Origin of the sequence: Ralstonia sp. A12 (assembly GCF_000801955.1) — a bacterium.
GTDB lineage: Bacteria > Pseudomonadota > Gammaproteobacteria > Burkholderiales > Burkholderiaceae > Ralstonia.
This window is the reverse complement of sequence record NZ_JSZO01000001.1, coordinates 396,516-453,613: the sequence shown is the minus strand read 5'-3', so window position 1 is coordinate 453,613 and position 57,098 is coordinate 396,516. Positions and strand designations below refer to the sequence as shown.

The following is a 57,098-nucleotide window of genomic DNA, read 5'->3' as shown; positions in this document are numbered from 1 at the left end:
GGCGGCTCGGGGCTGGACCTGCTGCAGGCCATCAAGGCCAAGCATCCGGGGTTGCCGGTCATCATCATGACCGCGTATTCCGACCTGGACAGCGCCGTGGCGGCGTTCCAGGGCGGTGCCTTTGAATACCTCGCCAAGCCGTTCGACGTGGATCGCGCGGTCGAGCTGATCCGCCGCGCGCTGGAAGAAAGCCTGCGCGAGGAAGAGATCGACGATCGCCTGGGCGATGCACCCGAGATTCTCGGCCAGGCGCCGGCCATGCAGGACGTGTTCCGCGCCATCGGCCGCCTGTCGCAGTCGAACGTGACGGTGCTGATCACCGGGGAGTCTGGTACGGGTAAGGAGTTGGTGGCGCGCGCGTTGCACAAGCACAGCCCACGCGCGAGCGGCCCGTTCATCGCCCTGAATACGGCGGCCATCCCGAAAGACTTGCTGGAATCCGAGCTGTTTGGTCATGAGCGTGGTGCCTTTACCGGAGCGCAGACCATGCGCCGCGGCCGCTTTGAGCAGGCCGAGGGCGGCACGCTGTTCCTCGATGAAATCGGCGACATGCCGTTCGACCTGCAGACGCGCTTGTTGCGTGTGCTGTCGGATGGGCACTTCTACCGCGTGGGCGGACATAACCCGCTCAAGGCCAACGTGCGCGTGATTGCCGCCACGCACCAGAATCTCGAAACGCGCGTCAAGGACGGCCTGTTCCGCGAGGACTTGTTCCACCGTCTGAACGTCATCCGCCTGCGTTTGCCGGCGCTGCGTGAGCGCCCGGAAGACATCACGCTGCTGGCGCGCCATTTCCTGCAAAAGAGTGCCAAGGAACTGGGTGTCGAGCCCAAGCGCATGTCGGACGAGGCGCTCGCACACGTCGCTACGCTGCCGTTCCCGGGCAACGTGCGTCAGCTTGAGAACCTGTGCAACTGGCTGACCGTGATGGCGCCGGCGCAGACCATCGAAATCAAGGATTTGCCGTACGACCTCGTGCGCGGCAGCGCGCAGGCGTTGCCGGCGGCGGGCGATGCGGGGGGCGTGCGGCCGGTGTTTGTCGGCGAGCCTTCGTATGGTGGCGAGCCGTATGGCGCGGGGCTGTCTAGCGATACGTTGGCAGCGACCACCGCTGCAGGCGCTTCGGTTTCGGCGGGTTGGGAGCGCGCGCTCGCGGGCGAGGCCAAAGCCATGCTGGAAGCCGGCCAGCCCGAGGTCATGGATGCCCTCACGCGCCGGTTCGAAAAGGCCATCCTCGAAGCTGCGCTTGGGGTCACGCGCGGGCGCCGTGTGGAAGCGGCAACGCGCCTGGGCATCGGTCGGAACACGATCACACGCAAATTGCAGGAGCTCGGCTTCGACTGACGCGCTGTCAGCAAAGCCGGCCCCACCGAATATCGTCGAGCTTGGCGATTGGGATTGGGCGGATTTCCGAAAGGGAGTCCGCCCTCTTTTTTTGGGGGGGCGCTTAGTGCAGATGGTGCTTCAGGCGCGAGAGCTCGTCGTGCGTGCGCATGACGGCGGCGTGCACGCTGTGGTCAATCTTGCCGGCGCTTCGGCATGCCATCTTGGCGCGGTCGGAGGCGGCCTCCAACTGATCAACGGCCTGTACGAGTGCCTGCGTGTCCTGGGTGTTTTCGAGCCGGGCGTGGCATTCGCGAGCTTGTTCATCCAACTGCTCGACTGAATGCTTGAGCGCGTCGGGCACGCCGTGCTGTGACATGCACAACTGAGAGAGTTCGGCGATGGTGTGCTCGGCGTGCTCGAGTCGCTGTCGTATTTTCTGGGTTTGCATGAGAGGCTCCTATCGGATGGAGATCGGATGGGAAGGGCGCGCCGCATGCTACGGATACGCCTCGCGCACCACGATGAGGCGTGTGCGTGACACAAATCGGTGCGGCGCACTAACGTGGCGCAAACAGCGTGCCGCGTGCGCGCACCGATACGTGAGAGGAGTTGGGGGAAACTGAGAAACGGCTGACGGCCGCCCGCCGCTGCTCGGGCCGGCGGCCGTGTCGTCAGCCGCGCGGGGCGGGAAGCGCGGGCGCGCGTGCCCCAAGAATGCGCTCGGCCACTTCTGCAAAACCGCCGCCGCCTTCGGCCACAGTCAGGTAGGCCGGCGGCATGGGCAGCGTGTCGATCACCTCCACCACATTGGCCACACCGACCGAGAGTGGGAAGAACTCGAACATCGCTGCATCGTTGGCGGAGTCGCCCACGAACACCCAGCGCTCGCGTTCGTCATGCAGGTCGGTGCCGAAGGCGCGGCGGGCGAGTGCCACGCTGGCGCTCAACTTGTCATGCCTGCCAAACCAGCCGTTGACGTGGATCGAGCTGACGGTCGCATGCATGCCGTGCGTGCGCATGATGTCGACGATGTGCTGCACCGCGTTCTGCGGCAGCGGCGGGACTTGTTCGGCATGATCGACGGCCAGGTCGGCCGCGTGCCAGGCCTGGTCGGTCGCCAACGCTGAGCCTGGCACCGCACGCATGACTTCCGCACCGATTTCGCGGATGCGTTCGAGGTTGCGCGCGCGCGTTTGCGCGTCGTCGACGAAATCGGTGGTCAGGTGCCCGCGTGAATCGATGCGCATGGCAAACGCGCCGTTCTCACCAATCACGGCATCGACCGGCCACAACCGCGTAATGACTTCGCACCAGGCAATCGAGCGGCCGGTGACCGGTACGACCTTGATGCCCGCGCGGTGCAGCCGCTCCAGCGCCGAGTACGCCTGGGCCGGCAGCTTGCCGCGCGTCGTGAGCGTGCCGTCCACGTCGGTAAACACGCCGGTGATATTGCGCAGCGCATCATCCGAGAGTTGGTGCAAGGCCAACGGAATGCGCCGGGCTGCAATCACCGGGGTGGATTCAGGTGCGGAATCGGGCGAACCGGCAGAGGCGGACGGGGTGGAGGAGGTCGGCGGAGCGAGCATGCTGCGTGTGCAAAAAAGGGATGGCTTCAATCCATTCTAACGGCCGTTGCAAGTCAAACCTTGGAGGGAACTCCCAATTTCTTTATGACAGAAAGACACGTAACATCCCGCTGTCACAAAAATGACCGACCGTGCCTATACAGTCGGCGCGCCGTGGGCGGAGCGAGGGAGCCCGCCGGGTCGAAACCAGGAGAAATAATGTCGATCAAGAAGATTGCGGGGGCGGCGGCAGTGCTGGCCGCGTGTACGTTTGCGCAAGGCGCGTACGCAGTGACGGAAATCCAGTGGTGGCATTCGATGGAAGGCGCCTTGAACGACAAGGTGAACGAGATCGCCACCAAGTTCAACGCCAGTCAGTCTGACTACAAGATCGTGCCGGTCTACAAGGGCCAGTACGACGAATCGCTGGCGGCGGGCATTGCGGCCTTCCGTGCCGGCAATGCGCCGGCCATCCTGCAGGTGTTCGAAGTGGGTACTGCCACGATGATGAACGCCAAGGGCGCCATCGTGCCAGTGGCCAAGATCATGAAGGACGCCGGTGAGAAGTTCGACCCGAAGGCCTACGTGCCGGCGGTGGCGGGCTACTACACGTCAAATAAGGGCGAGATGCTGTCGTTCCCGTTCAACAGCTCGACGACGATCATGTATTACAACAAGGACGCCTTCAAGAAGGCCGGCCTTGATCCGAACAAGCCGCCCGCAACGTGGCAGGAAGTCGCCATCGATGCGGCCAAGCTGAAGGCTGCCGGCGTGCCGTGCGGCTACACGACCGACTGGCAGTCGTGGGTGCATCTGGAGAGCTTCTCGGCCTGGCACAACGTGTCGTTCGCGACCGAGAACAACGGCTTCGGTGGCCCGAAGGCGCGCCTGAATTTCAATGGCCCGGTGCAGATCAAGCACATCGAGAACCTGCTCGACATGCAGAAGAAGGGCTACTTCACCTACGCCGGCCGCAAGGACGAGCCAAAGGCGAAGTTCATCGCCGGTGAGTGCGCCATGCACACGGGTTCGTCGGCGGCGCTGGCGAACATCCGCAAGAGCGTGGGCACCAAGTTCGCCTTCAGCCCGGCACCGCTGCCGTACGAGGCCGGTGTGCCCGGCGCACCGCAGAACACCATCATCGGCGGCGCGTCGCTGTGGGTGATGGGCGGTCATAAGGCCGAGGAGTACAAGGGCGTTGCCAAGTTCTTCACGTTCCTGTCGCGCCCGGATATCCAGTCGGACTGGCACCAGGCAACCGGCTATCTGCCTGTGACGATGGAAGCGTATGAGCTGACGAAGAAGTCGGGCTTCTATGACAAGAACCCGGGCGCCGACGTGGCCGTCAAGCAGATGATCGTCAAGACGACCGACAAGTCGCGTGGCATCCGTCTGGGCAACTTCCCGCAGATTCGTCAGGTGATCGACGAAGAGCTGGAGTCCGTCTGGGCCGGCAAGAAGCAGCCGAAGGAAGCGCTGGATTCGGCCGTGGCTCGCGGCAATGAGCTGCTCGTCCGCTTCGAGAAGACCGTCAAGGAATAAGCGCGACACTGCGCTCGTCGTCAACCGCCGGCCTTGTGCACTTGCACCGGCCGGCGGTGCGTTTTTGGAATGTCGCATGGAAAAACGCGTTGTTTTCCGATCGCGCTGGCTGCCCTATGTGCTGGTGGCCCCGCAGATCATCATCACTCTGGTGTTCTTCTTCTGGCCGGCAGGGCAGGCGCTGTATCAATCGCTGCTGCGTCAGGACGCCTTTGGCATCAACCTCGAATTCGTGGGGCTGGAGAACTTTCGTGATCTCTTTGCCGATCCAACCTATCTCGGATCGTTCAAGACCACGGCGGTATTCGCCATCGGCGTAGCGCTTGTCGGTCTGGGCACCTCGTTGGCGCTGGCGTACTTTGCCGATCGCGCATTGCGTGGCGCCACGTTCTACAAGACCTTCCTGATCTGGCCGTACGCGATTGCGCCGGCCGTGGCAGGCGTGCTGTGGAGCTTCCTGTTCAACCCGACACTGGGCATCGTGTCCTTCGTCATCCACAAGATGGGTGTGGAGTGGAACTACGTGCTCAATGGCGAGCAGGCGCTGTTCCTGGTCGTCATCATCGCGGCGTGGAAGCAGATCAGCTACAACTTCCTGTTCTTCCTGGCGGGGCTGCAGAGCATTCCCAAATCGCTGATCGAAGCGGCCGCCATTGACGGTGCCGGGCCGTGGAAGCGCTTCTGGTCGATCGTCTTCCCGCTGCTGTCGCCCACCACGTTCTTCCTGATGGTGGTGAACGTGGTGTACGCGTTCTTCGATACCTTCGCCATCATCGATTCGGTCACGCAGGGCGGGCCGTTCAAAGCCACTGAGACGCTGGTCTTCAAGGTGTATCAGGACGGCGTGCGTGGGCTCGACATCGGTGGTTCAGCGGCGCAGTCGGTGATCCTGATGGGTCTGGTGATCGTACTGACGATCGTCCAGTTCCGCTATGTTGAACGCAAAGTCCAATACTAAAAGGAGGGCATGGAACCATGATTGAACGCCGTCCATTCCTGGACTTCCTCACCCACGTCGTGCTGATTCTCGGTGTGATCGTCGTGGCGTTTCCGGTGTATGTGGTTTTCGTCGCGTCGTCGCTGACGACCGAGCAGGTGCTGCAGGCGCCGATGACACTGATTCCCGGTCCGCACCTGATCGAGAACTACCGCACGGTGCTCACGCAGGGCATGGGCAACTCGGCCACACCGGTCGGCACCATGCTGATGAACAGCCTGATCATGGCGCTGGGCATCTCGCTCGGGAAGATCGCAATCTCCATCATCTCGGCCTTCGCGATCGTCTATTTCAAGTTCCCGCTGCGCAAGACGTTCTTCTGGCTGATCTTCGTCACGCTGATGCTGCCGGTGGAGGTGCGGATTCTGCCCACGTACAAGGTAGTGTCGGATCTTGGCATGCTGAACAGCTACGCTGGCATGACGATCCCGATCATCGCGTCGGCCACGGCCACGTTCCTGTTCCGGCAGTTCTTCCTGACCATTCCGGATGAGCTGGCAGAAGCCGCGCGCATTGATGGCGCCGGGCCGCTCAAGTTCTTCTGGGACGTGGTGCTGCCGCTTTCGCGTACCAGCATCGCGGCGCTGTTCGTGATTCAGTTCATCTACGGCTGGAACCAGTATCTCTGGCCGCTGCTGATCACGACCGAGAAGAACATGACCCCCATCGTGCTGGGCGTGACCCAGATGATCTCCCGCTCCGGCGATTCCGCCACCGACTGGAACCTGCTGATGGCCACTGTGATGCTGGCCATGCTGCCGCCCGCAGCAATCGTGATTGGCATGCAGCGGTGGTTCGTGAAGGGCCTGGTGGAAACTGAAAAGTAAGCGAAAAGCAAAAGACACATCGCAATGGCAAAACTGTCTCTACGCAACGTCCAAAAGCACTACGCCAACCTCCAGGTCGTGCACGGCATCGACATGGAAATCGGCGATGGGGAATTCATCGTCATCGTCGGCCCGTCGGGCTGCGGCAAATCCACGCTGCTGCGCATGGTGGCGGGCCTGGAGCCCATCACCGGCGGCGAGGTGTGGATTGGTGAGCGCGTCGTCAACGAACTGGAACCCGCCGAGCGCGATATCGCGATGGTGTTCCAGAACTACGCGCTGTATCCGCACATGAGCGTGTTCGACAACATGGCCTACGGCCTGAAGATTCGCGGCCTGCCCAAGAGCGACATTCAGGCACGCGTGGAACAGGCTGCGGGCATTCTCGAACTCGGCAAGCTGCTCGATCGCAAACCGCGTCAGCTCTCGGGTGGTCAGCGTCAGCGTGTGGCCATGGGCCGCGCGATCGTGCGTGAGCCTGCTGTATTCCTGTTTGACGAGCCGCTCTCTAACCTGGATGCCAAGCTGCGCGTGCAGATGCGCCTGGAGCTGAAGGATCTGCATCGCCGCCTGCGTACCACCAGCCTGTATGTGACGCACGATCAGGTCGAAGCCATGACGTTGGCCGATCGCATGATGGTGCTCAACGGCGGCCGGGTTGAGCAGATCGGCACCCCGCTTGAGGTGTACTCGCGCCCCGCGAGCACGTTTGTGGCCAGCTTCATCGGCTCGCCGCCGATGAACCTCGTGCCAGTGTCGCGTCATGCGGGTGAGGGCGCGCAGATCCGAGTGGATGGCGCGAAGGAAGGCGATGCTGCGGCCACACTCGGCCACCTACCGATGAGCCTGCACTTGCCGGAGCGCGCTCTGATGGGTTTGCGCCCCGAGCACATCGAGCCGTGTTCGGCCGATCAAGCCATCGCCTTTGTCGACGTGCGCGTGGTCGAAGCCCTTGGCGCTGATGCGTTTGCGTACGGCGCGCTGGCCGGTCATCCGGTCGTCGTTCGCCTGGAGCCGCACGCCGGCGTGAAGGCTGGCGATAAGTTGCCTATCACCACCTCCGCCGAGCACCTGCACTGGTTCGATCCGCAGACCACACGCCGCATCGAGGCGCTGGCATGAGCGACGCACGCACCTTGCCGGCTTGGCCGTATCCGCGTGCCATTGCACACCGGGGCGCGGGCAAGTTGGCGCCGGAGAACACGCTGGCCGCTTTCCGCCACGGCGCCTCGTTCGGCTATCGCATGTTCGAGTTCGACGTGAAGCTCTCGGGCGACGGCGTGTCCGTGCTGCTGCACGACGCCACGCTCGATCGCACCACGAACGGCCACGGCCGCCTCGACGCGCTCACGCTGGGCCAGATCGCGCAACTGGATGCCGGTAGCTGGCACAGCCCCGCCTACGCCGGTGAGCCCGTGCCCACGTTGGCGGCCATCGCCCGCTACCTGCGTGCCAACAACTTCCTCGCCAACATCGAGATCAAGCCCGTGCCCGGCGCGGAATGGCGCACGGGCGCAGCGGTGGCGCTGGATGCCCGCACGCTGTGGGATGGCGCCGATGTGCCGCCGCTGCTGTCGTCGTTCTCGGAAGAGGCGCTGGCCGCCGCGCGGGAAGCCGTACCGGAATTGCCGCGCGCGCTGCTGCTCGACAAGCTGCCGGCCGACTGGCTTGATCGCCTGCGTGCTCTCGACTGTGTTGCGCTCGACGCCAACCATCGTGAACTCACGCCCGAAATCATTGCCGAGGCACACGCCGCCGGCTTCCGCGTTTGCTGCTATACCGTCAACGATATCGATCGCGCGCATCTGCTGTGGGGCGCCGGCCTGGACGGCTTGATCACCGATTGGGTCGATCGAATTTCACCCGCCGGAATGTGATGAAAACGGTTCTTTGACGTAGCAAAACAACGCGCCGTTGTCACGTCAAAGAATCTGAATATTGCTTATAAACGTGCTATGCTTCCCGCCCGTGAAGACTTAGGTCCTTCCCGCACAACTTGTCTGTAAAAGCTGTCTCGGTACCTCCTTTCTGCCATGCGCGATCCGGTCCGATCAGGTGATTTCAGGCGATTTAGTTTGCGATCCGCTAACCGGTCAAGCCGTGTCGCGGAAGGTTGATGAACCCGCTGAACTCCGGCAGACCCGGAGAAAAGTGAGCGCCCCATGACTGAGCTGTATAAGCAGTACCTGGACACTTCGTACCTGTCCGGCGGCAACGCCGCCTACGTTGAAGATCAGTACGAAGCGTACCTTCAAGATCCCACGTCCGTTAGCGAGGCCCTGCGCGCGTACTTCGATGCGCTGCAGAACGTCCCCGCCGTCGACGGTTCCAACGCCCGGGATATCGCCCACGCCCCCATCGTTACCTCGTTCGCTGAGCGCGCCAAAGCTGGCCCGATCAAGACGATCGTCGCGTCTGCCGATTCCGATATGGGTCGCAAGCGCGTGGCGGCGACGCAACTGGTCGCGGCATACCGCAACGTGGGCCTGCGTTGGGCCGATCTTGATCCGCTCAAGCGTCAGGAGCGCCCGCCGGTTCCGGATCTGGACCCGGCTTTCTACGGTTTCACCGAAGCCGACCAGGACATCGTTTTCAACGCCAGCAACACGTATTTCGGCAAAGAATCGATGAGCCTGCGCGAGCTGGTCAACAACCTGCGCGAAACGTACTGCGGCTCGATCGGTGCCGAGTTCATGTACATCAGCGACCAGGCGCAGAAGCGCTGGTGGCAAGAGCGTCTGGAAACCATCCGCTCCAAGCCGACGTTCTCGGCTGAAAAGAAAAAGCACATCCTGGAACGCCTGACGGCCGCTGAAGGCCTCGAGCGCTTCCTTCATACCAAGTACGTCGGTCAGAAGCGCTTCTCGCTGGAAGGCGGTGAGAGCTTCATCGCGGCAATGGACGAGCTGATCCAGCATTCCGGCGCCAAGGGCGTGCAGGAAATCGTGATCGGCATGGCCCACCGCGGCCGTCTGAACGTGCTGGTCAACACGCTGGGCAAGATGCCCGCCGACCTGTTTGCCGAATTCGAAGGCAAGCACGTGGACGACCTGCCGGCCGGCGACGTGAAGTACCACAAGGGCTTCTCGAGCGACGTGACCACCCCGGGCGGCCCGGTTCACCTGTCGCTGGCGTTCAACCCGTCGCACCTGGAAATCGTCAACCCGGTTGTGGAAGGCTCGGTCAAGGCGCGCCAAGAGCGTCGCGACGACAAGCACGGCGCGCAAGTGCTGGCTGTGCAAGTGCACGGTGATGCGGCCTTCGCCGGCCAGGGCGTTGTGATGGAAACGCTGAACCTCGCGCAAACGCGTGGTTACGGCACGGGCGGTACGATCCACATCGTCATCAACAACCAGATCGGCTTCACGACGTCGGACCCGCGCGACTCGCGCTCGACGCTGTACTGTACCGACGTCGTCAAGATGATCGAAGCGCCGGTGCTGCACGTGAACGGCGACGATCCGGAAGCCGTTGTCCTGGCCATGCAACTGGCCGTGGACTTCCGCACGGAGTTCCAGAAGGACATCGCCGTCGACATCATCTGCTTCCGCAAGCTCGGCCACAACGAGCAGGACACGCCGGCGATGACGCAGCCGCTGATGTACAAGAAGATCGGTACGCACCCCGGCACGCGCAAGCTGTACGCAGACCGTCTCGTCACGCAAAACACGCTGAAGACCGAAGAGCCGGACGGCCTGGTGCAGGAATTCCGCGCCGCCATGGACGCCGGCAAGCACACGGTTGACCCGGTGCTGTCGAACTTCAAGAACAAGTTCGCGGTGGATTGGCTGCCGTTCCTGAACCGCAAGTGGACGGACTCGGCGGATACCGCTGTGCCGATGGCCGAGCTCAAGCGTCTGGCTGAGCGCATCACCGCCATCCCCGAGCACTTCAAGCTGCACCCGCTGGTTGAAAACGTCGTCAACAACCGCGCCAAGATGGGCAAGGGCGATGTGTCGCTGGACTGGGGTATGGGCGAGCACCTCGCCTTCGCCTCGCTGGTCGCTTCGGGCTACCCGGTGCGCATCACCGGTCAGGATGCTGGCCGCGGTACGTTCACGCACCGCCACGCCGTGCTGCACGACCAGAACCGTGAGCGCTGGGACGCCGGCAGCTACATCCCGCTGCAGAACGTGTCGGAGAGCCAGGCACCGTTCACCGTGATCGACTCGGTGCTGTCCGAAGAAGCCGTGATGGGCTTCGAGTACGGCTACTCGTCGGCCGAGCCGAACACGCTGGTGATCTGGGAAGCCCAGTTCGGTGACTTCGCCAACGGCGCACAGGTTGTGATCGACCAGTTCATCTCGTCGGGTGAAGTGAAGTGGGGCCGCGCCTCGGGCCTGACGCTGATGCTGCCGCACGGCTACGAAGGCCAAGGTCCGGAGCACAGCTCGGCGCGTCTGGAACGCTACCTGCAGCTCTGCGCAGACCACAACATGCAAGTGGTGCAGCCGACCACGCCGGCACAGATCTTCCACCTGCTGCGCCGCCAAATGATCCGGATGTTCCGCAAGCCGCTGATCATCCTGACGCCGAAGTCGCTGCTGCGTAGCAAGGACGCAGTGTCGCCGCTGACCGATCTGGCAAAGGGCCATTTCGAGACGGTGATCGCCGATACGGCAGAAGATCTGAACGCCGCCAAGGTCAAGCGCGTCGTGGCGTGCTCGGGCAAGGTCTACTACGACCTGGTCAACGCTCGCAAGGAACGCGGCCAGACCGACACCGCCATCATCCGTGTGGAACAGCTCTATCCGTTCCCGCACAAGGCGTTTGCGGCCGAGCTGAAGAAGTACCCGAACCTCGCCGAAGTGGTGTGGTGCCAGGACGAACCGCAGAACCAGGGCGCCTGGTTCTTCGTGCAGCACTACATCATGGAGAACATGGCTGAAGGCCAGAAGCTGGGCTATGCAGGCCGTCCGGCTTCGGCATCGCCGGCCGTGGGCTACTACGCCAAGCACAACGAGCAGCAGAAGGCGCTGATCGATGCGTCGTTCTCCAAGCTCAAGGGCTTCGTGCTGACCAAGTAAGCGAGATCAGCTCCAGGGCGGTGGCAATGGCTACCGCCTTGGCGCATCTTCACTCCCGAATAACGCAAACGAATTGAAGCGCTGGCCTGCCTCGCCAAACAGGTTGCAAGGGCAGCGCACACAGAATCCAAGGAACCATCGAAATGGCTATTGTTGATGTCAAGGTCCCGCAGTTTTCCGAGTCCGTCGAAGAGGGCACGCTGATCTCCTGGAAGAAGAAGCCGGGCGAAGCCGTGGCCGTGGACGAAGTCCTGGTCGAAATCGAGACCGACAAGGTTGTGCTGGAAGTGCCGGCTCCGTCGGCTGGCGTGCTGGCTGACGTGCTGGTGGCTGACGGCGCGACCGTCACGTCGGAGCAACTGCTGGCGAAGATCGACACTGAAGGCAAGGCAGGCGCTGCTGCTCCGGCCGCCGCTGCACCGGCAGCTGCAGCTGCTGCCCCCGCACCGGCTGCTGCCGCTCCGGCCGCCGCTGCTGCCACCGGTGGCGTGGCCATGCCGTCGGCTGCCAAGCTGATGGCTGAGAACAACCTGTCGGCTGGCCAAGTGGCCGGCACGGGCCGCGATGGCCGCATCACTAAGGGCGACGTGCTGGGTGCCGTGGCTGGTGGCGCCAAGCCGGCTGCCGCTGCTGCTCCGCAAGCTGCGCGTCCGGCGCTGCAGCAAGTGGCTGCTCCGGTGGACTTCGCTGCCCTGGGCGACCGTCCGGAAGAGCGCGTGCCGATGAGCCGCCTGCGCGCCCGTATCGCCGAGCGTCTGGTGCAGTCGCAATCGACCAACGCCATCCTCACCACCTTCAACGAAGTCAACATGAAGCCGGTGATGGACTTGCGCGCCAAGTTCAAGGACCAGTTCGAGAAGACCCACGGCGTGAAGCTGGGCTTTATGTCGTTCTTCGTGAAGGCGGCTGTCCACGCACTGAAGAAGTACCCGGTCATCAACGCGTCGGTGGACGGCAACGACATCGTCTACCACGGCTACTTCGACATCGGTATCGCTGTCGGCTCGCCGCGTGGCCTGGTGGTGCCCATCCTGCGCAACGCAGATCAGATGAGCCTGGCCGACATCGAGAAGAAGATTGCCGAGTTCGGCCAGAAGGCCAAGGACGGCAAGCTGACGCTGGATGACCTGACCGGCGGTACGTTCTCGATCTCGAACGGCGGTACGTTCGGCTCGATGCTGTCGACCCCGATCATCAACCCGCCGCAATCGGCCATTCTGGGCGTGCACGCCACGAAGGACCGCGCTGTGGTGGAAAACGGCGAGATCGTCATCCGCCCGATGAACTACCTGGCCATGTCCTACGACCACCGCATCATCGACGGCCGCGAAGCCGTGCTGGGCCTGGTGGCGATGAAGGAAGCGCTGGAAGACCCGGCCCGCCTGCTGCTGGACCTGTAAGCCTGCCCACGGTCCTACTGCGCGACCCGATCTTGGCCCTGCGATGCTCGCCGTACCCGTGTACGGCTGCCGATTTTGGCAAATTCGTCGGACTAACCTCGGGCCGCTCGCTACGGACCGTGAGCAGGTTTAAACCGCTAGGAATGACGGACTAAAGGATTTCTCCATGAGCAAAGAATTTGACGTGCTGGTGATCGGCGCCGGCCCTGGCGGCTACATCGCCGCCATCCGCGCTGGCCAACTGGGCCTGAACGTGGCCTGCTGCGAAGGCAACGCCTACGACGATCCGAAGAGCGAGCCGCGTCTGGGCGGCACGTGCCTGAACGTGGGCTGCATTCCGTCGAAGGCGCTGTTGGCTTCGTCGGAAGAGTTCGAGAACGTGAACCACCACCTGGCCGACCACGGCATCACGGTGGATGGCGCCCGCGTCGATGTGGCCAAGATGCTCAAGCGCAAGGACGACATCGTCGGCAAGATGACCAAGGGCATCGAGTTCCTGTTCCGCAAGAACAAGGTGACGCTGCTCAAGGGCTACGGCAAGTTCGTCGGCAAGACTGACGCTGGCTACCAAGTGGAAGTTGCGGGCAAGGCTGGTACGGAAGTCGTGACCGCCAAGCACGTGATCATCGCCACGGGCTCGAAGGCTCGCCATCTGCCGAACGTGCCGGTCGACAACGTGATTGTTGCCGACAACGAAGGCGCACTGAAGTTTGGCGAAGTGCCGAAGAAGCTGGGTGTGATCGGCGCTGGCGTGATCGGTCTGGAGCTGGGCTCGGTGTGGCGCCGTCTGGGTTCGGAAGTGACGATTCTCGAAGCGCTGCCGAGCTTCCTCGGTGCGGCTGACGAATCGGTTGCCAAGGAAGCCAACAAGCTGCTGACCAAGCAAGGCCTGAAGATCAACGTCGGCGTGAAGGTTGGCGAGATCGAGTCGTCGGCCAAGGGTGTGAAGGTCAACTACACCGACGCTGCCGGCGCTGCCCAAGTGCTGGAGTGCGACAAGCTGATCGTGTCGATCGGTCGCGTGCCGAACACCGACAACCTGGGTCTGGAAGCGATTGGCCTGGCAGCGGATCAGCGTGGCTTTATCGAGGTGGACGACCACTGCGCAACCAAGCTGCCGAACCTGTGGGCGATCGGTGACGTGGTGCGTGGCCCGATGCTGGCGCACAAGGCCGAAGACGAAGGCGTGGCCGTGGCCGAGCGCATCGTCGGCCAGAAGCCGCACATCGACTACAACTGCATTCCGTGGGTGATCTACACCTTCCCGGAAATCGCTTGGGTCGGCAAGACGGAACAGCAGCTCAAGGCTGAAGGCCGCGAAACCAAGGCTGGCCAGTTCCCGTTCATGGCCAACGGCCGAGCACTGGGCATGGGCGCGTCCGACGGCTTCGTCAAGATCATCGCCGATGCGAAGACCGACGAGATCCTGGGCGTGCACATCGTGGCGGCCAACGCGTCGGATCTGGTTGCCGAAGCCGTGGTGGCGATGGAGTTCAAGGCTGCGGCTGAAGACATCGGCCGTATCTGCCACCCGCACCCGTCGATGTCGGAAGTGATGCGCGAAGCTGCGCTGGCTGTCGACAAGCGTCAGCTCAATATGTAATCGCGAGCCGCAAGGCAAGCACGATGCCCGGCTATCCACAAGATGCCGGGCATCAGTCCATTTGGGCCCGCAAACGGCGGCCCGCATGCAGAAGAACGTGCAGATGAACGTCCAGGAAACCTACCTACAGGAACTGAAGGCGCGCGGCTATCAGCCCGACGAAGCGCAACAACGCGCCGTCGATCGCCTGCAGCAGTGCTACGACGAATGGGTGGCTTACAAGGCCCGCCGCTCGAGCGCGCTGCGCAAGATGCTCGTGCACCCTGACTTGCCTCGCGGCGTTTACATGTGGGGCGGGGTGGGGCGCGGCAAGTCGTTCCTGATGGATGCGTTCTATAGCTGCGTGCCGCTGGTACGCAAGACGCGTCTGCACTTTCACGAGTTCATGCGTGAGGTGCATCGCCAGTTGGAAGAGCTGCGCGGCCGTGCTGACCCGCTTGATGAACTGGCGCGCCGCATTGCCAAGCGTTACCGCCTGATCTGCTTTGATGAATTCCACGTCAGCGATGTTGCCGACGCGATGATCCTGCACCGCTTGCTCGATCAGCTCTTCGCCAACGGCGTGCAGTTCGTGATGACGTCTAACTATCGGCCGGACCTGCTGTACCCGGACGGCCTGCACCGTGACCGCGTGCTGCCCGCCATTGCACTGTTGCAGGAGAAGCTCGACATCCTCAACGTGGATGCCGGGGTCGACTATCGCAAGCGCGCGATGGAGCAGGTGCAGGCGTACTACACGCCGCTGGGCGCCAAGGCGAACTCTGCGTTGCGCGATGCATTTGCGGCGGTGGCGGAAGTGCCGGACGAATCGCCGATGCTGCGAATCGAGCACCGTGAAATTCGCGCGGCGCGCAAGGCCGGTGGCGTGGTGTGGTTCGATTTCGCCACGCTGTGCGGCGGCCCGCGCTCGCAGAACGACTATCTGGAAATCGCCTCGCGCTTCCACACCGTCATCCTGGCCGATGTGCCGAAGATGACGCCGCGCATGGCGTCCGAAGCGCGTCGCTTCACGTGGCTGATCGACGTGTTCTACGACCACAAGGTCAAGCTGCTGATGTCGGCCGAAGTGTCGGCAGACGAGCTTTACACCGAAGGCCAGATGGCCGGCGAATTCCAGCGCACGGTGTCGCGCATCGTCGAGATGCAGTCGCGCGAATACCTCGAGGCGCCTCGCCGCGAGGTGGATACGTCGTTGACCTGATCGCCGCCCGCCGCGCTGACGCGCTCAATGCGAAGGCGGCGGATTGCGATGCGAGGATGGCGCGTGCGATGGGCGCAGGCTCGTCGCCCCCAGGAAGTCCTGCGGTAGGCTTTCGTTCTTGCGATTGACGTTGCGGAACGCACCTTCCACCAGCATCGGGGCGATGTTGCTCACGTCCGTTTGCGAGGCGATGGCCACGTCCTCGGCAAAACCGCGTTCGCACAGTTCGCGGCCCGACACCGAATCCAGCAGCCACGCTTTCATCATTCCGGTCTGTGATGCTTCCCGATAGATCGCCCGTGCGGCGAGTGCTTCGGGCGACAGCGCCTGCGGCAAGAAGCCCGCAACCGTCTCCGACAGGTGATGCACGATGGCACCGGCTGCCAGCCAGTCTTCCAGGGCTGGGCGCAGGCTGCCGTCCGCCCAGCGCTCGCCGGATGCCACCACGGCCACGCGGCGGCCCAGTCGCGATGCCGCTTCCGCCACAGCACGCGCGTTGCGCAGGCAGCCGGCAAACGTCGGTGTAGACCCGGTCGCCAGGGCCAGCGTTGCGCCGTTGGGCGAGGGCAGGACCAGATTGCTGCCTACCGGCAACTCCTTCAACGAGGCAGGCGAGAGCGAATAGCCAGGCTGGCTGCGATTGGTGCAGGCCAGCATGGCGCCGGCCCGGCGGGCGAAGACCTCGGCACTGCTGTCGCGCCACGGATACGGGTAGATGCGCGCGCCGCGCCCCACCGCAATGTCCACGCAGGTGCAGAACGACAGCACGTCGACCACGATGACCACGTCGCAATGCGGTGCCAGCGCGGATGCACCGTGCTCGCCCCACTCGCAGTGGATGTTGTACAGGCCGAATTCGGTTGCCATAGGACGCCCTCCTAGTTGCCTGGTCCAGCTAACACTATAGGACGCGGAATCTTTTGCGACAGGGGCGAGGTCGTCCGCGAGTGGCTTGTGCAGCGCTTGGCGTCTTGTTTATTCGCGGTGACGGCTCTTGATGCACATCAAGGGGCATAAGGCAGCGTGTGGCTAGCATTGGCCACATAATGACGACGACCTACGCCCCCACGCTTTCCGCCGCAGACTGCGGCGCGGCCCCGCCACATCTGGCGAGCGAGGCGGAGTCGTCACAAGCGACGTGCTACCACTGCGGCTCCACGCTCGACGCGGCGTCGGTGTTGCGCGGCAACATCGCCGACCAATCCCACACATTTTGCTGTGCCGGTTGCCTGGCGATCGCGCAGACGCTGCATGCCTCCGGCATGGGCCATGTCTATGACGGCCCGATCGCCTTTGCCCGCCCCCTGGACGGCGACAAGCGCGCCGAAGCCGAAGCCGTGTGGGCGACGTACGACCTTCCCGTCATGCGCGAGCGCTTTGTGCGCGCCCGCGCGGATGGCGCAGAGGAGGTTTCGCTCGCGATCACCGGCATGCGCTGTGCCGCATGCGTCTGGCTGATCGAGCGTGCGCTCTCGCGCGTTGCCGGCATCCGCGAAGCCACCGTCAATTACGCTACCGAGCGCGCTCGTCTCGTCTGCGAGCCAGGCGTTGTGCGCCTGTCCGCCGTATTTGCCGCCATTGCGGATGTGGGCTACGAGGCCTGGCTCGACCAACCCTCGGCCCGCCGCACGGCGGAGGCGCGCGAACGCCGCAGCCTGCTGATCCGGCTCGGCATCGCCATGCTCGGGATGATGCAGGTGATGATGTACGCGTGGCCGGTGTATCTGCACGGCAGCGACATCCCCGTCGATCAGACCCGCCTGATGCAGTGGGCAAGCATGGTGCTGACTGTGCCTGTGGTGCTGATTTCCGCTGCGCCCATCTTCCGCAGCGCGTGGCGCCAGGTGCGGCATGCCCACGTCGGCATGGATGTGCCGGTGGCGCTGGGCATTGGCGCGGCGTTCGTTGCCAGCGTGTTCGCCACCGTGCGCGGCCATGGCGAGACGTACTTCGATTCCGTGACGATGTTCGTCGCCTTCCTGCTGGCAGCGCGGTATCTGGAACTGCGCGCGCGGCAGAGTGCCGCATCCGGCGCAGAAGCCCTGGTGCGCCAGTTGCCGGCCACCTGCCGCCGTATCGATGAGGCTTCCGGCGCGGTGGAAACCATCCCCGTTGCGACGCTGTGTGCGGGCGATTGCGTGGAGGTGCGCGCGGGCGAAGTGCTCCCCGCAGACGGCACCATCGAGCGTGGTACCACCGAGATCGACGAATCGCTGCTCTCCGGTGAGAGCGTGCCGCGCCAACGCGACGTAGGTGCCGCCGTGCTTGCCGGCAGCTACAACGTGGCCAGTGCCATCCGCGTGCGCGTGGGCCGCGTCGGCACGCAGACGCGTCTGGCCGCCATCGTTGAATTGTTGGATCGCGCGCTGACCGACAAGCCTCGCATGGCGGAACTCGCCGATCACGTTGCCGGCCGTTTTGTGGCGGTACTGCTCGGCTGGGCCGTGCTGACAGCAATTGCGTGGTGGTGGATCGATCCGAGCCGCATGTTTGCCGTGACGGTGGCCGTGCTGGTGGTGAGCTGCCCGTGTGCGTTGTCCCTCGCCACGCCGTCTGCGTTGGCGGCGGCCAGCGGTGCATTGGCAAGGCGCGGCGTGCTGGTCACGCGCGGTCATGCCGTCGAAAGTCTGGCCGCGGTGACAGACGTGCTGCTCGACAAGACCGGCACGCTCACCGAAGGGCGCCTGCGCCTGTTGAGCATCGAAACATTTGCGGATGCGGACGCCGAAACCTGCTTGGCGATGGCATGCGCGATGGAGCAATCGGAAAACCATCCGATCGCGCAGTCGTTGCGCGCTGCCACGCGCGATGCATTGCAGTTGCCTGCCGTGGAGCGCGCCACCAACGTGCCGGGGCAGGGTGTGCACGCGGCAATCGACGGGCAGTTGCTGCGCCTGGGTACGCAGTTGTTTGCCGCCACGCAGTACGCAGATCAGCCGATCCAGACCACCCGTTACGGCTATGAAGCGCCGATGGAAGAAGTGCCGCCCGCCGCGGCATGTACCGTGGTCTGGCTTGGCCGTGACGGACATCCACTCGCGCGCTTCACCCTGGCCGATACGCCGCGCGCCGATGCACCTGCCTGCCTAGATGCATTGCGTGCGCAGGGTTTGTGTTTGCATCTGGTGTCGGGTGACGCGCCGGAGACCGTGCGCTGGTGGGCCAACCGGTTGGGCATCGACCACGCGGTCGGCGGCGCCAGCCCGGAAGACAAGCGCGCCTACGTGCAGAAGCTGCAGGCTCGCGGGGCCCGTGTGCTGGCCGTTGGCGACGGCATCAACGATGCGCCTTTGCTTGCGCAGGCACAGGTCTCCATCGCCATCGGAACCGGCGCACCGCTTGCGCAGGCAGGTGCCGACGCGATTCTCACCGAGCCGCGCCTGTCCGCTATCAGCGAGGCGGTGGCAATCGGTCGCCGCGCGTTGCGTGTGGTGCGCCAGAACCTCGGCTGGGCCTTTGCCTACAACGCGATCAGCATCCCGCTCGCCACGCTGGGGTGGCTGTCGCCATTGGCCGCGGGCATTGGCATGTCGGTGTCGTCGTTACTGGTGGCGCTCAATGCGTGGCGGCTATCGCATGCCCCACGGCACGTGGTCTAGGAGGCTGCATGGAAACGCTGTTCCTGCTGATTCCGCTGTCGCTGATGCTGGTGATGGCGATCGTCGGTGTGCTGTGGTGGGCCGTCGGCTCGGGCCAGTACGACGATCTGAAGACGCCCGCTGAGTCGATTCTGCTGGACCCGGATACGCCTGTGCGCAACACAAGGCCGCGGGACTGAGCCGCTTAACCCTATTGACCGGGGTGCCTTGATGCACATCAAGACCCCAAGGCCGCCCGATTCTTAACATGACCGCATCAAACCAACACACTCGGGGAGCAAGCATGGAATCGTCCAGCGCGTTGCAGCACACCCAGACCTTCAACTACCGCGTTGTACGCCAGTTCTCGATCATGACGATCGTCTGGGGCATCGTCGGTATGGCGGTCGGTGCGCTGATCGCGGCCCAGTTGATCTGGCCGCAACTGAATTTTGGGGTGCCCTGGCTGACGTATGGCCGGCTGCGTCCGCTGCATACCAACGCAGTCATCTTTGCGTTTGGCGGTAGCGCGCTGTTTGCCACGTCGTACTACATCGTGCAGCGCACCTGCCAGGTGCGTCTGTTCTCCGACGCGCTGGCCGCGTTCACGTTCTGGGGCTGGCAGGCGGTGATCCTGGCCGCCGTCATCACGCTGCCGCTGGGCTACACCAGCTCGAAGGAATACGCTGAACTGGAATGGCCCATCGACATCCTCATCACGCTGGTGTGGGTGGTCTACGCGGTCGTGTTCTTCGGCACCATCATCAAGCGCAAGACCAAGCACATCTACGTGGCCAACTGGTTCTTCGGCGCGTACATCATCACGATTGCGCTGCTGCACATCGTCAACAACGCCGAGCTGCCGGTGACGATGTGGAAGTCGTACTCGGCCTACGCCGGCGTGCAGGATGCGATGGTGCAGTGGTGGTATGGCCATAACGCGGTGGGCTTCTTCCTGACCACCAGCTTCCTGGGGATGATGTACTACTTCGTGCCCAAGCAAGCCGAGCGTCCGATCTATTCGTACCGCCTGTCGATCGTCCACTTCTGGGCGCTGAACTTCACCTACATGTGGGCGGGCCCGCACCACCTGCAATACACCGCGCTGCCCGACTGGGCGCAGTCGCTGGGCATGGTGTTCTCGCTGATTCTGCTGGCGCCATCGTGGGGCGGCATGATCAACGGGATCATGACCCTGTCGGGCGCCTGGCACAAACTGCGTACCGATCCGATCCTGAAGTTCCTGGTGGTGGCGCTGTCGTTCTACGGCATGGCGACGTTCGAGGGTTCGATGATGTCCATCAAGACCGTCAACGCGCTGTCGCACTACACCGACTGGACCATCGGCCACGTGCACTCCGGCGCGCTGGGCTGGGTGGCCATGATCACCATCGGCTCGATGTACTACATGATCCCGCGCCTCTTCGGGCAGCAGAAGATGTACAGCACGCGCTTGATTGAGGTGCACTTCTGGATCGCCACCATCGGCGTGGTGCTCTATATCGCTGCCATGTGGGTCGCCGGCGTGATGCAAGGCCTGATGTGGCGTGCCACCGAGGCTGACGGCACGCTTACCTACAGCTTTGTCGAGGCAGTGAAGGCGACGTACCCGTTCTACATCATCCGTCTGCTGGGTGGCCTGTGCTTCCTGAGCGGGATGCTGCTGATGGCATTCAACGTGATCAAGACCATTCAGGGCAGCAAGGCGGTGGACGCGCCGATTCCTCAACCAGCCCAGGCCCCATTGGTCGCGGCACAGTGAGGAGACGAACATGAGCAACCAATCCAACAAGTTCTTCTCGCACGAAACGCTGGAAAAGAACATCGGCCTGCTGATCGTGATGACGCTGGTCGTCGTCAGCATCGCCGGGCTGGTGCAGATCTTGCCGCTGTTCTTCCAGCACTCGACCACCGAGCCGGTCAAGGGCATCGCGCCGTATTCGCCGCTGCGGCTGGCCGGGCGCGACATCTACATCCGCGAAGGCTGTGTCGGCTGCCACTCGCAGCAGGTGCGCACGCTGCGTGCCGAGACCGAGCGCTACGGCCACTACTCGCTGGCCGGTGAATCGGTGTTCGATCACCCGTTCCTGTGGGGCTCCAAGCGTACGGGTCCGGATCTGGCGCGCGTGGGTCAACGCTATTCGGACGACTGGCATCGCATCCACCTGCGTGATCCGCGCGAGGTGGTGCCGGAATCGAACATGCCGGCCTACGCATGGCTTGCCAAGACGCCGCTCGACAACAGCGACATCGAAAAGAAGATGCACGTGCTGCGCCAACTAGGCGTGCCATACACGGACGCGCAGATTGCCGGTGCACGTGAACAGCTTGCCGGCAAGACCGAAGAAGACGCTGTGGTGGCCTTTCTGCAAGGCCTGGGCGTGGAGCTGCGCAACGTGCGTGAAATGGCTGGCACGCCTGCCGACGAGTCGGCGGCCAGTGTTGCTGCGAAGGAGTAAGCCATGGCCATGCTGAGTGCAATTGCTACAGCGGTTTTCCTGGTGCTGTTCGTGGGGATCAGCTGGTGGGCGTTCTCGGCGCATCGCCGTGAGGCCAATGCGGAATCGGCCATGCTGCCGTTCCTGCTGCCCGATGAAGCCGAGGTCGCCGGCGCACGCGCTAACGCGTCGCGCCCGCATCAATAAGGACACAAGATCATGAGCGACTTCATTTCCGAGTTCTGGGGGTATTACATCTCGGCGATTGCCCTGGTGGGCATCGTCTGGTGCGTGTGGCTGCTGTTCTCGCAGCGGCGCATCACGATTGCGCCGGGGCAGAACGCCGGTGACGACACCGGCCACGTGTGGGACGGCGACCTGCGCGAGTTGAACAATCCGCTGCCGCGCTGGTGGATGTGGATGTTCCTGCTGTCGTGCATCTTTGCGCTGGCGTACCTGATCCTGTATCCGGGGCTGGGTGCGTATGGCGGCGTGCTGGGCTTTTCCACGCGCGGCGAGCTGGCCTCGCAGCGTGCCGCAGCCGAAGCGAAGGTGCGCCCGCTCTATGCGCGCTACGCCAGCATGGACATCAAGCAGATCGCCGCTGACCCGCAGGCACACGAGATCGGCCAGCGCCTGTTCCTGAACAACTGCGCGCAATGCCACGGCTCGGACGCGGGCGGCTCCAAGGGCTTCCCGAACCTGACCGACAACGACTGGCTGTATGGCGGTGACCCGGAAACGATCCTCACCACCATTACCAAGGGCCGCCATGGCGTCATGCCGTCGCTGGCAGCGGTGGTGGATGCCAACCAGGCCGCCAACGTTGCCAACTACGTGCGTTCGCTGTCGGGCCTGGCCTATGACCCGATCAAGGCTGCACGTGGTGAGCCGACCTTCAAGTCGGTCTGCGCGGCCTGCCACATGGCCACCGGCAAGGGCAATCAAGCGCTTGGTGCGCCCAATCTGACCGACCGCGTCTGGCTGTACGGCAGCTCCGAGGCGACCATCGTCGAGACCATCCTCAAGGGCCGCGACAACACCATGCCGGCGCACGAGAACCTCCTGTCGCCGGAGAAGATCCGCATGCTGGCGGCCTATGTGTGGGGGCTGTCGAACAACAACACGAGCGCCCAGCAATGAGCGAACACGAACCCGCCTGGCGCCCCATGACGTCCGCCGCAGCAACGGCGGGCGCAGACGACGCGCCCACCGAACAGGCACTCTACGAAGTCCGGCGCAAGATTTATCCGCGCTCCGTTACGGGGGCGTTTGCGCGCTGGCGCGTGTGGATGGTGCTGGCCACGCAGGCCATCTTCTATGGCTTGCCTTGGTTTGAATGGAATGGGCGTCAAGCGGTGCTGTTCGACCTGGGGGCACGCAAGTTCTATCTGTTCGGGCTGGTGCTGTGGCCGCAGGACGTGATCTATCTGACGTTGCTGCTGGTGCTGTCTGCACTGGGGCTGTTTTTGTTCACGGCAGTGGCGGGGCGGCTCTTTTGCGGCTATGCGTGTCCGCAGACGGTCTACACCGAAATCTTCATGTGGATCGAGCGGCATATCGAAGGTGACCGTTTCGCGCGTATCCGCCTTGATGGCGAACGTTGGAGCCTGCGCAAGCTGCGCCTGAAGGCCGCCAAGCACTCAGCCTGGGTGGTGATCGCGTTGTGGACGGGCTTTACGTTCGTCGGGTTCTTCACACCGATCCGCGACCTCGGCATGGAGACGTGGACGCTGTCGCTCGGGCCGTGGCAAACCTTCTGGATGCTGTTCTACGCGTTCGCCACCTGGGGCAATGCCGGCTTCCTGCGCGAGCAGGTGTGCCTCTACATGTGCCCGTACGCCCGCTTTCAGAGCGTGATGGTTGACCCCGACACCTACGTCGTCACCTATGACACGCAACGCGGTGAGCCGCGCGGCAGCCGCTCGCGCAGCGCAGACTTCGCAGCGCAGGGGCTCGGTTCCTGTGTGGACTGCAGCATCTGCGTGCAGGTGTGCCCGACCGGCATCGACATCCGCCAGGGCCTGCAGTACGAGTGCATCGGTTGCGGCGCCTGTATTGATGCGTGCGACCAGGTGATGGACAAGATGCGCTACCCGCGCGGCCTGATCCGTTACACGTCCGAGCGTGCGATGCACGACCGGCTCAGCTCGAAGGAAGCGCGTCGGCATCTGCTGCGTCCGCGCGTGCTGATCTATACCGGGATCATGCTGGTGCTTATCACTGGCTTCATCGTTGCGCTGACGATGCGCCAGCCGCTCAAGGTGGATGTGATTCGGGATCGCGGCGCACTGGCGCGCGAAGTCGACGGCGGCAAGATCGAGAACGTCTATCGACTGCAACTGATGAACGCGTCCGAGCAACCCCTGCGCGTGACCATCACCGCCGAAGGGCTGCCGCAACTGGACGTGCAGGGCGGTCGTGGTGAATCGACCACGCTCGAGCTCGCGCCGGCGGCCAACCGCCTGGTGCCGATCCGCGTGCGCCGTCCGGCAGATGATGTGGCAGCCGGCTCGCACAAAATCCAGTTTGTGATCCAGGCAGACAGCGGCAGCGACAGCCTCGTGCTGCGCGAGCCATCGAGTTTCATCGTGCCGCGCTGATGCGGCCTCTAAAACAGGAGACACAGATGCAGACAATGCGATCCTCCGCTCCGGCCCGGCCTTGGTGGCGCGAGCCTTGGCCGTGGCTGCTGATGGCCGGCCCCTTTGTCGCCATGATTGGGTGTGGTGTCACCATCTGGTTGGCCGTGTCGCATCCGGATCCCGCCATCCATGACAACGTCGTGCGGCGCGGCCTGGTCGTCGAGAAGACCGTCTCCGTGCCGGCCCACGCCGCTCACGGGGAGGTCCGATGAAGCGCCGCCTGCTGATGTGGATTCTCTGGCCCGCGTTTTTGTGCGCGGCGCTGGCCGAGTTGGTCGTGTTTGCGGTGGTGGATCCGGCGGACCTGCGCTTCTTCGGCGAGCAGATTGCCGTGTCGGCCGAGGCGGTCTACACGGTGTCGTTCTTTGTGTTCTGGCTGCTGTGCGGATTGTCGAGCGCACTCACGCTGTATGTGTCGCCGGGCATCGGCAAGCTGGAGGCGCATGAGCATCCGCTCGTATGAGCGGATGTCTTGGACGTGATGGAGAAGGGGGGCGGCTTAGTTGGCTTGGCCGCTCATCACCTGACGCAGGCCTGCCATGTCGATGAGCTTGACGTGGCGCTGGCGGATCTGGATGAGGCCGGCCTCAGCAAAGCGCGAGAACAGGCGGCTCACGGTTTCGAGCTTCAGGCCCAGGTAGCTGCCGAGTTCTTCGCGGCTCATGCGCAACACAAACTCGGTCGACGAGTACCCGCGCTGGGCTGAGCGCTTGGACAGGCTGAGCAGGAAGGCGGCAAGGCGTTCTTCGGCGCGCATCGAGCCGAGCGTCAGCAGCATCTGGTGATCCTGCGAGATCTCCTTGCTCATGATGCGCAGGAACTGATGTTGCAAAGATGGCAGCCGGCGCGAAAGCTGTTGCAGTTCGTCGTAACGCACCACGCAGACTTCGGTGTCTTCGAGCGCGGTGGCATCCGATACGTGGCACATGTCGCCAATGCCGTCGAGCCCGACGATCTCGCCGGGCAGGTGGAAACCGGTGATCTGGTGGCGGCCATCTTCCAGTGTCAGGTGCGTTTTGAGCGTGCCGAAGCGGATGCCGTACACGGCTTCAAGCGGCTCGCCGAGAGCGTAGAGCGTTTGACCTTTCTTGATGCGGATGCGCTCGGCAACCAACTCATCCATCTTGCGCACGTCTTCCGAATTCATGCCCACCGGCAGACAGATCTGGCCGAGTACGCAGGTGGAACAACGGGAAGCTTGGTCGGTGAGTGCGATTCGTGTGAGCACAGGGGGCGAGTGAATTTCGAGTAAGTGAAATGAGAAATTCTTGTGATGCAACCGCGGCCTATTATAACGGCGACCATGCTGATATCGGATTGTTCCGATAGTGTGAATCGCGTGAAATGCACGGAATTCCCGTCAGCAGACCAATAATTTTGGCCCATATCAAAAGAGCGTCAAAAAGATGAATGTTGCCGCGCTCGTGAGCGTATTTCTGATTGCGCTGCTTGGGGGTGTCCATTGCCTGGCAATGTGCAGCGGTATCGCATTGGCCGCTGAGCGTGGGCACGTGCAAGTGCGCATCGTCTCGCGTCGTAAATTGGCGTTCGAGCAGGCGGTCATGCATGCCGGGCGCATCAGTATGTACGCGGTTCTTGGGGCAATCATGGGTGCGCTTGGTGCGACGGTTTGGCGCCAGCAGTGGCTGCCGATTCAACGCGGCTTATTCGCATTTGCCAGTGCTTTGCTGCTGGCTTACGGCGTGCTGCTACTCGTGCGTACCACGGGTGATGCTTGGCGCAATCCTCGGTTAGAGCGCGTGCTTGGTCGGGTGGCCAGCGTGCTGTCGAAAATGGGGGCGCGATTGGGCGGAAATCTGCATCGCAGCCCACCATTGGTGCGGCGCTATGTCACGGGATTGGCATGGGGGCTCGTGCCTTGCGGCATGGTTTACGGAGCGCTGGCGGTGGCGTTGTTGGCGGGCAACGCGTCGTCGGGTGCAATTGTGATGCTGGCGTTTGGTGCGGGCACGCTGCCGAATCTGCTGATGATGTCCGGCTTGGCCGGCTGGTTGCGAGGGCTATCTCGCCGAAAGTGGGCGCGTGGCGCGGCGGGCGCCGCCATCGCCGCTTTTGGCGTTTGGGGGTTGGTGTGCGCCGCCTGGCTGCCGGAGATGCTCAACGCACACGGCTTCTGCCTGGTGCTGTAGCCGTTTGAAGCACCTGCGGGCCAGCGTCGGGCCGGGGGCGAGGGGTTAGGACATCTTCCCGGTTGCGGCACCGCAGGAAATTGCCCTACAATCAAACACAATTCGACTCGCCCACCGCGCAGATCAACAATCCCAAGCGCGGCGCCAAGCGACACCATCCAGCGCGAAAGCCACAAAAAAGGCCGCCCTGGACAGTCGATTCGGGCAGGGTGCCAGTCTTCGTTGGCAGCCGCCCGGTGCAGTATCCGTCCCCATGGCGGCGGAAGAAATTGCCCTTGTGGTGCCTGACCGGCACCGGATCAACTCGCTCCTCCGGCCCTTCTTGCGGGCACAGCCACTGCGTTTCGGTGCAAGGCCCAATTGGTCTAATTGGCCCTCGCGCGCCGGGCCCGGGCGGGCAACAGCATTCAGACATGCCGCGTGCGTCGCGGCGGGACGACAAACCTCAAGCGTGACGGCGACCTGCCGACCGCGAGCAATGACGAGCCGCTCAACCGAATGAATACCCAAGAGGCGAAGATCGTCCTCGAGACCGCGCTGATCTGCGCGCAGGATCCCTTGCGAGTCAATGACTTGCGCAAGCTCTTCGACGAAGATGTTTCCGCGGACACCATCCGCGTGCTGCTTGAAGAGCTGCGCCAGGACTGGCTCAACCGTGGTGTCGAACTGGTCGCGCTGGCTTCGGGCTGGCGCCTGCAGAGCCGCCCTGAGATGCGCGCGTATCTCGATCGCCTGCATCCGGAAAAGCCGCCCAAGTACTCGCGTGCAGTGATGGAAACGCTGGCAATCATTTCGTACCGCCAGCCGGTCACGCGCGGGGATATTGAAGATATCCGCGGCGTCACGGTCAACACGCAGGTCATCAAGCAGATCGAGGACCGCGGCTGGATCGAGGTGATTGGCCATCGCGATGTGCCGGGGCGCCCGGCGCTGTATGCCACCACCAAGCAGTTTCTGGACGATCTCGGGCTGCGTTCGCTGGACGAGCTGCCGCCGCTCGAAGATGCCCGTGCCCAGGCGCAGGCAAGCCTGTTGGAGCAAGGCGCAATCGAGTTTGAGGGCGGTGCGATCGCGGTGGAGGAGTTGACCGCGCTCGTCAACGATGCTCCGGCGGGTACGGAAGGCGAGGGCGCTGCGGCGTCCTCTGTCGAGGCAACCGAGCTGCCGGTGGTCGAGGTCGAGGCTGTTGCTGCGGAGGTCTCCCTGGAGACGGTTGTCGCTGTGCAAGAGGCTGCTTTGTCGGTCGCTGAGGTCGACGTGCGCCATGCCAGCGTGCCCGTAGCTGAGTCGGAAGCCAGCGAATTGCAATCGGAAGATCCGAACAAGACCGTGGCTGAGCCGTCAGCGGCTTCCACGAACGAACACTCGTAATGCCATGTCGGCCGACCAATCGGCGCATGGTCTGAACCACTTGAATTGAAAGACGTTGTGAGCACCCTGCCAGATTCCATGGATACACGTATGCCGGCTGACGCCGACGCTTCCGCACCCCGGCAAGAGGGCGCAGGCGATGGCGCTGAGTCGTCCGCGCCGCGCCGCAAAGGGCTGCGCCGGGGCCTGCGCAACTTGGTGGCGTCGCGCCGCCAGCAGCAGGATGGTCGCCCGGAGGGCGAGGCGCCGGCAGGCGAGGCCGCAGCTGATGCCGGGCAACCTGCCCAGCCGCGCAAGAGCCGTGCCCCGCGCGCCCGCAAGCCGAAAGAGGCCGCTGCAGGTGACGCGCCGGTGGTAGCGGAAGCCGCCGCGCCAGCCGAAGGTGCTCCGGCAGAAGGCCGGGGCGAACGCGGCGAGCGACGCGGCCCGCGTGGTCGGTTCGGCAAGAATCGTCGCCGTGAGGGCGAAGGCCAGCCGGCGGGCGAGCGTACCGAAAACACCGGTGGCAAGAGTGCCAATGCGGGTCGCGGCAAGGGCCAGAACCGTAACGGCAAGCCGCAGCAGGGCAAGGCAGGCGGCCAGGGCCGTAGCAATCAAGGCGGTAGGGGTGGCAAGGGTTCTGACGACGTCTTCCAGTACGTGATTTCCGGCGCGTACGACTCCGAAGTCGACACCGGTGGCGCGTCGCAGCCGAGCAAGGTGCGTGAGCTGACCGCCGAGGACGATGCGCCCAAGCTGCACAAGATCCTGGCCGATGCGGGCCTGGGCTCGCGCCGCGACATGGAAGACCTGATTCTGCAAGGCCGTGTCTCGGTGAACGGCCTGCCGGCGCACATTGGTCAGCGCATTCTCGCCACCGATCAGGTGCGCGTGAACGGCAAGCTGATTCAGCGCAAGCTACCCAACAAGCCGCCGCGCGTGTTGCTGTACCACAAGCCGGCCGGCGAAATCGTCAGCCAATCCGATCCGGATGGCCGTCCGACGGTATTCGACGCACTGCCGCGCATGAAGACCGGCAAATGGGTTGCCGTCGGCCGCCTGGACTTCAATACCGAAGGTCTGCTGATCTTCACGACGTCTGGTGACATCGCCAACCGCTTCATGCATCCGCGTTATGGCGTCGAGCGTGAATACGCGGTGCGTACGCTGGGCGAACTGGCCGAAACTGATCGCCAGAAGTTGCTCCACGGTATTCAGCTGCAAGACGGTGAGGCCAACTTCCTGCGCTGCGCCGACGGCGGCGGCGAGGGCGTCAACCATTGGTACCACGTTGCCCTGACCGAAGGCCGAAACCGCGAGGTGCGTCGGATGTTCGAGGCGGTCAACCTGACTGTGTCGCGCCTGATTCGTACGCGCTACGGCAGCTTTGTGCTGCCGCGCGGCCTGAAGCGTGGGCGCTGGCAGGAAGTGTCGGCAGAAGATGTGCGCACCTTGATGGGTACGCTGGGCATGAAGGTGCCGGCAGCGAGCTCGGGCGGTCAGCAGAGCAACCGCCAGGGCAACCGCCGTCGCGAAGCGCCGGTGCTGATGGGGCCGATGTCGTCGGGCTTTACCGGCGAGGCGAACTTCCAGTCGCGCGGCATGGGTGTCGAGAACGGCAATCGTGCAGCGCCTGCGCCGCGCCGCCAGGCCAATCCGCGCCAGCCGGACCCGATGCAGACCTCCATGGGCTACATCAATGTAGGTGGCCCGACCACGTTGACGGCCCGCACCCGTACGGGCGCTCGACCGGACGGCCGTAGTGGTGCTGGTGCGGGCGGTGGTATGCGTGACGGCAACCGCACGCCGGGCAACAAACGCCCGGGCAAGGGCGGCGGCGCGCCGAATGGCAACAAGGTGGGTAACAAAGCGCGCAGCGGCGGTGGTAACCGCGGCGGCAAGCGTTAAGCATGGTGGCGCTGTGTGCGGTATTCGTCGCAGCGCCCGATTTTGTGGTGCGTCCGGGGCAATTTTTGCGTTTTGCCTCGAGACGGATTACAATATGAGTCTAATCAAAAGTCATCCTGCAGAAGATGGGCGAATGATATGGGCGTTGCGCCCATTTTTTTTTGCTTCGGCAGGTTGGCAGTACCGGGAAGTTCTTCAGGAAAAACGTGCATCTGACTGATCTGATTGAGAAAACCCTCGCCGCCATGGGCTACGAGCTGGTGGAAGTGGAACGCGCGCCGGCTGGATTGCTGCGCGTGTATATCGATCAGGCGGAGAACGGCATCGTCATTGAAGATTGCGAGAAGGTGAGCCATCAGCTCACGCGCGTCTTCGAAGTCGAAAGCGTGAATTACGAACGGCTGGAAGTGTCGTCGCCTGGGCTGGATCGTCCGCTGCGCACGCTGTCCGATTTCACGCGTTTCGCGGGCCTCGAGGCCAAGGTGACGCTGCGTCTGCCGGTGGGCGGCCAGAAGAACTTCACGGGGATCATTCAGGCTCCAACGGGGGAGCCCGGCCAAGAACGGGTCGGCCTCGAGTTTGAGGGCAAGGAAGGCTCGGCACTGCTGGAATTCACGCTGTCGGAACTCGACCGCGCCCGGCTGGTGCCTGTGCTGGACTTCAAAGGAAATCGAAACAAAGGGAACAAGCAATGAGCCGCGAAGTTCTGTTGCTCGTCGATGCGCTTGCGCGCGAAAAAAACGTCGACAAGGATGTGGTGTTCGGGGCGCTGGAAGCCGCATTGGCTTCGGCGACCAAGAAGCGCTTTGAAGAAGACGTGGATGTGCGCGTGGCGATCGACCGTGAGTCGGGCGAGCACGAAACCTTCCGTCGCTGGTTGGTCGTTCCCGATGATGCCGGGCTGCAAGAGCCGGACAAGCAGATTCTGCTGTTCGAAGCCAAAGAGCAGGACGCCGACATCGACATCGACCAATTCATCGAAGAGCAGATCGAGTCGGTCGAGTTCGGCCGCATTGGCGCACAGGCTGCCAAGCAGGTGATCCTGCAGCGCATCCGCGACGCCGAGCGCGAGCAGATCCTGAACGACTACCTCGATCGCGGCGAAAAGATCATGACCGGCACGATCAAGCGTGCCGACAAGAAGGGTCTGATCGTCGAATCCGGCCGCGTGGAAGCGCTGCTGGCACGCGATCAGATGATCCCGAAGGAAAACCTGCGCACGGGCGATCGCGTCCGCGCATATATCCTGAACGTCGATCGCACCGCACGCGGCCCGCAGATTGAGCTCTCGCGCACGTGCCCCGAGTTCCTCATCAAGCTCTTCGAGAACGAAGTGCCGGAAATGGAACAGGGCCTGCTGGAGATCAAGGCGGCAGCGCGCGATCCGGGCGTGCGTGCGAAAATTGCGGTCGTGGCGCACGATAAGCGTATCGACCCGATCGGCACCTGCGTTGGCGTGCGTGGTACGCGCGTGACGGCAGTGCGTAACGAGGTTGGTGGCGAGGCCGTGGACATCGTGCTGTGGTCGGAAGATCCGGCGCAGTTCGTGATCGGCGCACTGGCACCGGCGCAAGTGCAGTCCATCGTCGTGGACGAAGAGAAGCACAGCATGGACGTGGTGGTTGACGACGAAAACCTCGCCGTCGCCATCGGCCGTAGCGGCCAGAACGTGCGTCTGGCATCGGAGTTGACCGGCTGGCAGATCAACATCATGACGCCGGCAGAGTCCGCGCAGAAGCAGGCGGAAGAAAGCTCCGTCGTTCGCCAGTTGTTCATGGCGAAGCTGGACGTGGACGAAGAGGTCGCCGACATCCTGATCGAAGAGGGCTTCAGCTCGCTCGAAGAAGTGGCGTATGTGCCGCTGCAGGAAATGCTGGAGATTGAGGCGTTCGACGAAGACACCGTCAACGAGCTGCGTAACCGCGCCCGTGACGTGCTGTTGACGATGGAGCTGGCAAAGGAAGAGAAGGTCGAGAAGGTGTCGCAAGACCTGCGCGACCTCGAGGGGCTGACCCCGGAGCTGATCGGCAAGCTGGCCGAGGGGAACATCCAGACGCGTGACGACTTGGCTGAGCTGGCCGTGGACGAACTGGTCGAGATGACTGGCGTTAACGAAGAACAGGCCAAGGCGCTGATCATGAAGGCGCGTGAACACTGGTTTTCGTGACGTTGCGACCCACATCGATCAACTGATCGTTTCTCGCAATCCTCACTAAAACCAAGCATCGAAAGGGTTTGAATGGCAAGCACAACAGTTGCCCAACTCGCAGGCGAATTGAACCGTAGCGCATCGGCGCTGCTGGACCAATTGCAAGCCGCGGGCGTGCAGAAGGCGACGCCGGAAGACGTCATCACCGAATCGGACAAGACCCGTCTGCTCGACTATCTCAAGCGAGCGCACGGCAATGCCGAGGATGGCGCGCGCAAGAAGATCACGATCACCAAGCGTGAAACCAGTGAGATCCGCCAAGCGGATGCCACCGGCAAGACGCGCACCGTGCAAGTGGAAGTCAAGAAGAAGCGCGTGCTGGTCAAGCGTGACGAGCCGAATGCGGCCCACTCGGAAGACGAAGGCGCACCTGCTGCGTCAGTGGTTGACGCCGAGGAAGTCGCACGCCGCGAGGAAGAGCAACGCCAGCAGGCGGAATTGCTGGCCCGCCAGGAAGCCGAGCTGAAGGCCCGCCAGGAAGCGATGGAGCGGGAGGAAGCCGAGCGCCGCGCCCGCCAGGAAGCCGCTGAAGCAGAGCAGAAGCGTCAGGCGGAACTCGCCGCCAAGAAGGCGGAAGAGGAAGCTGTGGCCGCTCGTGCTGCCGCAGAAGCTGCAGACGAAGCCCCGCGCCGCAAGGCCGAGGAAGACGCTGCACGCCTGGCCGCCGAGCGCGAAGCCGCGCAGAAGGCTGCCGACGAGGCTCGTGTTGCTGCTGACAAGATCAAGGCCGAGGAAGACGCCGCGCGCAAGCGCCGCGAAGCTGCCGAGGCCGAAGCCCGCGCCATCCGCGAAATGATGAGCGCCCCAGCCCGCGTGCTGAAGACGCCGGCCGAGCGTAAGGCTGAAGAGACGAAGAAGGCCGAGCAATCGGGTACGCTGCACAAGCCGGTCAAGCCGGCAGGCGAAGCGCGCCCGGCGGCGGCTGTCAAGAAGCCGGCCGCACCGGCACCTGCTGCAGCGGCACCGAGCTCGCCTTCCGGCGACAAGAAGGGTGGTCGCGGCAAGTCGGGCTGGCAAGACGATAACCGCGGTGGCAACAAACGCGGTGGTCTGAAGACGCGTGGCGATACCGGTGGCGGTGGCGATGGCTGGCGTGCCGGCTCCAGGGGCGGCCGCAACCGCCATGGTGACGACAACCGCAATGCCTTCCAGGCACCGACCGAACCGGTCGTGCGTGAAGTGCACGTGCCGGAAACCATCTCTGTGGCCGATCTGGCGCACAAGATGTCGGTCAAGGCCGCTGAAGTCATCAAGCAGATGATGAAGCTCGGCCAGATGGTCACGATCAACCAAGTGCTGGACCAAGAGACCGCGATGATCGTGGTCGAAGAAATGGGCCACCAGGCGGTCGCAGCCAAGCTGGACGATCCGGAAGCGATGCTGGTTGGGGACGTGCAGGAGCAAACCAACGCCGAAGCCGAAACCCGCCCGCCGGTCGTGACCGTGATGGGCCACGTCGACCACGGCAAGACCTCGCTGCTGGACTACATCCGTCGCGCCAAGGTGGCAGCGGGCGAAGCCGGCGGCATCACGCAGCACATCGGCGCATACCACGTCGAAACCGATCGCGGCGTCATCACCTTCCTGGACACCCCGGGTCACGAGGCCTTCACGGCCATGCGTGCTCGCGGTGCCAAGGCGACCGACATCGTGATTCTGGTGGTGGCTGCCGACGACGGCGTCATGCCGCAGACGAAGGAAGCCATTTCCCACGCGAAGGCAGCGGGTGTGCCTATCGTGGTGGCGATCACCAAGGTCGACAAGCCCGAAGCCAATCCAGACCGCGTCAAGCAGGAATTGGTGGCGGAGAGTGTGATCCCGGAAGAGTACGGCGGGGATGTGCCGTTCGTGCCTGTGTCCGCCAAGACGGGCGCCGGTATCGACAGCCTGCTGGAAAACGTACTGCTGCAGGCTGAAGTGCTGGAGCTGAAGGCGCCGATCAACGCGCCGGCCAAGGGTCTGGTGGTGGAAGCTCAGCTTGACAAGGGCAAGGGCCCGATCGCTACGGTGCTGGTGCAGAGCGGTACGCTCAAGCGCGGTGACGTGGTGCTCGCTGGCACGGCTTATGGTCGTGTGCGCGCCATGCTGGACGAAGATGGCAAGCCGGCGAAGGAAGCCGGCCCGTCGATCCCGGTGGAAATCCAGGGTCTGTCGGAAGTGCCGGGTGCCGGCGAAGAAGTTCTGGTGCTGCCGGACGAGCGCAAGGCGCGCGAAATCGCGCTGTTCCGCCAAGGCAAGTTCCGCGATGTGAAGCTGGCACGCCAGCAGGCTGCCAAGCTGGAAAACATGCTGGAGCAGATGAGCGAAGGCGACGTGAAGTCGCTGCCGCTGATCATCAAGGCGGACGTGCAAGGTTCGCAGGAAGCGCTGGTGCACTCGCTCAAGAAGCTGTCGACCGACGAGGTGCGTGTGCAGGTTGTGCATGCCGCCGTGGGTGGCATCACCGAGTCGGACGTCAACCTGGCAACCGCGTCGAAGGCTGTCATCATCGGCTTCAACACGCGTGCCGATGCGGGTGCGCGCAAGTTGGCCGAGCACAACGGCATCGACATCCGCTACTACAACATCATCTATGACGCTGTGGATGAGGTGAAGGCGGCGATGTCGGGCATGCTGTCGCCGGAAAAGCGCGAAGAGACCACGGGTACCGTCGAGGTACGCCAAGTCTTCCACGTGCCGAAGGTTGGCGCGGTGGCCGGTTGTATGGTGCTGGACGGCTTCGTCAAGCGCAACTCGCTGGTGCGGGTGCTGCGCGACAACGTGGTCATCTTCTCGGGCGAGCTGGATTCGCTCAAGCGCTTCAAGGACGACGTGAAGGAAGTGAAGCAAGGCTTCGAATGCGGCCTGTCGATCAAGAACTTCAACGACGTCAAGGAAGGCGATCACCTCGAGATCTACGAGATCACCGAGGTGGCGCGTACGCTGTAATACGTTGGCCGGACGCTGCGGTGTCCGGCTCGACTTTGCGACGGTGGCCCGGGCGCGTCCCGCGCCACCGTTTTGTCTTTTTGGGGCTGCTGGCGTGTGCCGGCGGCGCCGTATGGGGAACACGCTATGCCGAAAAAATCGGGATCGGCCGCCGGCCGCAACCTGCGCATCGCCGACCAGATCCAGCGCGATCTGGCCGAGCTGATCCAGCGCGAAATCAAGAACCCGGCGATGGGCCTGGTGACGCTGCAATCCGTGACGCTCACGCCAGACTACGCGCACGCCAAGATCTACTTCACGGTGCTGGGCGCCGAGGCGGAAGTCGCCGCCGCCATCCTGAACGAGAAGGCCGGCTATCTGCACTCGCTGCTGTTCAAGCGCCTGCACATCCACACCGTGCCGACGCTGCACTTCCACTTTGACGGTTCACTCGAACGCGGCATCGAGATGTCGCGCCTGATCGACGAAGCCAACGCCACGCGCGCCAAAGACGACTGACGATGGCAGAGCAACACACGCCCAAGCCGCAGAAACCGCCGCGCCGTGATGTGCATGGCGTGCTGCTGCTGGACAAGCCGATCGGCTGGTCGAGCAACGATGCGCTGATGCGCACCAAGCGACTGCTTTGGGCGAAGAAGGCCGGGCACACCGGTACGCTCGATCCGCTGGCAACGGGGCTGCTACCGCTGTGTTTTGGCGAGGCGACCAAGTTCTCACAGGATTTGCTCGACGCGGACAAGACGTACAAGACCATCGTGCGTCTGGGCATCAAGACGAGCACCGCAGACGCCGAAGGCGAGGTGCTGAGTGAGCGGCCGGTGTCGGTCACGCTCGCGCAGGTGCAGGCCGCCGTCGATCGCTTTGTCGGCGAAATCGACCAGGTGCCGCCGATGCACTCCGCGTTGAAGAAAGACGGCAAGCCGCTGTACGAATACGCCCGTGCCGGGCAGACGGTGGAGCGCGCCGCGCGCCGTGTGACGATTCACGCCATCGATGTGTTGGCGACGGATCTGGAGTCCGCCACGCCGACCATTACGCTGCGCGTGGCATGCAGCAAGGGCACGTATATCCGTACGCTGGGCGAGGATATTGGTGAGGCGCTGGGTTGTGGTGGGCATCTGGTCGCACTGCGCCGTACGCAAGTTGGCAATCTGACGCTGGAGGGGGCGGTGACGCTTGAAGCGTTGGAAGCCGTGCCGGAAGATCGGCGCGCGCCAATGCTGGCGCCTGTGGACGCGCTGCTGCAAACACTGCCGCGCGTGGAGCTGGATGCCGAAGATAGCCGTCGTTTCCTGCACGGTCAGCGCTTGCCACTACGACTGGCGTTGCCGAACGCTGAGCAGGTCCGTGTCTATGGCGTACGCGGTGATGTCGCCATCTCGTTGCTCGGCGTGGCCGTTTGGCGCGAAGGGGCCTTGAGGCCCGAGCGTCTCGTTCACCTCTGAGCTGCTGTTCTCGGCGGACAAGAAAAAGCCCGGTCGATTGGCCGGGCTTTTTGTTTGGGCGACGTTTCCGTCAGTGTGCGCCGGCTGCTGCTTCTGCACCACCGGCCGACTTCGCCGGCTTGGTCAGCCAGATGAAGCCGATCAGCCCGATGAACAGCACCGCCGAAATCCAGAAGATATCGTTGGCGCCGAGCATCGCGGCCTGCTGCGAGATCGTACGCTCGATCACGCCATTGGCCTGCAGGTTGGGCATGCCCAGTTGCGTGTACTGGTTGATCGACGACGTGTAGGCCGGGTTGTACGCGTTCGCATGCTCGACCAGCTGCGCGTGGTGCAGGGCAGAGCGGTTGTCCCAGATCGTGGTCGAGATCGACGCACCGATACCGCCGAACATGATCCGCACGAAGTTCGACAGGCCCGATGCCGCCGGAATTCGCTCGGGCGACAGGCCAGACAGGATGATCGACGTGAGTGGGATGAAGAACATCGCCATGGCTGCGCCCTGGATCAGCGTCGGGATCAGCAGCGTCCACGTATCGATCTGCGTGGTGAAGTGCGAGCGCATCCAGAACACCAGGGCGAACGTCAGGAACGCTGTCGTGGCTACCCAGCGCGCATCCATCTTCGGCAGATTCTTGCCGATGACGGGCGAGAGGATGATGGCGAAGATGCCAACCGGTGCCATGATCAGGCCCGCGTCCGTGGCGGTATAGCCGACGATGGTCTGCAGCCACAGCGGCAGGATCACCAGGTTGCCGAAGAACAGCCCGTACGCCACCGAGATGGCCACCACCCCAGCGCTGAAGTTGCGCCCCTTGAACAAGGTCAGATCCACCACCGGGTGGTCTTCAGTCAGCTCCCAGATTAAGAAGAAGGCGAAGCCCACGATGGCGACGACGGTCAGCACGACGATCTCTGTCGAATTGAACCAGTCGAGTTCCTTGCCGCGGTCCAGCATCAACTGCAGCGAGCCGACCCAGAGCACGAGCAATGCCAGGCCAATTTTGTCGATCGGCAGCGAACGCGTTTGCGATTCACGATCCTTGTAGATGACCCACGTTGCATACGCAGCCAGAATGCCCACCGGGATATTGATGTAGAAGATCCACGGCCAGCTCATGTTGTCTGAGATCCAGCCACCGAGGATGGGGCCCATCACCGGCGCAACGAGCGTGGTCATACCCCATAGCGCCAGGGCCATGGAACTCTTGGCGGGTGGATACGTAGACAGCAACAGCGCTTGCGACAGCGGAATCATCGGGCCGGCCACCGCGCCCTGAATGATCCGCGCCGTAATCAGCATGCCCATGTTGGGCGCCAGCCCGCACGCCCAAGACGACAGCACGAACAGGATGATCGACGTGATGAACAGGCGCACCTGTCCGAAGCGCTGCGTCAGCCACCCCGTGAGCGGCACCGAGATGGCGTTGGCCACCGCAAACGAGGTGATGACCCACGTGCCCTGGTTCGGCGCCACGCCCAGGTCGCCCGAAATGGCCGGGATCGACACGTTGGCAATGGACGAATCCAGCACGTTCATGAAGGTAGCCAGCGACAGCGCCACCGTACCGATCGCCAGTTTGGCGCCGGTCAGTGGTTGTGGCGGCTTGGGCGCGGCGGTTGCCATGCGTGTCAGACCTTGGGTGCGGGTTGCGATGCGGGCGCGGCGGCAGGGGCAACAGCGCCGGCTGCTGCCGGTGCCGCAGCGGCTGCGCGGCCACCGTTGGTAGCGATGATGCTGGCGATGACCTGATCGGCGTCCTTGCCGGCCTGGTCGTACACGTTGGTCTCCAGCGGTGATGCGGCCGGCGTGGAGGCCAGGCTCTGGCCGCCTTCGTCATGGATGTCGACCTTGGCGATCATCGACAGGCCCACGCGCAGCGGGTGGTCCTTCAGTTCCTTCGGGTCGAGCGACACGCGCACCGGCAGGCGTTGCACCACCTTGATCCAGTTGCCCGTGGCGTTCTGTGCCGGCAGCAGCGAGAACGCCGAGCCCGTGCCTGCCGAGAAGCCGACCACCTTGCCGTGGTACGTCACGCTGCTGCCGTACACGTCGGCTTCCAACTCAACCGGTTGGCCCACGCGCATGTGGCGCACCTGCACTTCCTTGAAGTTGGCATCGACCCAGAGTTGGTCCAGCGGCACGATGGCCATGAGCGGCGTGCCCGGCGCAACGCGCTGGCCAACCTGCACCGAGCGCTTGGCCACATAGCCCGTCACCGAAGCCGGCAGGCTCGTACGTGCATAGGCCAGATAGGCTTCACGCACCTTGGCGGCGGCCTGCAGCACGTTCGGGTGACGTTCCAGCGTCGTCTGCTCGGTCAGCACGCGGTTGCCTTGCAGTTGTTCCTTGGCGGTTTCAACGGCGGCCTCGGCGGCTTGCAGGGCAGTCTGTGCGTGCGAGATTTCTTCCTGCGACACGGCACCCGTGCCGGCAATCTGCTTGCGGCGCGCGAGGTCGTCCTTCGCCTTGGCGAGATCCGACTGCCGCTGTGCCAGCGCAGACGAATAGGCACTGGTGTTCGAGTACAGCGTGCGCACCTGGCGCACGGTCTGCGCGAGCGCGGCCTCAGACTGCTCCAGCGCGACGCGCGCATCGGCGCGGTCCAGTTCGATCAGCGGTTGGCCCGAGGTGACGAGCTGTGTGTCGTCAGCGCGGATGGCCACCACGGTGCCGGCCACCTGCGGCGTCACCTGAACCACGTTGCCTTGCACGTACGCATCGTCGGTGGACTCGAACCAGCGGCCATACAGGCCCCAGTAGAGGCCGTAGCCGACGCCGGCGACCACCAGTGCGGCAGCCAGCGTGGTCAGCATGCGCTTGCGTTTTCCGTTGCCATTGCCGTTCGGGGCGGCCGCTGCAGGCGCGGGGGCTGCGGACGGGGCGGCGGCTTGGGGCTTGTTGTCACTCATGATGTTGGCTCGAAAGAATGCGTTGGAACGGTCGGTTCAATTCAAATCAGCTATGCGACGGGGCCAGTTGCGCCGCCTCGCCGGTCGTCGGGTGTTCGCGCTTGGCGCCGGGCAGTTCTTCTGTCGTGTAGCCGCCGCCGAGTGCCTTGATCAACGCCATCTGCACATCCAGGCGACGCGCTTGCAGGTCGGTGGCGAGCTTGCGTTGCTGCAGCACCGTGGTCTCGGCATTCAGCACGGTGAGCTGCGTGCCCAGACCGGCGCCATAACGCGTGCGGGCCAGGCTGTACGAGCGCTCAGCTTCCGTCAGGGCGGTGCGCTGAATGGTGATCTGCGTATCGATGCTGTGCAGCGCGGTGATCTGGTCAGCCGTGTCATGCAGGGCTTCGGTCAGCGTCTGGTTGTAGCTGGCGACGGCCGCGTCATAGGTGGCGTACTTGCCGCGCAGGTTGGCGCGCAGCTTGCCGCCCTGGAAGATCGGCAGCTTCAGCGCCGGGCCGATGCCAAGCTGGCGCGAATTACCGAGCAGCAGGTTCTCAGGGAGGATCGACGCCACGCCCAGGAACGCCGTCAGGCTGATGTCCGGCAAAAACTCCGCCTTGGCCACGTCGATGTCTTTGGACGCGGCCTCGACACGCCAGCGCGCGGCCACAAGGTCCGGGCGACGGCCGATCAGGTCGATGGTCAGGTTGTTCGGTAGCTTGGGCGTGGTCTGTGCCAGCAGCGTTGGGCGGGTAATCGACAGGCCGCGGTCCGGGCCCTTGCCGAGCAGCGCAGCCAACTGGTCGCGTGCGAGTGCGATCTGCTCGTCGACTTGTTCCAGCTCGGTTTGCGCTGCGGCCACATTGGCGCGCGCTTGCGTGGTCTCGACCTGCGTATCCAGGCCGGCACGCAGGCGTTGGCCGGCGAGGTTGGTCAGGTCCTTGCGCTGGTCGATGGTGCGCTGGGCCACGTCGCGTTGGGCGTACAGCGCCGCCAGCTTGGCGTAGGTGCGTGCCACCGAGGTCGAGAGCATCAGCCGGGCGGCCTGGCTTTCAGCTTCCATCGCCTTGTCGTCAGACAGCGCGGCTTCCAGCGCGGAGCGGTTCTTGCCCCAGAAGTCCAGGTCGTAGCTCACGCCCAGCTGGATCTTCGATTCGGTGAACCAGTTGCCGCCCAGCGGCGTGCCTTCAAACAGGTCATACGAGGAAAGGCGCTGGCGCGTCATCTCGGCATCCAGGCCCACGCTCGGGTACAGGTTGCCGCGCACCACATCAGCCATCGCGCGCGACGCACGCACGCGGGCGAAAGCGACTTGCAGGTTGGGGTTGTCCTTGATCGCCTCGTCGACCAGCGCGTGCAGTTGCGGGTCGTTGAACTGGTCGACCCAGTTCATCGTCGGCCACTGGCCACCCTGCGAGGGCAGCGTTTGCGCGCTGGCCAGCTGCCCCGGTTGGGTCAGCGTCTGCGTGCTGTGCGAGTTGCCGAGGTTGGCGCAGCCGGCCAGCACGGCGAGCGTGACGGCGGAAAGCGCCAGCCCCAGGCGCGCTGGCCATTGCGCCCGCGTGTTGCCCGTGTGGCCGCGGGAGCCAAGTGCCTGGGAGGCGGAGTTCGAGGCGTTCATGTTGTTTGAGGTATCAGGCGATCGGGAGAGCGAAAAACGTTTGGTGCAATTCGGGCAGGTCGGCGTCAGTGATCAGCTGTGCGTAGGCGGTTGCCTTCGGTGGCGGCGCCGTTGTCGAGAATGCGCTTGAGAAGGCCGCGCAGTGTGTCAACGTCGGCGTGCGTGAAATCGGCAAAGAAGCGATTCAGCACATGGGTATAGATGGCCGGCATGCGGTCGGCCAGTTCGCGGCCGGCTGCGGTCAACTCCAGGTGCACGACGCGGCGGTCGGATTCACTACGCACGCGCTCGATCAGGCCGCGCTTTTCCATGCGGCTCAGCATGCGGGTCAGCGAGCCGATGTCGGTATTCAGTTCGCGGCCGAGGTCGGTGGCGGTCTGGCAGCGGCCGTTGGCGAGCAGCACCAGGCAGCTGGCCTGGGAATGCGTCACGTCCATCTGCGCGACTTCCTGCTCGATTGCCATGGACAGCGCCGTCTTGGCGCGCCCGACGAGGTAGCCCACGCTTTCGCACATGCGGTAGTCCTCCACCCGGAACAGGGCTCCGGTAGCTGCAACTTCGGTGGCGGGTCTTGTCTGTTCGGACATCTTATGTATGCACAATCATTGTCCGGACAAATATACGAATCTGCGCAGCAAACAGCAAGGTACTGAATGTGTGATTCCAGTTTTGGAAATAATGCGTGACTCATGGGTCGCTTTCGCAATATCCCTTCATAGATTCGTCAGGGTGTGTCATGTCTTGCGCATCGCAGCATGCTAGAATGTCAGGTTATTCCGCGAGCTGTTTTTGAGCTCGTGTCACGTCTTTTCGAGTTCACATCCCATGCGCGCGCTTCGCAACATCGCCATCATTGCCCACGTTGACCACGGCAAAACCACACTGGTCGACCAGCTCCTCCGCCAAGCCGGTACGTTCCGCGAGAACGAGCAGCTCACTGAGCGTGTGATGGATTCGAACGACATCGAAAAAGAGCGCGGCATCACCATCCTGGCCAAGAACTGCGCGGTCGAATACAACGGCACGCACATCAACATCGTCGACACCCCGGGGCATGCGGACTTCGGCGGTGAAGTGGAGCGTGTGCTGTCGATGGTCGACGGCGTGCTGCTGCTGGTGGATGCCGTGGAAGGCCCGATGCCGCAAACGCGTTTCGTGACGCGCAAGGCGCTGGCCCTGGGCCTGAAGCCCATCGTCGTGATCAACAAGGTCGACCGTCCGGGCGCACGTCCGGAGTGGGTGATCAACCAGACCTTCGATCTGTTCGACAAGCTGGGCGCCAATGATGACCAGCTCGACTTCCCGGTGGTGTACGCCTCGGGCCTGAACGGTTACGCCGGCCTGACTGACGACGTGCGCGAAGGCGACATGAAGCCGCTGTTCGAGACCATTCTCGACAAGGTGCCGCAGCGTAACGACGACCCGAACGGTTCGTTCCAGCTGCAGATCATCTCGCTGGACTACTCGAGCTACGTTGGCAAGATCGGCGTGGGCCGTATCACGCGTGGTCGCGTGCGTCCGCTGCAGGACGTGGTGGTCAAGTTCGGTCCGGAAGGCAACCCGATCAAGGGCCGCGTCAACCAGGTGCTGAAGTTCCGCGGCCTGGAGCGCGAGCTGGTGCAAGAAGCCGAAGCCGGCGACATCGTGCTGATCAACGGTATTGAAGAACTGGGCATCGGCTGCACCGTCTGCGCCCCGGACGCCCAGGACGCGCTGCCGATGCTGAAGGTGGACGAGCCGACGCTGACCATGAACTTCTGCGTCAACACCTCGCCGCTGGCTGGCCGTGAAGGCAAGTTCGTGACGAGCCGCCAACTGCGCGACCGTCTGGACCGCGAGCTGAAGTCGAACGTGGCACTGCGCGTGAAGGACACTGGCGACGACACGATCTTCGAAGTGTCGGGCCGTGGCGAACTGCACCTGACGATTCTGGTGGAAAACATGCGCCGCGAAGGCTACGAGCTGGCCGTGTCGCGTCCGCGCGTGGTGTTCAAGGAAATCGACGGCGTGAAGCACGAGCCGTTCGAGCGCCTGACCGTGGACGTGGAAGACGGCCACCAGGGCGGCGTGATGGAAGAGTTGGGCCGCCGCAAGGGCGAACTGCTCGACATGGCATCGGACGGCAAGGGCCGTACGCGTCTGGAATACCGCATTCCGGCCCGTGGCCTGATCGGCTTCCAGGGTGAGTTCCTGACGCTGACGCGCGGCACCGGCCTGATCAGCCACATCTTCGACGACTACTCCCCGGTCAAGGAAGGCGACCTGGGTGAGCGCCACAACGGCGTGCTGATCTCGCAGGACGACGGCGCTGCCGTGGCCTACGCGCTGTGGAAGCTGCAGGATCGCGGCCGTATGTTCGTGTCGCCCGGCGATGCGCTGTACGAAGGCATGATCATCGGTATCCACAGCCGCGACAACGACCTGGTCGTCAACCCGATCAAGGGCAAGCAGCTGACCAACGTGCGTGCGTCGGGTACCGACGAAGCCGTTCGCCTGGTGCCGCCGATCCAGATGTCGCTGGAATACGCTGTGGAATTCATCGCTGACGACGAGCTGGTGGAAGTCACGCCGAAGAGCATCCGCCTGCGCAAGCGTCACCTGAAGGAACACGAGCGCAAGCGCGCATCGCGTGAAGAAGCGGTCTGATCGACGGTCGATCTGCCAAGAAGAACGCCCCGAGGTTTCGGGGCGTTCTTTTTTTCGTCTGGCGTTGGCGCCGAGCGCTATTCCTGAATGTGGGCGAATGCTTGTGCCAAGTCGTCGATCAGGTCTTGCGGATCTTCCAGGCCGATATGCAAACGGACGATCGGGCCTGCGAGAGACCAATCCGTGCACGTACGCGTGCCGACCACGTTGCTGACGGTCGCCAGGCTCTCGAAGCCGCCCCAGGAGGCGCCGATGCCGAACAGCGCGAGTGCATCGACGAAGCGTCCGGCGGCTTGCGCGTCTGCTTGGGCGAATTCGAACGAGATCAGCCCGTTGGTGCCGGTGCAATCGCGTTGCCACAGCGCGTGCCCAGGATCTTCGGGGAGGGCGGGGCAGAAGACGCGCGCCACCTCCGGACGCGCGATCAGCCAGTGCGCGACTGCAAGCGCGTGGCGCTCATGCATCGCCAAGCGCGCGCCCAATGTGCGCGTGCCGCGCAACACGAGATAAGCGTCGTCGGGGCTGACGGCCACGCCCTGGGCGTCGCACATCGTGGCGAGCGGTTGCCAGCTGGCTTGCGTGGTGGTGACGGTGCCCATCATCACGTCGGAGTGGCCGCTGAGGTACTTGGTTGCCGCCATGACCGACACATCCGCGCCGAGCGTGAGCGGGCGGTATTGCACGCCCGAGCCCCACGTGTTGTCGGCGACGACCAGCGCGCCATGGCGATGTGCGATCTCGGCCAGCGCGGGTAAGTCGCACATCTCGTAGACAAGCGAGCCGGGGCACTCCACGTAGACGAGTTTGGTCGTTGGACGGAGCTGCTGTGCGACGTCGGTGCCGTCTGCGCGGAAGTAGCTGACTTCCACGCCCCAGGGCCGCAGGAACGTATCGACGAAATGGCGCAGCGGCTGATAGACGCAATCGGCAATCAGCACGTGATCACCGGGGCGCACGAAAGCCAGAAAGACCATCGAGATGGCGGCGAGGCCCGTGGGGAAGAGCCGCGTTCGATAGCCGCCTTCGAGCTGCGCGACAACGTCTTCCAGCGCAAAGCCCGTTGGGTTGCCGCGTGCGCCGTAGGTGAACATCCGCTCGGTGCCGCGACGGCGGCGCGCGTCGTTCATGGCGTCCATCGAGTCGAACAGCACGGTGGAGGCGCGCACGACCGGCGGGTTGACGGCCCGGCCGCCCTCAAAGGCCGGCGAAGTGCCGCCCTTGACCAAGCGGGTGGCCAATCGTGGCTCCGTTTTTTGCGATGACATGGTGCGTAGACCCCGTTGGTTGCGTGTCATGGCTGCGTGGCACCGGTGCCCACGCGGAAGGCGCCGAGTTCCTGCGCATCGAGCTGGGCGAGCAGGCCGGTCTCCCAGGCCAGGTATTGCCGGGCCGCAGCCTTGTTGCCGTCATGCCGATCATGCACGAAGAAGAGGTAGTCGATGCAGTCGGCGTCGGGCGGGACGTTCTCGGCACCTTCGGTGGCATGGCCTGCAGCTGTCCACGCGGCAAAGCCGCCGGCGAGCAGTTTGATGCGCGATGTGGTGTGCCACTCAGCGGCAACGAGTTCTGCGATGCGCGGGTCGTCGGCAATCAGTACGGTATCGCGGTCGGCCGCCAATGCTGGCAAGCGCGGGCGAATGGCCCACGTGGCGCCCGGCACATGCGCACGGCGGAAGGCCATGCTCGGCCGAAGGTCGACCACCTGAACGGTGCCAGCCGCAAGCGCACCGGCGAGTGCATCTGCGCTGATCTCCGGCAGCGGTTGCTGCGAGACCGGGGCGGGAATGGGCAACGCCGCATCGCTCGCCAACCCCTCATGTAGCCCGCCATGCAACACGTAGGCATCGTGACCGAGTTGCCGCAGCCAGCCGGCGACGATCGGCGCGCGTACGCCGTCAGCATCAAACAGCACAAGGCGGGCATGGCGTACGCCGACGTATTGGTCGGTCGCTTGGATCAACTGGCCGCCCGGCGCATGCTGCGCGCCTGGCAGGCTGCCGGTGGCGAATTCTTCTGGCGTGCGGACATCGCACAGGAACACGCTGTGTTCGCCTTGTGCAGCCCAGCGCGCGAGCATTGCTGCATCCACTTCCGGCACAGCAAAGCGGGTCGCCAGTTGCTGGCTGGCCTCGCGCATGTCTTTGACCGTGGCCGGCGTCACCGTGTCGGGGTAACGGCGTGTGCTGCCGTGCTCCAACGGGAGGTCCTCCAGAAACCAGCCTTGCGTGCCGTTCTCCAGTGCCATCACCGGGTTGGGGATGCCGAGGTTGATCAGCGTTTGCGCGCCGATGATGCTGCGCGTGCGGCCCGCGCAATTGACGACGATCGGTGTCTCCGAGTCCGGTACGAGTTCGCGGACGCGGTAGCCGAGTTCGCCGTTGGGGCAACAGATCGACGACGGAATCGTCATCTTCAGGTATTCGCTGACAGGGCGACCGTCGAGGATGACGACCGCATCGCCACGCTCGCGCATGGCGGCAAGTTCGCGTGCGGTGACGCGCGGCGTGTGATACGCCATCTCGACGAGTTCGCCGAACGTCTTGGAGGGCACGTTGACGCCGGCAAACAGCGTGAAGCCGGCGCGCGTCCAGCCTTGCGCGCCGTCTTGCAGCACGTGCACATCGGTGTAGCCGATGGCGGCAAGGCGTTCGGCAGCGCGAGCGGCAACGCCGTCGTTGTCATCATAGACGACCATGCGTACCGCGCGGCGCGGCGCCAGGCGTGGGGCGTCGATCTCCAGGCGGCTGTAGGGCAGCGGGATGGCGTAGAAGAGATGGGCTTCACCGTACTGGCCGTGCTCGCGCACGTCGAACAGCGCGATCTCAGCGCCGTCGTGCAGCCACGCTTTCAGGGTCTGGGCGGTAACGAACGATGTCATATCGATGCGGGATCGAATAAAAAGGGTGAGCGCGGTCCTCCGCGCACGCAGCGCGGATTTCAAGCAACGCGTTTTGGGTTGAGGCTGGCCGGTTAGCGGCGCGTCTTCACGCCGATGCCCATGGTCTGGTAACGGCCAGTCGCCAGGTCAAACGTGATGCGCTCGCTGAGCGTCTCAAGCGCGCGCCCGTACATGTGCAGATGGCGGATCGGCGCTTCGCCCTTGATCTCGACGGCGTGGATGTCTTCGGCCGCCAGCGCGATGCCGGTGCCGGGTTCGACGACAACGGTGCCGGTCATCTCCAGCGTGCCGACGCCGGGCGTGGCGCGATCGTCGGTGCGGCGGTAGACGTAGTTGTATTCCGTGCCATCCACCGCGGCGATGCAGGCCCACGTGGTGTGGTTGTGCGGCGTGATCTTCTTGCCGGGACGCATGACATTCAGATACAGCGCGTAGGTCTGGTCGGCATCTTCGTGGATCAGGTAGCGGGCTTGCAGCTCACCGTCGGTCGGCGGTGGGAAGTCGGCTTCCTGCCAAAGCTCCGCGCGCGCGGCGAGCCCTTTGACTTGTTTGAGCACATCGGCCAGTGCGGGGCGCGTTTCGCCTTCCGGGGCGAGCGCGGCTTTCATGGCTGCAATGGCATCGTTCACGGCTGCTTGGCGTTGTTGAGGAAGCGAGGTGGACATCAGTGATTTCTCCTGGCGAGTTTGGGCGCGTTGGGTGTTGTTATGGTTGTGGGTTTCAGGCGACCAGCGCGGCAGCCAACGGTGCCGGACGCAGGACGTCTTGCAGAAAGCGCTGGGCGCGTGCGTGCTTCGGGCGGCTGAAGAACTGGTCCGGCGGCGAGTCCTCCAGCAACGCGCCTTGGTCCATGAACCAGACGCGGCTCGATACATCGCGCGCAAAGCCCATCTCGTGGGTGACGATCATCATCGTGAGGCCGTCGTCGGCCAGCTCGCGCATGACGTGCAGTACCTCCTGCACCATCTCGGGGTCGAGCGCGCTCGTCGGCTCGTCGAACAGCATGAGCGGCGGCTTCATCGCCAATGCGCGTGCAATGGCCACGCGCTGTTGCTGGCCGCCTGAGAGGTTGGCCGGCATCGCGTCGATCTTGTGCGCGAGCCCGACCTTGGCGAGCAGCGTTTCTGCCTGAGCCATCGCCTCGTCGCGCGACATGCCGAGCACCTTGGTCGGCCCGAGAATCAGGTTCTGCCGCACCGACAGGTTCTGGAACAGGTTGAAGTTCTGGAACACAAAACCGATGCGCGCGCGCAGCTGGTTGACGCGCACGTCGCGCGCATGCACGTCGCGCCCGTCAAAGCGGATGCAGCCGCCCTGGATGGCTTCCAGCCGGGTGACTGTGCGGATCAACGTGGATTTGCCCGAGCCCGACGGCCCGCACACGACCACGACTTCGCCGCGCTCGATGGTGGCGTCGATACCTTTGAGCGCGTGGTAGTCATCGTAGTACTTATCGACGTTTTCAAATGCCAGCATGGGATGTTGTCTCCGGCAAGGGTTTGTTCCTAGGCAAGCCCAGCGCGACGGCGGGCGATGCGGCGCTCCAACTGCCCGGCAAAGCGGGAGATGGCGAAGCACAGCACGAAATAGAAGGCGGCCAGCACGAGAAAGGTCTCCAGCGGCTTGGTCAGCGTGATGGTGTTGACCTGGGCGGCCGAGTAGGTCAGCTCCGGCACGCCAATCACATAGGCAAGCGACGTCGCCTTGATGATCGACACGAACTGGTTGACGATCGACGGCAGCATGTTGGCCAGCGCCTGCGGCAGTTGCACGTAGCGCATGCTCTGCAGCCATGACAGGCCGTTCGAGCGCGCGGCTTCCATCTGGCCGCGCGACAATCCTTCGAGCCCGGCGCGGACGATCTGCGCAAGGAATGCGCTTTCGTACACGATGATGGCGCATACGGCCGTCGTGAATGCCGATACCTCCGTGCCAACCACCAGCGGCACCGCAAAGTACGCCCAGAAGATGATCATCAACAGGGGGATGCCGCGTACCAGGCGTGTCCAGACGCCCGCACATTTGCGCAGCCAGTTGCAGGGGCTGACCTGTGCCAAGCCGATCAGCACGGCAATCGGAAACGACATCACCAGCCCCAACACCGACAGGATGAGCGTGACGGCGACCCCGCCCAGCGGGCCATTCGGCCACGCACCTACCAGAAACAGCGCCAGATAGTCATGCAGGATTTCAAGCATGGCGTCAGACCCCCAGTGGCGTCGTGCGACGCTTGGCAACCCGATCCGACAGCGACATCAACGCCAGCGTGCCGAGCAGATACAGCAGCGTGGCGATGAGGAATACGTCGAAGGTGCGGAAGGTGAGGTTGTCGATCTGCCGCGTGCGGTAGAGCAACTCATGCACCCCGATGGCCATCGCCAGCGAGCTGTTCTTGAACAGCAGCAGCGCCTGGTTGAGCAGCGCCGGCAGTGCCACGCGAATCCCCTGCGGCAGGATCACGTAACGCAGCGACTGCAGGTGCGTCAGTCCGATCGACCACGCGGCTTCCTGCTGCGTATGTGGAATGGCACGCAGCCCGGAGCGCAGGTCTTCGGAGATGAACGCACCCGAGTTCAGCGCCAGCGCAATGGCCGCGAAGAAGAACTCGGTGTTGCCGGCGTTGATCCACTCCCTGAGTGATTCGGGCAGCAACTGCGGCACGCCGAAGTACCACACCAGGATCTGCACCAGCATCGGTACGTTGCGGTGGTACTCCACGATCACGATGACGAACGCTTTGAACGCGCGCACCGGCAGCGCACGCAACGTGGCCAGCGAAATACCGACTGCGATGGCCAGCAGGCCCGAGACGACAAACAGACGCAGGGTGGTCAGGATGCCGTCTCGGAAGAGGCGCAGGTAGCCGTCTTCGAGCAGGAACGAGAGATCGAACATGTCGGCGGCCCGTGGGTTACTGGGCCTTGATCGGTTCGACCTTGTAGTCGCGCGAGAACTTGTAGACCGACTTGGCGCCGAGCCATTTGTCGAAGCTCGTCTGCAGGCCGCTGGATTGATCGTAATCCGCTAGGACCTTGTTGATGGCGGCCATCAGGGCGGGCTCGTTCTTGTTCATCACCACGCCCCAACGCTCTTCATAGACCGGTGCCGTCAGCAGGCGATATTGCTGCCCGCCTTTCTGCGCCGCCTCATTGGCAAAGCGCGCCAGCACGAGTTGCCCCGCCACCAGCCCATCAACCTTGCCTTGCTGCAGGGCCAAATATGCCGACGAAATATCGTGGAACGTCAGCAGGCGTGAATCCGGCAGGCGCGTGACCGAGACCGCTGCCGAACTGGAGCCTTCCGACGCGGCGATCTTCTTGTTGGCGAGCTGGTCCAGCGTCTGAATGGGCGAATCCGCACGCACCAGCACACGGATAGGCGCAACGAAATACTGGTTGCTGAAATCGACTTGGTTTGCGCGGGCAGGCATCCATGCCACAGCGGCGGCCAGCACATCCACGCGATGCGTCTTCAACTCGGGGATGCGCGCGTCGGTCGACAGCGCGGGGTGCTCAAGCTTGACCCCGAGCCCCTGGGCCAGCGCACGGCACACGTCGACATCAAAGCCCACGATCTGGCGCGTGGCGGCGTCAGGAAAGGCATAGGGTTCACTGGCATTCTGCGTGCCACACACCAGGGTGCCGCGTGACTTGATGTCAGCCAGCGCATCGGCGTGTGCGAAGTTTGCCAAGGTCAGGGCGGCCATCATCCCGGCCGCGACGTTTCGTGCCCACATGTCTTTCCTCCTTTGTATGAAACGGGTCCAACGCTTGACCGCTTGCCCAGCGGCCCGGGTGTCTGCCTGAATTACTTCAGTTTTGTTTGGGTTTTCTGCAGGTTATCGGCCAAAATTACCCAGGACAATTTAATAATTGGCCTGAATCCATTAGAGGCTCTGAAGTGTTCGGGCAAAGACAACGCGATGCGGAACCTGGATATCGACCTGCTGCGCACCTTCGTGGCGATTGCGCAGCATGAAACCTTTGCCGCAGCCGCTGCGCGCGTGGGGCGGACGCAATCTGCCGTCACCCAGCAGATGCAGCGTCTAGAGGAGGAGATGGGGTGTGCGCTGTTCGAGAAGCGCGGCCGTCACAAGATGATGACGCCGGATGGCGTTCGGCTCGTCGCCTATGCGCACAAGATCCTGGCATTGAATGACCAGGCCGTGCAGGTGATCCAGACGGGTGGTCCGGCTGAGAAGATCCGCATCGGCTCGCCACACGACGTGGCGGATTCGATCCTGCCAAACCTGCTGCGCAGGTTGTCCAAGCTCTCGCCTGAGTTGCAGATGGAAATCAACGTCGGCCGCAGCCCGTTCCTCATGGACGCACTGCGCGACAAGACGCTCGATCTGGCGATCTCCACCCGCTATGACGATGCCTTTCCGGGCATCAAGCTGCGGACGTCGCCCATGGTGTGGATCTGCGCGGAAGACTTCATCTTCAATTCCGCCGCGCCGGTGCCGCTGGTGATGGCGGATGAGTTGAGCCTGTTCCGCCAGCTATCGATCGAGTGCCTGGATGCGCACCATATTCCGTGGCGCACGAGCTATCTCTCGCCAACCCTGACCGGCATCCGGGCCGCGATCAGCGCCGGGCTGGGCGTGACCGCACGCACGACTGAACTGCTCGACGCAAACATGCGCGTGCTGACCGAGGCAGATGGCTTGCCGCGCCTGCCGGAAGTCGCGTTCTACCTGTATGTGCAGCCGACGTGCACGAGCCCGGTGTTGCGCGAGCTGTTTGATTCGACCAACCATATCGCGACGCGCTTCGGGCCGCCGTTCATGTGAGCGGCATCGCTTCGGCCGTCATCGTCGAACGCGGGCTGCGCCACTCGGGCGGCTTCCACAGATAGCGGAGGTCCCGATCACGAAGCACATCCGCCCACATGTCGCGCCACTCGTGGAAGGTGAGGGTAATTGGGTTGTGCGTATGGACTTGCCGCGTGATGCCGAACACGGGCGCTTCTTCTTCGGGGACAAAGCTGCCGAACATGCGATCCCAGATGGTCAGCACACCGGCGTAGTTTCGGTCGATGTACTGTGGGTTCTTGGCGTGGTGCACACGATGCACAGACGGCGTGTTGATGTATTGCCCGAGCCAGCGCCAGAAACCCGCGTAGCGTGAATCCAGTGCACCCAGCCGCGTGTGCACGAAGAACTGGAACGCCAGGTTCAGGCCCACGGCCAGGATCACCCAATCCGGCGTAAAGCCGATCCACGCGAGCGGAATCCAGAACAGCCACATCCCCGAGATGGGGTAGGTCAGACTCTGGCGGAAGGCAGTCGAGAAGTTCATGCCTTCCGACGAGTGGTGCGTCACGTGTGATGCCCACATCCAGCGCACGCGATGGCTGGCGCGATGGAAGAAGTAGTAGAGAAAATCCTGCAGCAGCAGGAGCAGGGCGAACGACCACCATGTCTCGGGCACCGCGCGCAGGCCGTGGCTGTACGTCCATGAATAGACTGTCTTGACCATCAGCCACAGGAAGAACGCATCCGACGCCTGGTGCATCAGTGCGAGGCAGGCGTTTGAAACGGTGTCCTTCAGGCTGTAGACGGACGGATCGCGCTTGCGCCAGTACCAGGCCTCCGCACCGATGGTCAGCAGGAAGACCGGCGCGAAGGCCAGCAGGATCAGGCCTGGGTCAAAACTGGATGCGCCCGGGGCGCCGTTGGCAGGATTCATTGATTGTTGTGGTGTGTGTTGTCTCCAACTCGCAGATATACGCCCAACATCTGCGCCGCGAAAGAGGGTGCGCTAGAGCCCTTCCTCGCTTGCGCGGTGCGTCGTGTACAGTGCGACCCGTCATTCCCAAAACACAACACGAGACACATGCAATCCACTGCTCCCGCCGCGCCCCAGACTGACGTCCAGCCCAACGTGATCGCTGAAGTACGCGGTGGCATCGGCTGGCTGACGCTGAACCGGCCGCAGGCGCTCAATGCACTGTCGCTGGAGATGATCCGCGCGATGTCACATGCGTTGATGGCCTGGCAGCACGATCCGGCAGTCCACGCCGTCATCCTGCGCGGCGAGGGCGGCAAGGCCCTGTGCGCGGGTGGCGACATCCGTTTCTTCCACCGCGCCGCCACGGCGGGCGACCCGCAACTGGTTACGTTCTTTACCGAGGAATACCGCCTCAACCACCTGATCTTCCAATACGCCAAGCCCTACATCGCGCTGATGGACGGCGTGGTGATGGGCGGTGGCATGGGCATCTCGCAGGGCGCGTCGCTGCGCGTGGTGACCGAGCGCACGAAGATGGCCATGCCTGAGACCAACATCGGCCTGTTCCCCGATGTGGGCGGCGGCTGGTTCCTGGCGCGCGTGCCGGGCCATGTGGGCGAATACCTGGGCGTGACCGGGCAGATGATCGAGGCGGCAGATGCGCTGTCGATCGGCCTGGCGGATTGCCATGTCACGACTGAGGCGTTGGCCACCGTCGTGCAGCGCTTGCGCGAAGGGGCTTGGCAGAGTGCCGAGCAGATCGTCGCGTGCTTCACCGAAGCGGCAACCGCGCCGGGCGCCGCCAAAGCGCTTATTGGTCCGCACCGCACCGCAATTGACGCGTGCTTTGGTCAAGCAACCGTCCCCGCCATTCTGGCCGCACTGGCTGACAGTACCGATGCCGACTGGGCTGCACAGACCGCAGCTCACATGGCCAAGCGTTCGCCGATGATGATGGCCGTGACGCTGGAATTGATCCGCCGCGGCCGCCATACCACGCTGGCCGACGAACTGCGTCGCGAGTTGGACATGATGACGCACGTGTTTGCTGAAGGCGACGGTGTCGAAGGTATTCGCGCACTCGCTGTCGACAAGGACCATTCTCCCAAGTGGAAGCACGCGGGCATCGATGCTGTGCGTGACGATGAGGTGGCCGCCTTCTTCGTCTCGCCCTGGCGCCGTGAGCAGCACCCGCTGCTGGGGTTGTCGGACTAGAAACCGGTAAACTGCGCGCCTGAATTGAACTGTTGATTTTGCTGTGACCGCTGAACGCCCCACGCCGAACCCACGTCGCCTGTCCGTCGCGCCCATGATGGACTGGACGGACCGCCACTGCCGTTTTTTCCATCGTCAGATCTCGCACCACACCTGGCTCTACACGGAAATGGTGACAACCGGCGCGCTGCTGCACGGCGACGTACCACGCCACCTCGACTTTGATGAGGTCGAGCACCCCGTGGCGCTCCAGCTTGGCGGCAGCGAACCCGGCGATCTGGCACAGGCTGCACGCCTCGGCGAGCAGTGGGGTTACAAAGAGATCAACCTCAATTGCGGTTGCCCGTCCGAGCGTGTGCAGCGTGGTGCGTTCGGCGCGTGCCTCATGGCCGAGCCCAAGCTGGTGGCCGAAGGTGTCAAGGCGATGCGTGATGCAGTATCGATTCCGGTCACGGTCAAGCATCGCATCGGCATCGACGCCGTCGAGACCTACGACTTCGTGCGCGATTTCGTCGGCACCATCGCTGAAGTCGGTTGCGAGACGTTCATCGTCCATGCGCGCAACGCCATCCTGAAAGGCTTGAGCCCGAAGGAAAACCGCGAGATTCCGCCGCTGCGCTACGAGGTCGTCTACCAGCTCAAGCGCGATTTCCCACATCTGGAGATCCTGCTCAACGGCGGCGTACAGACGCTGGAGCAGATCGACACGCACCTTGCACACGTCGATGGCGTGATGATCGGCCGCGAGGCGTATCACCATCCGCATCTGATGGCCGCGTTTGACGCGCGTTATTACGACGCCGGCACGCAAGCCCTCACGCGCGCCGAGGTGGAGGACGCGATGATTGCCTACGTCGGTCGCTGGGTGGAGCGTGGCGGTTATGCCGGCGCGGCGGTGCGGCACATGCTGGGGCTGTATCGCGGCGTGGCGGGTGCGCGCGGCTGGCGGCGTGTGCTGTCGGACTCCAAGGCGCTTGCTCGCGTCAGGACGCTGGCGGATGCCCATGCACTGTTTGATGAGGCGCGTGCGCACTTGCGGCGGGGTGATGAATCGGGCGAGGAGGCGGTCGCAGCATAAATTGCAGCACCCCCTAGTCACACCGACAGAATGCTCGTATAATTTCGTTTTTCGCCGAGCAGTAGTCAGTTTGTACTGTTCGTACGACGGTGGCCGTAGCTCAGTTGGTAGAGTCCCAGATTGTGATTCTGGTTGTCGTGGGTTCGAATCCCATCGGTCACCCCAAAGTTTCAGTAGAAAAGCCCGCTTCTGCGGGCTTTTTTGCGTTCAGGCGTCTGCGACTACCGTCCCCTGGTGGTACACGACCTTCCAGCCGTCTGCGGTGCGTCGCCAAAGCGTTGCCCGGCGTGTCGTGCGATTCGACTGCACCAGCGTGTACGTCAGCAGATAGTTGTCCGGCGCGATCTCCTGGCAGCGGAAGTCCCGCGTTTGCCAGAATTCTTCCCCGATGTGTCCATGCCGGGCATCCAGCACGCCGAGCACGTAGCTGCGGCTATAGCGCTGGCCTGAGGCGCCGGTTTCCCAGAAATCCTCCGTGGTCATGCGCTCGAAATCTTCGCGGCGAGTACCGAATTCCGGCCGGTGGAAGATGGGCTCGCGCCGGCGCAATTCTTCCAGCACGTCAAGCAGCGTGGGGGCGGTGTCCAGACACGGTTCCATGTGGCGAGCCTCCTGGGAAAGCACCAAGCATAACCCGCAACGCTGCACGGCCCGAGCAGCCGGGGTTGTGGCACTGCACAATGCGCACATCAGGCATCGCCCCTATGATGGCGCCTTCGCCTTTTTCGGAAACGTTTCAATGCAACGCACTGCTCGCACTGTCCATATGGGTCTGTCCTCGCTGACGGTCGTCTTGTCACTCGCGTTCGGTACCGGCGCCTTTGCTGTCACGCTCCAAAAACCTCAGCTTGACGCGCTGGTCGCGGCGGAGCAATCCAAGGCTTCGGCTGACCTGAATAGCTTCCTGGCTGCCGCGGCCAAGGCGGATCCGCAGGTTGCAGGCAGCGTTGCCGCGTATCAGAAAAAGGCTGCGCTGACGGGCGATGATCTCGTCAACATCGGCCGCCTGCTCGGTGTCTATAACCGTTTGCACAATCAGCAAGCCGTGATTGGGTCGATCGAGAAGATGGTCGCGCTGCCCACCGTGCGCGACGACAAGGTTCCGCAGCATGAGAACCCTGCCATCGTGGCGTTCGGCAAGCTGATCGAGGGCATGGCCAATGACTTCGGCCTGAAGTATCGCAACGTCGACAATCGCGTGTTCGAAGTCACGCTGCCCGGCACCGGCTCGGACGAATTCGGCATCCTGACGCACGCCGACGTCGTGCCTGCCAAGGCCGAAGAATGGGTGCTCAGCGATGGCACCAAGCTCGATCCGTTCAAGGTCACGCGCGTAGGCAGCCTGCTGTACGGTCGCGGCACCATCGACGACAAAGGCTCGATTGCCGCGGCGCTGTATGCCATGAAGACGGTCAAGGACAGCGGTGTACCGCTCGCGCGCACGATCCGTCTGATGATCGAGACCACGGAAGAAACCGGCGGCGATGGCATGAAGTACTACCGCGAGCGCACGCAACTGCCGGCGTACAACATCGTGCTCGACAGCAAATATCCGGCCGTGGTGGCGGAAAAGGGCACGGGCGCGCTGAAGGTGTTCTTCCCGGCTCAGGCTGGCGATGCTTCGCGTACGGCCATTGCTTCGATGACGGGCGCGGCGTCGGCCAGTTCCATCCCGCAGACGGCGACCGCCACGCTTAAGGGGGGTGATCTGGGTGTGGCCGCCGCCGCGCTCGAAGCCAAGCGCGATGCCTTTGTAAGCAGCCTGGCCGCGCAGGGCAAGTTCTCGATCGACATCACGCGCAATGCGGACAGCATTGTCGTGAAGGTCACTGGCACGTCGGCGCACGGTTCGCGTCCGGAAGAGGGTGTCAACCCGCTGCCGCGCCTGGCGCTGTTCCTGCGCGCAGCAGATATTGGCTTGGCCGACAACGCCTACGCCCACGCAGTGCGTTACCTCGCCGACCTGTACGGCACCGATTACCTAGGTAACACCATGGGCCTCGCCTACAAGGACGACTTCATGGGCCCGTTCACCATCTCGCCCACCGTGATCGGCGACAAGAACGGCCGTGTGGAGGTGACCGCCAACGTGCGCATGCCGCGCGGCAAGACGCCCGATGCGCTGCGCGGTGAGATCGCCGGCAAGATCAACGCATGGGCCAACACCAACCACGTCGCGCTGGAAATCAACCACGACCAGGGCAACTGGATGGCGCGCGATCCGAAGGGCGCCTGGCTGTCGACGCTGCTCAATATCTACGGTGACACGACTGGCCTAGACGCCAAGCCCGTGCCAACTGCGGGCAGCACGACCGCCAAGCTGATGCCGAATGCCATCAACTTTGGCCCGGCCATGCCCGGCAAGAAGTACACCGCACACAACGCCAACGAGTACAAGGAAGTGCCGGATCTCGATCTGGACATGCAGATGTTCACCGAGATGCTGGTGCGTATCGGCAACCTGCCGTCGATGCAGTAACTGCCGTACGATCGCCATGAAGATCATCCGCGCGAAATCGTTCACTGCAGAGCGTGCCTGGGGTGCGCTCGACATCGCCAACATGGGCGGCATCACGACGCGCCTGCATTGGACTGATCACCCTTACCGCTGGCACGTGAACGATGGCGAGGAAGTCTTCGTGGTGCTCGACGGAATCGTCGACATGCACTATCGAGAAGCCGGCGAAGAGAAGGTTGCGGCGCTGGAGCCGGGCGACATCTTCTTTGCGGGCATTGGCTGCGAGCACGTGGCACATCCGCGCGGTGCGGCGCGGATTCTCGTCGTGGAGAGGGCCGGCAGCGTCTAGTTGCTGGCCGGGGCCGCCGCGGCGAAAAAAAAGCCCGCGGTCAGCGGGCTTCGAATTCAGCGATCT

The 57,098-nt window shown here is 63.6% G+C and carries 50 protein-coding genes and 1 tRNA gene (1 of these 51 only partly in view); 34 read left to right on the top strand and 17 right to left on the bottom strand.

Translation table 11 applies throughout. The annotated features are described in order from the left end of the window. On the top strand, positions 1-1,344 hold the 3' portion of the coding sequence (ntrC, locus tag PI87_RS02095; protein ID WP_039596013.1) for a nitrogen regulation protein NR(I). It extends 168 nt beyond the left edge of the window; only the last 1,344 of its 1,512 coding nucleotides appear in the window; its start codon lies beyond the left edge, outside the window; it ends in the stop codon at positions 1,342-1,344. Positions 1,345-1,447: 103 nt separating this feature from the next. On the opposite strand, the gene PI87_RS02090 is transcribed toward ntrC, so the two are convergent. Continuing rightward, entirely contained in the window at positions 1,448-1,774 is a 327-nt protein-coding gene (locus tag PI87_RS02090; RefSeq protein WP_039596012.1) for a hypothetical protein, read from the bottom strand. A 223-nt stretch (positions 1,775-1,997) separates the two neighbouring features. Beyond that, positions 1,998-2,912, bottom strand: a complete 915-nt coding sequence (locus tag PI87_RS02085; protein ID WP_039596011.1) for an HAD family hydrolase — start codon at positions 2,910-2,912, stop codon at positions 1,998-2,000. Positions 2,913-3,110: 198 nt separating this feature from the next. Between PI87_RS02085 and ugpB the strand changes: the two genes are divergently transcribed. The 9 genes from ugpB to zapE all read left to right on the top strand — a co-directional run bounded on the left by ugpB (position 3,111) and on the right by zapE (position 15,488). Continuing rightward, on the top strand, positions 3,111-4,433 hold the full coding sequence (gene ugpB / locus PI87_RS02080) for a sn-glycerol-3-phosphate ABC transporter substrate-binding protein UgpB (protein WP_039596010.1): 1,323 nt from the start codon (positions 3,111-3,113) through the stop codon (positions 4,431-4,433). A gap of 76 nt (positions 4,434-4,509) precedes the next feature. Beyond that, positions 4,510-5,391: a sn-glycerol-3-phosphate ABC transporter permease UgpA gene (gene ugpA, locus PI87_RS02075; RefSeq protein WP_039596009.1), complete on the top strand. Its 882-nt coding sequence runs from the start codon at positions 4,510-4,512 to the stop codon at positions 5,389-5,391. Positions 5,392-5,408: 17 nt separating this feature from the next. Continuing rightward, the gene (ugpE, locus tag PI87_RS02070) at positions 5,409-6,257 is read left to right on the top strand and encodes a sn-glycerol-3-phosphate ABC transporter permease UgpE (RefSeq protein WP_039596008.1); all 849 of its coding nucleotides are present in this window, start codon (positions 5,409-5,411) and stop codon (positions 6,255-6,257) included. A gap of 24 nt (positions 6,258-6,281) precedes the next feature. After that, positions 6,282-7,379 carry a sn-glycerol-3-phosphate import ATP-binding protein UgpC gene (locus PI87_RS02065; RefSeq protein ID WP_039596007.1) on the top strand — a complete coding sequence of 366 codons (1,098 nt, stop codon included), beginning with the start codon at positions 6,282-6,284 and terminating at the stop codon, positions 7,377-7,379. Next, on the top strand, positions 7,376-8,134 hold the full coding sequence (ugpQ, locus tag PI87_RS02060) for a glycerophosphodiester phosphodiesterase (protein WP_039596006.1): 759 nt from the start codon (positions 7,376-7,378) through the stop codon (positions 8,132-8,134). Before PI87_RS02065 ends, ugpQ begins: the two co-directional genes overlap by 4 nt. Positions 8,135-8,419: 285 nt before the next feature. Next, a complete protein-coding gene (locus PI87_RS02055; RefSeq protein ID WP_052321363.1) occupies positions 8,420-11,284 on the top strand; it encodes a 2-oxoglutarate dehydrogenase E1 component in 2,865 nt (954 codons plus the stop codon). Between the two features lie 143 nt (positions 11,285-11,427). After that, entirely contained in the window at positions 11,428-12,684 is a 1,257-nt protein-coding gene (gene odhB / locus PI87_RS02050; RefSeq protein WP_039596005.1) for a 2-oxoglutarate dehydrogenase complex dihydrolipoyllysine-residue succinyltransferase, read from the top strand. Between the two features lie 166 nt (positions 12,685-12,850). Further along, positions 12,851-14,287: a dihydrolipoyl dehydrogenase gene (gene lpdA / locus PI87_RS02045; RefSeq protein ID WP_039596004.1), complete on the top strand. Its 1,437-nt coding sequence runs from the start codon at positions 12,851-12,853 to the stop codon at positions 14,285-14,287. 103 nt (positions 14,288-14,390) lie between these two features. Further along, positions 14,391-15,488: a cell division protein ZapE gene (zapE, locus tag PI87_RS02040; RefSeq protein ID WP_039596434.1), complete on the top strand. Its 1,098-nt coding sequence runs from the start codon at positions 14,391-14,393 to the stop codon at positions 15,486-15,488. Positions 15,489-15,512: 24 nt separating this feature from the next. On the opposite strand, the gene PI87_RS02035 is transcribed toward zapE, so the two are convergent. Continuing rightward, positions 15,513-16,355, bottom strand: a complete 843-nt coding sequence (locus PI87_RS02035) for a 2-phosphosulfolactate phosphatase (RefSeq protein WP_039596003.1) — start codon at positions 16,353-16,355, stop codon at positions 15,513-15,515. 179 nt (positions 16,356-16,534) lie between these two features. Here PI87_RS02035 and PI87_RS02030 point away from each other — a divergent pair, with 179 nt between their 5' ends. The 9 genes from PI87_RS02030 to PI87_RS01990 all read left to right on the top strand — a co-directional run bounded on the left by PI87_RS02030 (position 16,535) and on the right by PI87_RS01990 (position 24,612). After that, the gene (locus tag PI87_RS02030) at positions 16,535-19,087 is read left to right on the top strand and encodes a heavy metal translocating P-type ATPase (RefSeq protein WP_039596002.1); all 2,553 of its coding nucleotides are present in this window, start codon (positions 16,535-16,537) and stop codon (positions 19,085-19,087) included. Between the two features lie 8 nt (positions 19,088-19,095). Beyond that, positions 19,096-19,266, top strand: coding sequence for a cbb3-type cytochrome oxidase assembly protein CcoS (gene ccoS, locus PI87_RS02025; protein WP_039596001.1), 171 nt, complete (start codon positions 19,096-19,098; stop codon positions 19,264-19,266). Between the two features lie 104 nt (positions 19,267-19,370). Continuing rightward, on the top strand, positions 19,371-20,828 hold the full coding sequence (ccoN, locus tag PI87_RS02020; protein ID WP_039596000.1) for a cytochrome-c oxidase, cbb3-type subunit I: 1,458 nt from the start codon (positions 19,371-19,373) through the stop codon (positions 20,826-20,828). Positions 20,829-20,838: 10 nt separating this feature from the next. Next, positions 20,839-21,525 (top strand): cytochrome-c oxidase, cbb3-type subunit II, encoded by a 687-nt coding sequence (ccoO, locus tag PI87_RS02015; RefSeq protein ID WP_039595999.1) that lies wholly within the window; start codon positions 20,839-20,841, stop codon positions 21,523-21,525. Between the two features lie 3 nt (positions 21,526-21,528). Beyond that, complete coding sequence (locus PI87_RS02010) at positions 21,529-21,711, top strand: cbb3-type cytochrome oxidase subunit 3 (RefSeq protein WP_039595998.1); 183 nt, start codon at positions 21,529-21,531, stop codon at positions 21,709-21,711. 12 nt (positions 21,712-21,723) lie between these two features. Beyond that, positions 21,724-22,647: a cytochrome-c oxidase, cbb3-type subunit III gene (ccoP, locus tag PI87_RS02005; RefSeq protein ID WP_039595997.1), complete on the top strand. Its 924-nt coding sequence runs from the start codon at positions 21,724-21,726 to the stop codon at positions 22,645-22,647. Further along, positions 22,644-24,107 (top strand): cytochrome c oxidase accessory protein CcoG, encoded by a 1,464-nt coding sequence (gene ccoG / locus PI87_RS02000; RefSeq protein WP_039595996.1) that lies wholly within the window; start codon positions 22,644-22,646, stop codon positions 24,105-24,107. Before ccoP ends, ccoG begins: the two co-directional genes overlap by 4 nt. Before the next feature lie 26 nt (positions 24,108-24,133). Further along, positions 24,134-24,361 carry a FixH family protein gene (locus tag PI87_RS01995; protein WP_039595995.1) on the top strand — a complete coding sequence of 76 codons (228 nt, stop codon included), beginning with the start codon at positions 24,134-24,136 and terminating at the stop codon, positions 24,359-24,361. Further along, entirely contained in the window at positions 24,358-24,612 is a 255-nt protein-coding gene (locus PI87_RS01990; protein WP_021194248.1) for a hypothetical protein, read from the top strand. The genes PI87_RS01995 and PI87_RS01990 overlap by 4 nt, the downstream gene beginning before the upstream one ends. Positions 24,613-24,648: 36 nt before the next feature. Here the strand turns inward: PI87_RS01990 and fnr are convergent, their stop codons facing one another. Then, a complete protein-coding gene (fnr, locus tag PI87_RS01985; protein WP_084209861.1) occupies positions 24,649-25,377 on the bottom strand; it encodes a fumarate/nitrate reduction transcriptional regulator Fnr in 729 nt (242 codons plus the stop codon). Positions 25,378-25,555: 178 nt separating this feature from the next. Here fnr and PI87_RS01980 point away from each other — a divergent pair, with 178 nt between their 5' ends. From PI87_RS01980 to truB, 8 genes are all read left to right on the top strand, one after another. Next, positions 25,556-26,299: a sulfite exporter TauE/SafE family protein gene (locus tag PI87_RS01980; protein WP_039595993.1), complete on the top strand. Its 744-nt coding sequence runs from the start codon at positions 25,556-25,558 to the stop codon at positions 26,297-26,299. A gap of 498 nt (positions 26,300-26,797) precedes the next feature. Continuing rightward, positions 26,798-27,670, top strand: coding sequence for an SMC-Scp complex subunit ScpB (gene scpB / locus PI87_RS01975; RefSeq protein ID WP_039596433.1), 873 nt, complete (start codon positions 26,798-26,800; stop codon positions 27,668-27,670). A 90-nt stretch (positions 27,671-27,760) separates the two neighbouring features. Next, a complete protein-coding gene (locus PI87_RS01970; protein WP_039595992.1) occupies positions 27,761-29,557 on the top strand; it encodes a pseudouridine synthase in 1,797 nt (598 codons plus the stop codon). A 206-nt stretch (positions 29,558-29,763) separates the two neighbouring features. Next, positions 29,764-30,252 carry a ribosome maturation factor RimP gene (gene rimP, locus PI87_RS01965; RefSeq protein WP_039595991.1) on the top strand — a complete coding sequence of 163 codons (489 nt, stop codon included), beginning with the start codon at positions 29,764-29,766 and terminating at the stop codon, positions 30,250-30,252. After that, positions 30,249-31,724: a transcription termination factor NusA gene (gene nusA, locus PI87_RS01960; RefSeq protein WP_039595990.1), complete on the top strand. Its 1,476-nt coding sequence runs from the start codon at positions 30,249-30,251 to the stop codon at positions 31,722-31,724. The genes rimP and nusA overlap by 4 nt, the downstream gene beginning before the upstream one ends. Positions 31,725-31,796: 72 nt before the next feature. Then, positions 31,797-34,694: a translation initiation factor IF-2 gene (infB, locus tag PI87_RS01955; RefSeq protein WP_039595989.1), complete on the top strand. Its 2,898-nt coding sequence runs from the start codon at positions 31,797-31,799 to the stop codon at positions 34,692-34,694. 126 nt (positions 34,695-34,820) lie between these two features. Next, entirely contained in the window at positions 34,821-35,192 is a 372-nt protein-coding gene (gene rbfA / locus PI87_RS01950; RefSeq protein WP_031329194.1) for a 30S ribosome-binding factor RbfA, read from the top strand. Positions 35,193-35,194: 2 nt separating this feature from the next. Then, entirely contained in the window at positions 35,195-36,139 is a 945-nt protein-coding gene (gene truB / locus PI87_RS01945) for a tRNA pseudouridine(55) synthase TruB (RefSeq protein ID WP_039595988.1), read from the top strand. 70 nt (positions 36,140-36,209) lie between these two features. Here the strand turns inward: truB and PI87_RS01940 are convergent, their stop codons facing one another. The 4 genes from PI87_RS01940 to PI87_RS01925 form a co-directional block, all read right to left on the bottom strand. Continuing rightward, positions 36,210-37,766 carry a DHA2 family efflux MFS transporter permease subunit gene (locus PI87_RS01940; RefSeq protein ID WP_039595987.1) on the bottom strand — a complete coding sequence of 519 codons (1,557 nt, stop codon included), beginning with the start codon at positions 37,764-37,766 and terminating at the stop codon, positions 36,210-36,212. Positions 37,767-37,771: 5 nt separating this feature from the next. Continuing rightward, positions 37,772-39,052: an HlyD family secretion protein gene (locus PI87_RS01935; RefSeq protein ID WP_039595986.1), complete on the bottom strand. Its 1,281-nt coding sequence runs from the start codon at positions 39,050-39,052 to the stop codon at positions 37,772-37,774. 46 nt (positions 39,053-39,098) lie between these two features. Continuing rightward, positions 39,099-40,655 (bottom strand): AdeC/AdeK/OprM family multidrug efflux complex outer membrane factor, encoded by a 1,557-nt coding sequence (locus tag PI87_RS01930; protein ID WP_039595985.1) that lies wholly within the window; start codon positions 40,653-40,655, stop codon positions 39,099-39,101. Between the two features lie 65 nt (positions 40,656-40,720). After that, positions 40,721-41,242 (bottom strand): MarR family transcriptional regulator, encoded by a 522-nt coding sequence (locus PI87_RS01925; protein ID WP_198139498.1) that lies wholly within the window; start codon positions 41,240-41,242, stop codon positions 40,721-40,723. A gap of 238 nt (positions 41,243-41,480) precedes the next feature. Here PI87_RS01925 and typA point away from each other — a divergent pair, with 238 nt between their 5' ends. Then, positions 41,481-43,301 carry a translational GTPase TypA gene (gene typA / locus PI87_RS01920; protein WP_039595983.1) on the top strand — a complete coding sequence of 607 codons (1,821 nt, stop codon included), beginning with the start codon at positions 41,481-41,483 and terminating at the stop codon, positions 43,299-43,301. Between the two features lie 77 nt (positions 43,302-43,378). On the opposite strand, the gene metC is transcribed toward typA, so the two are convergent. The 7 genes from metC to PI87_RS01885 all read right to left on the bottom strand — a co-directional run bounded on the left by metC (position 43,379) and on the right by PI87_RS01885 (position 49,936). Further along, complete coding sequence (gene metC, locus PI87_RS01915; protein ID WP_039596432.1) at positions 43,379-44,566, bottom strand: cystathionine beta-lyase; 1,188 nt, start codon at positions 44,564-44,566, stop codon at positions 43,379-43,381. Positions 44,567-44,592: 26 nt separating this feature from the next. Next, complete coding sequence (locus PI87_RS01910; protein WP_039595982.1) at positions 44,593-46,179, bottom strand: rhodanese-like domain-containing protein; 1,587 nt, start codon at positions 46,177-46,179, stop codon at positions 44,593-44,595. 92 nt (positions 46,180-46,271) lie between these two features. Beyond that, positions 46,272-46,865 (bottom strand): cysteine dioxygenase family protein, encoded by a 594-nt coding sequence (locus PI87_RS01905; protein WP_039595981.1) that lies wholly within the window; start codon positions 46,863-46,865, stop codon positions 46,272-46,274. 55 nt (positions 46,866-46,920) lie between these two features. Next, positions 46,921-47,676 (bottom strand): amino acid ABC transporter ATP-binding protein, encoded by a 756-nt coding sequence (locus PI87_RS01900; protein ID WP_039595980.1) that lies wholly within the window; start codon positions 47,674-47,676, stop codon positions 46,921-46,923. Positions 47,677-47,705: 29 nt separating this feature from the next. After that, positions 47,706-48,398 (bottom strand): amino acid ABC transporter permease, encoded by a 693-nt coding sequence (locus PI87_RS01895; RefSeq protein ID WP_039595979.1) that lies wholly within the window; start codon positions 48,396-48,398, stop codon positions 47,706-47,708. Between the two features lie 4 nt (positions 48,399-48,402). Further along, positions 48,403-49,095 carry an amino acid ABC transporter permease gene (locus tag PI87_RS01890; RefSeq protein ID WP_039595978.1) on the bottom strand — a complete coding sequence of 231 codons (693 nt, stop codon included), beginning with the start codon at positions 49,093-49,095 and terminating at the stop codon, positions 48,403-48,405. Between the two features lie 16 nt (positions 49,096-49,111). After that, positions 49,112-49,936 (bottom strand): transporter substrate-binding domain-containing protein, encoded by an 825-nt coding sequence (locus PI87_RS01885; RefSeq protein WP_039595977.1) that lies wholly within the window; start codon positions 49,934-49,936, stop codon positions 49,112-49,114. A 186-nt stretch (positions 49,937-50,122) separates the two neighbouring features. Here PI87_RS01885 and PI87_RS01880 point away from each other — a divergent pair, with 186 nt between their 5' ends. Further along, on the top strand, positions 50,123-50,992 hold the full coding sequence (locus PI87_RS01880; protein WP_039595976.1) for a LysR substrate-binding domain-containing protein: 870 nt from the start codon (positions 50,123-50,125) through the stop codon (positions 50,990-50,992). On the opposite strand, the gene PI87_RS01875 is transcribed toward PI87_RS01880, so the two are convergent. Further along, positions 50,985-51,890, bottom strand: coding sequence for a sterol desaturase family protein (locus tag PI87_RS01875; protein WP_039595975.1), 906 nt, complete (start codon positions 51,888-51,890; stop codon positions 50,985-50,987). The two genes, PI87_RS01880 and PI87_RS01875, sit on opposite strands and share 8 nt — an antisense overlap. A 147-nt stretch (positions 51,891-52,037) precedes the next feature. Between PI87_RS01875 and PI87_RS01870 the strand changes: the two genes are divergently transcribed. The 3 genes from PI87_RS01870 to PI87_RS01860 all read left to right on the top strand — a co-directional run bounded on the left by PI87_RS01870 (position 52,038) and on the right by PI87_RS01860 (position 54,390). Further along, a complete protein-coding gene (locus tag PI87_RS01870; RefSeq protein ID WP_039595974.1) occupies positions 52,038-53,147 on the top strand; it encodes an enoyl-CoA hydratase/isomerase family protein in 1,110 nt (369 codons plus the stop codon). A 43-nt stretch (positions 53,148-53,190) separates the two neighbouring features. Beyond that, entirely contained in the window at positions 53,191-54,225 is a 1,035-nt protein-coding gene (gene dusA, locus PI87_RS01865; RefSeq protein ID WP_084209860.1) for a tRNA dihydrouridine(20/20a) synthase DusA, read from the top strand. 89 nt (positions 54,226-54,314) lie between these two features. Beyond that, positions 54,315-54,390, top strand: a tRNA-His gene (locus tag PI87_RS01860). A gap of 42 nt (positions 54,391-54,432) precedes the next feature. On the opposite strand, the gene PI87_RS01855 is transcribed toward PI87_RS01860, so the two are convergent. Continuing rightward, the gene (locus PI87_RS01855) at positions 54,433-54,825 is read right to left on the bottom strand and encodes a nuclear transport factor 2 family protein (protein WP_039595972.1); all 393 of its coding nucleotides are present in this window, start codon (positions 54,823-54,825) and stop codon (positions 54,433-54,435) included. Between the two features lie 139 nt (positions 54,826-54,964). On the opposite strand from PI87_RS01855, the gene PI87_RS01850 reads away from it, so the two are divergent. Together PI87_RS01850 and PI87_RS01845 are read left to right on the top strand one after the other, a co-directional pair. Then, positions 54,965-56,704 (top strand): dipeptidase, encoded by a 1,740-nt coding sequence (locus PI87_RS01850; RefSeq protein WP_039595971.1) that lies wholly within the window; start codon positions 54,965-54,967, stop codon positions 56,702-56,704. 16 nt (positions 56,705-56,720) lie between these two features. Further along, positions 56,721-57,032 (top strand): cupin, encoded by a 312-nt coding sequence (locus tag PI87_RS01845; protein WP_039595970.1) that lies wholly within the window; start codon positions 56,721-56,723, stop codon positions 57,030-57,032. Positions 57,033-57,098: the final 66 nt, after the last annotated feature.

What these genes read in the sequence shown, in the direction of transcription:
- PI87_RS02090 (WP_039596012.1), bottom strand. Translation starts at nt 1,774, where the DNA reads ATGCAAACCCAGAAAATACGACAGCGACTCGAGCACGCCGAGCACACC.
- PI87_RS02085 (WP_039596011.1), bottom strand. Translation starts at nt 2,912, where the DNA reads ATGCTCGCTCCGCCGACCTCCTCCACCCCGTCCGCCTCTGCCGGTTCG.
- ugpB (WP_039596010.1), top strand. Translation starts at nt 3,111, where the DNA reads ATGTCGATCAAGAAGATTGCGGGGGCGGCGGCAGTGCTGGCCGCGTGT.
- ugpA (WP_039596009.1), top strand. Translation starts at nt 4,510, where the DNA reads ATGGAAAAACGCGTTGTTTTCCGATCGCGCTGGCTGCCCTATGTGCTG.
- ugpE (WP_039596008.1), top strand. Translation starts at nt 5,409, where the DNA reads ATGATTGAACGCCGTCCATTCCTGGACTTCCTCACCCACGTCGTGCTG.
- PI87_RS02065 (WP_039596007.1), top strand. Translation starts at nt 6,282, where the DNA reads ATGGCAAAACTGTCTCTACGCAACGTCCAAAAGCACTACGCCAACCTC.
- ugpQ (WP_039596006.1), top strand. Translation starts at nt 7,376, where the DNA reads ATGAGCGACGCACGCACCTTGCCGGCTTGGCCGTATCCGCGTGCCATT.
- PI87_RS02055 (WP_052321363.1), top strand. Translation starts at nt 8,420, where the DNA reads ATGACTGAGCTGTATAAGCAGTACCTGGACACTTCGTACCTGTCCGGC.
- odhB (WP_039596005.1), top strand. Translation starts at nt 11,428, where the DNA reads ATGGCTATTGTTGATGTCAAGGTCCCGCAGTTTTCCGAGTCCGTCGAA.
- lpdA (WP_039596004.1), top strand. Translation starts at nt 12,851, where the DNA reads ATGAGCAAAGAATTTGACGTGCTGGTGATCGGCGCCGGCCCTGGCGGC.
- zapE (WP_039596434.1), top strand. Translation starts at nt 14,391, where the DNA reads ATGAACGTCCAGGAAACCTACCTACAGGAACTGAAGGCGCGCGGCTAT.
- PI87_RS02035 (WP_039596003.1), bottom strand. Translation starts at nt 16,355, where the DNA reads ATGGCAACCGAATTCGGCCTGTACAACATCCACTGCGAGTGGGGCGAG.
- PI87_RS02030 (WP_039596002.1), top strand. Translation starts at nt 16,535, where the DNA reads ATGACGACGACCTACGCCCCCACGCTTTCCGCCGCAGACTGCGGCGCG.
- ccoS (WP_039596001.1), top strand. Translation starts at nt 19,096, where the DNA reads ATGGAAACGCTGTTCCTGCTGATTCCGCTGTCGCTGATGCTGGTGATG.
- ccoN (WP_039596000.1), top strand. Translation starts at nt 19,371, where the DNA reads ATGGAATCGTCCAGCGCGTTGCAGCACACCCAGACCTTCAACTACCGC.
- ccoO (WP_039595999.1), top strand. Translation starts at nt 20,839, where the DNA reads ATGAGCAACCAATCCAACAAGTTCTTCTCGCACGAAACGCTGGAAAAG.
- PI87_RS02010 (WP_039595998.1), top strand. Translation starts at nt 21,529, where the DNA reads ATGGCCATGCTGAGTGCAATTGCTACAGCGGTTTTCCTGGTGCTGTTC.
- ccoP (WP_039595997.1), top strand. Translation starts at nt 21,724, where the DNA reads ATGAGCGACTTCATTTCCGAGTTCTGGGGGTATTACATCTCGGCGATT.
- ccoG (WP_039595996.1), top strand. Translation starts at nt 22,644, where the DNA reads ATGAGCGAACACGAACCCGCCTGGCGCCCCATGACGTCCGCCGCAGCA.
- PI87_RS01995 (WP_039595995.1), top strand. Translation starts at nt 24,134, where the DNA reads ATGCAGACAATGCGATCCTCCGCTCCGGCCCGGCCTTGGTGGCGCGAG.
- PI87_RS01990 (WP_021194248.1), top strand. Translation starts at nt 24,358, where the DNA reads ATGAAGCGCCGCCTGCTGATGTGGATTCTCTGGCCCGCGTTTTTGTGC.
- PI87_RS01980 (WP_039595993.1), top strand. Translation starts at nt 25,556, where the DNA reads ATGAATGTTGCCGCGCTCGTGAGCGTATTTCTGATTGCGCTGCTTGGG.
- scpB (WP_039596433.1), top strand. Translation starts at nt 26,798, where the DNA reads ATGAATACCCAAGAGGCGAAGATCGTCCTCGAGACCGCGCTGATCTGC.
- PI87_RS01970 (WP_039595992.1), top strand. Translation starts at nt 27,761, where the DNA reads ATGCCGGCTGACGCCGACGCTTCCGCACCCCGGCAAGAGGGCGCAGGC.
- nusA (WP_039595990.1), top strand. Translation starts at nt 30,249, where the DNA reads ATGAGCCGCGAAGTTCTGTTGCTCGTCGATGCGCTTGCGCGCGAAAAA.
- infB (WP_039595989.1), top strand. Translation starts at nt 31,797, where the DNA reads ATGGCAAGCACAACAGTTGCCCAACTCGCAGGCGAATTGAACCGTAGC.
- rbfA (WP_031329194.1), top strand. Translation starts at nt 34,821, where the DNA reads ATGCCGAAAAAATCGGGATCGGCCGCCGGCCGCAACCTGCGCATCGCC.
- truB (WP_039595988.1), top strand. Translation starts at nt 35,195, where the DNA reads ATGGCAGAGCAACACACGCCCAAGCCGCAGAAACCGCCGCGCCGTGAT.
- PI87_RS01940 (WP_039595987.1), bottom strand. Translation starts at nt 37,766, where the DNA reads ATGGCAACCGCCGCGCCCAAGCCGCCACAACCACTGACCGGCGCCAAA.
- PI87_RS01935 (WP_039595986.1), bottom strand. Translation starts at nt 39,052, where the DNA reads ATGAGTGACAACAAGCCCCAAGCCGCCGCCCCGTCCGCAGCCCCCGCG.
- PI87_RS01930 (WP_039595985.1), bottom strand. Translation starts at nt 40,655, where the DNA reads ATGAACGCCTCGAACTCCGCCTCCCAGGCACTTGGCTCCCGCGGCCAC.
- PI87_RS01925 (WP_198139498.1), bottom strand. Translation starts at nt 41,242, where the DNA reads ATGTCCGAACAGACAAGACCCGCCACCGAAGTTGCAGCTACCGGAGCC.
- typA (WP_039595983.1), top strand. Translation starts at nt 41,481, where the DNA reads ATGCGCGCGCTTCGCAACATCGCCATCATTGCCCACGTTGACCACGGC.
- metC (WP_039596432.1), bottom strand. Translation starts at nt 44,566, where the DNA reads ATGTCATCGCAAAAAACGGAGCCACGATTGGCCACCCGCTTGGTCAAG.
- PI87_RS01910 (WP_039595982.1), bottom strand. Translation starts at nt 46,179, where the DNA reads ATGACATCGTTCGTTACCGCCCAGACCCTGAAAGCGTGGCTGCACGAC.
- PI87_RS01905 (WP_039595981.1), bottom strand. Translation starts at nt 46,865, where the DNA reads ATGTCCACCTCGCTTCCTCAACAACGCCAAGCAGCCGTGAACGATGCC.
- PI87_RS01900 (WP_039595980.1), bottom strand. Translation starts at nt 47,676, where the DNA reads ATGCTGGCATTTGAAAACGTCGATAAGTACTACGATGACTACCACGCG.
- PI87_RS01895 (WP_039595979.1), bottom strand. Translation starts at nt 48,398, where the DNA reads ATGCTTGAAATCCTGCATGACTATCTGGCGCTGTTTCTGGTAGGTGCG.
- PI87_RS01890 (WP_039595978.1), bottom strand. Translation starts at nt 49,095, where the DNA reads ATGTTCGATCTCTCGTTCCTGCTCGAAGACGGCTACCTGCGCCTCTTC.
- PI87_RS01885 (WP_039595977.1), bottom strand. Translation starts at nt 49,936, where the DNA reads ATGTGGGCACGAAACGTCGCGGCCGGGATGATGGCCGCCCTGACCTTG.
- PI87_RS01880 (WP_039595976.1), top strand. Translation starts at nt 50,123, where the DNA reads ATGCGGAACCTGGATATCGACCTGCTGCGCACCTTCGTGGCGATTGCG.
- PI87_RS01875 (WP_039595975.1), bottom strand. Translation starts at nt 51,890, where the DNA reads ATGAATCCTGCCAACGGCGCCCCGGGCGCATCCAGTTTTGACCCAGGC.
- PI87_RS01870 (WP_039595974.1), top strand. Translation starts at nt 52,038, where the DNA reads ATGCAATCCACTGCTCCCGCCGCGCCCCAGACTGACGTCCAGCCCAAC.
- PI87_RS01855 (WP_039595972.1), bottom strand. Translation starts at nt 54,825, where the DNA reads ATGGAACCGTGTCTGGACACCGCCCCCACGCTGCTTGACGTGCTGGAA.
- PI87_RS01850 (WP_039595971.1), top strand. Translation starts at nt 54,965, where the DNA reads ATGCAACGCACTGCTCGCACTGTCCATATGGGTCTGTCCTCGCTGACG.
- PI87_RS01845 (WP_039595970.1), top strand. Translation starts at nt 56,721, where the DNA reads ATGAAGATCATCCGCGCGAAATCGTTCACTGCAGAGCGTGCCTGGGGT.